Origin of the sequence: Bradyrhizobium sp. 154 (assembly GCF_023073875.1) — a bacterium.
GTDB lineage: Bacteria > Pseudomonadota > Alphaproteobacteria > Rhizobiales > Xanthobacteraceae > Bradyrhizobium.
In genome coordinates, this window is record NZ_JADPKG010000024.1 from 1 (window position 1) to 55742 (window position 55742).

Annotated in this window: 58 protein-coding genes (1 of these 58 running past the window's edge); 20 read left to right on the plus strand and 38 right to left on the minus strand. The window is 64.2% G+C overall.

Annotated elements, in window-relative coordinates:
• Window positions 1–129: 129 nt before the first annotated feature.
• Window positions 130–390, minus strand: coding sequence for a hypothetical protein (locus IVA92_RS03630; protein WP_247277783.1), 261 nt, complete (start codon window positions 388–390; stop codon window positions 130–132).
• A gap of 142 nt (window positions 391–532) precedes the next feature.
• Between IVA92_RS03630 and IVA92_RS03635 the strand changes: the two genes are divergently transcribed.
• Window positions 533–2029, plus strand: a complete 1497-nt coding sequence (locus IVA92_RS03635) for a sensor domain-containing diguanylate cyclase (protein WP_247277784.1) — start codon at window positions 533–535, stop codon at window positions 2027–2029.
• Window positions 2030–2201: 172 nt separating this feature from the next.
• On the opposite strand, the gene galU is transcribed toward IVA92_RS03635, so the two are convergent.
• Complete coding sequence (gene galU, locus IVA92_RS03640) at window positions 2202–3077, minus strand: UTP--glucose-1-phosphate uridylyltransferase GalU (RefSeq protein WP_247277785.1); 876 nt, start codon at window positions 3075–3077, stop codon at window positions 2202–2204.
• Window positions 3078–3277: 200 nt separating this feature from the next.
• Here galU and IVA92_RS03645 point away from each other — a divergent pair, with 200 nt between their 5' ends.
• Window positions 3278–4675, plus strand: a complete 1398-nt coding sequence (locus IVA92_RS03645; RefSeq protein WP_247277933.1) for a lytic murein transglycosylase — start codon at window positions 3278–3280, stop codon at window positions 4673–4675.
• Window positions 4676–4845: 170 nt separating this feature from the next.
• Window positions 4846–6540, plus strand: coding sequence for an SGNH family hydrolase (locus IVA92_RS03650; RefSeq protein WP_247277786.1), 1695 nt, complete (start codon window positions 4846–4848; stop codon window positions 6538–6540).
• Between the two features lie 74 nt (window positions 6541–6614).
• Here the strand turns inward: IVA92_RS03650 and IVA92_RS03655 are convergent, their stop codons facing one another.
• Entirely contained in the window at window positions 6615–6983 is a 369-nt protein-coding gene (locus IVA92_RS03655; protein ID WP_247277787.1) for a CsbD family protein, read from the minus strand.
• A gap of 64 nt (window positions 6984–7047) precedes the next feature.
• The gene (locus IVA92_RS03660; RefSeq protein WP_247277788.1) at window positions 7048–7785 is read right to left on the minus strand and encodes an SDR family oxidoreductase; all 738 of its coding nucleotides are present in this window, start codon (window positions 7783–7785) and stop codon (window positions 7048–7050) included.
• A 97-nt stretch (window positions 7786–7882) separates the two neighbouring features.
• Here IVA92_RS03660 and IVA92_RS03665 point away from each other — a divergent pair, with 97 nt between their 5' ends.
• Complete coding sequence (locus tag IVA92_RS03665; RefSeq protein ID WP_247277789.1) at window positions 7883–8662, plus strand: SDR family NAD(P)-dependent oxidoreductase; 780 nt, start codon at window positions 7883–7885, stop codon at window positions 8660–8662.
• Between the two features lie 97 nt (window positions 8663–8759).
• A complete protein-coding gene (locus IVA92_RS03670) occupies window positions 8760–9647 on the plus strand; it encodes a TauD/TfdA family dioxygenase (protein ID WP_247277790.1) in 888 nt (295 codons plus the stop codon).
• A 161-nt stretch (window positions 9648–9808) separates the two neighbouring features.
• On the opposite strand, the gene IVA92_RS03675 is transcribed toward IVA92_RS03670, so the two are convergent.
• Window positions 9809–10453 (minus strand): YqgE/AlgH family protein, encoded by a 645-nt coding sequence (locus IVA92_RS03675; RefSeq protein ID WP_247277791.1) that lies wholly within the window; start codon window positions 10451–10453, stop codon window positions 9809–9811.
• Window positions 10454–10594: 141 nt separating this feature from the next.
• Here IVA92_RS03675 and IVA92_RS03680 point away from each other — a divergent pair, with 141 nt between their 5' ends.
• The 3 genes from IVA92_RS03680 (at window position 10595) to IVA92_RS03690 (ending at window position 14059) form a co-directional block, all read left to right on the plus strand.
• Window positions 10595–11434, plus strand: coding sequence for a protein-disulfide reductase DsbD domain-containing protein (locus IVA92_RS03680; RefSeq protein ID WP_247277792.1), 840 nt, complete (start codon window positions 10595–10597; stop codon window positions 11432–11434).
• A 247-nt stretch (window positions 11435–11681) separates the two neighbouring features.
• A complete protein-coding gene (locus tag IVA92_RS03685) occupies window positions 11682–13049 on the plus strand; it encodes a flippase (RefSeq protein WP_247277793.1) in 1368 nt (455 codons plus the stop codon).
• 185 nt (window positions 13050–13234) lie between these two features.
• Window positions 13235–14059 (plus strand): sulfite exporter TauE/SafE family protein, encoded by an 825-nt coding sequence (locus IVA92_RS03690; RefSeq protein ID WP_247277794.1) that lies wholly within the window; start codon window positions 13235–13237, stop codon window positions 14057–14059.
• 219 nt (window positions 14060–14278) lie between these two features.
• Here the strand turns inward: IVA92_RS03690 and IVA92_RS03695 are convergent, their stop codons facing one another.
• The 12 genes from IVA92_RS03695 to cysG all read right to left on the minus strand — a co-directional run bounded on the left by IVA92_RS03695 (window position 14279) and on the right by cysG (window position 25493).
• Window positions 14279–15067, minus strand: coding sequence for a 3-hydroxybutyrate dehydrogenase (locus IVA92_RS03695; RefSeq protein ID WP_247277795.1), 789 nt, complete (start codon window positions 15065–15067; stop codon window positions 14279–14281).
• A 1-nt stretch (window position 15068) separates the two neighbouring features.
• Entirely contained in the window at window positions 15069–16244 is a 1176-nt protein-coding gene (locus IVA92_RS03700; protein WP_247277796.1) for a DUF3734 domain-containing protein, read from the minus strand.
• Between the two features lie 77 nt (window positions 16245–16321).
• Window positions 16322–16825, minus strand: coding sequence for a CAP domain-containing protein (locus tag IVA92_RS03705; RefSeq protein ID WP_247277797.1), 504 nt, complete (start codon window positions 16823–16825; stop codon window positions 16322–16324).
• 89 nt (window positions 16826–16914) lie between these two features.
• Window positions 16915–17952: a sulfate ABC transporter ATP-binding protein gene (locus IVA92_RS03710; RefSeq protein WP_247277798.1), complete on the minus strand. Its 1038-nt coding sequence runs from the start codon at window positions 17950–17952 to the stop codon at window positions 16915–16917.
• Window positions 17942–18853, minus strand: a complete 912-nt coding sequence (cysW, locus tag IVA92_RS03715) for a sulfate ABC transporter permease subunit CysW (protein WP_247277799.1) — start codon at window positions 18851–18853, stop codon at window positions 17942–17944. Before cysW ends, IVA92_RS03710 begins: the two co-directional genes overlap by 11 nt.
• 9 nt (window positions 18854–18862) lie before the next feature.
• A complete protein-coding gene (cysT, locus tag IVA92_RS03720) occupies window positions 18863–19699 on the minus strand; it encodes a sulfate ABC transporter permease subunit CysT (RefSeq protein ID WP_346015508.1) in 837 nt (278 codons plus the stop codon).
• A 38-nt stretch (window positions 19700–19737) separates the two neighbouring features.
• Window positions 19738–20727, minus strand: a complete 990-nt coding sequence (locus IVA92_RS03725; RefSeq protein WP_247277800.1) for a sulfate ABC transporter substrate-binding protein — start codon at window positions 20725–20727, stop codon at window positions 19738–19740.
• A 124-nt stretch (window positions 20728–20851) separates the two neighbouring features.
• On the minus strand, window positions 20852–21577 hold the full coding sequence (locus tag IVA92_RS03730) for a phosphoadenylyl-sulfate reductase (protein WP_247277801.1): 726 nt from the start codon (window positions 21575–21577) through the stop codon (window positions 20852–20854).
• A complete protein-coding gene (locus IVA92_RS03735) occupies window positions 21574–22089 on the minus strand; it encodes a DUF934 domain-containing protein (protein ID WP_247277802.1) in 516 nt (171 codons plus the stop codon). The genes IVA92_RS03730 and IVA92_RS03735 overlap by 4 nt, the downstream gene beginning before the upstream one ends.
• Window positions 22076–23731, minus strand: coding sequence for a nitrite/sulfite reductase (locus IVA92_RS03740; protein WP_247277803.1), 1656 nt, complete (start codon window positions 23729–23731; stop codon window positions 22076–22078). The genes IVA92_RS03735 and IVA92_RS03740 overlap by 14 nt, the downstream gene beginning before the upstream one ends.
• An 11-nt stretch (window positions 23732–23742) precedes the next feature.
• Entirely contained in the window at window positions 23743–24060 is a 318-nt protein-coding gene (locus tag IVA92_RS03745; protein ID WP_247277804.1) for a DUF2849 domain-containing protein, read from the minus strand.
• A complete protein-coding gene (gene cysG, locus IVA92_RS03750) occupies window positions 24057–25493 on the minus strand; it encodes a siroheme synthase CysG (RefSeq protein WP_247277805.1) in 1437 nt (478 codons plus the stop codon). The genes IVA92_RS03745 and cysG overlap by 4 nt, the downstream gene beginning before the upstream one ends.
• Window positions 25494–25737: 244 nt before the next feature.
• Between cysG and cysD the strand changes: the two genes are divergently transcribed.
• The 4 genes from cysD to IVA92_RS03770 all read left to right on the plus strand — a co-directional run bounded on the left by cysD (window position 25738) and on the right by IVA92_RS03770 (window position 31199).
• Complete coding sequence (gene cysD, locus IVA92_RS03755) at window positions 25738–26532, plus strand: sulfate adenylyltransferase subunit CysD (RefSeq protein WP_247277935.1); 795 nt, start codon at window positions 25738–25740, stop codon at window positions 26530–26532.
• 22 nt (window positions 26533–26554) lie between these two features.
• A complete protein-coding gene (gene cysC, locus IVA92_RS03760; protein ID WP_247277806.1) occupies window positions 26555–28471 on the plus strand; it encodes an adenylyl-sulfate kinase in 1917 nt (638 codons plus the stop codon).
• 267 nt (window positions 28472–28738) lie between these two features.
• A complete protein-coding gene (locus IVA92_RS03765) occupies window positions 28739–30904 on the plus strand; it encodes a malate synthase G (RefSeq protein ID WP_247277807.1) in 2166 nt (721 codons plus the stop codon).
• A 94-nt stretch (window positions 30905–30998) separates the two neighbouring features.
• Window positions 30999–31199 (plus strand): CsbD family protein, encoded by a 201-nt coding sequence (locus IVA92_RS03770; protein WP_247277808.1) that lies wholly within the window; start codon window positions 30999–31001, stop codon window positions 31197–31199.
• A gap of 62 nt (window positions 31200–31261) precedes the next feature.
• On the opposite strand, the gene IVA92_RS03775 is transcribed toward IVA92_RS03770, so the two are convergent.
• The 3 genes from IVA92_RS03775 to IVA92_RS03785 form a co-directional block, all read right to left on the minus strand.
• Window positions 31262–31417 carry a Thivi_2564 family membrane protein gene (locus tag IVA92_RS03775; RefSeq protein WP_008546817.1) on the minus strand — a complete coding sequence of 52 codons (156 nt, stop codon included), beginning with the start codon at window positions 31415–31417 and terminating at the stop codon, window positions 31262–31264.
• A 247-nt stretch (window positions 31418–31664) separates the two neighbouring features.
• Window positions 31665–32315: a DUF2865 domain-containing protein gene (locus tag IVA92_RS03780; RefSeq protein WP_247277809.1), complete on the minus strand. Its 651-nt coding sequence runs from the start codon at window positions 32313–32315 to the stop codon at window positions 31665–31667.
• A gap of 16 nt (window positions 32316–32331) precedes the next feature.
• A complete protein-coding gene (locus IVA92_RS03785; RefSeq protein ID WP_247277810.1) occupies window positions 32332–33105 on the minus strand; it encodes a L,D-transpeptidase in 774 nt (257 codons plus the stop codon).
• A gap of 209 nt (window positions 33106–33314) precedes the next feature.
• Between IVA92_RS03785 and IVA92_RS03790 the strand changes: the two genes are divergently transcribed.
• The 5 genes from IVA92_RS03790 to IVA92_RS03810 all read left to right on the plus strand — a co-directional run bounded on the left by IVA92_RS03790 (window position 33315) and on the right by IVA92_RS03810 (window position 37458).
• Window positions 33315–34427 (plus strand): AI-2E family transporter, encoded by a 1113-nt coding sequence (locus tag IVA92_RS03790; protein ID WP_247277811.1) that lies wholly within the window; start codon window positions 33315–33317, stop codon window positions 34425–34427.
• Between the two features lie 79 nt (window positions 34428–34506).
• Entirely contained in the window at window positions 34507–34878 is a 372-nt protein-coding gene (locus IVA92_RS03795) for a DUF883 family protein (RefSeq protein ID WP_247277812.1), read from the plus strand.
• 92 nt (window positions 34879–34970) lie between these two features.
• Complete coding sequence (locus IVA92_RS03800; protein ID WP_247277813.1) at window positions 34971–35426, plus strand: hypothetical protein; 456 nt, start codon at window positions 34971–34973, stop codon at window positions 35424–35426.
• Window positions 35427–35613: 187 nt separating this feature from the next.
• Window positions 35614–36756, plus strand: a complete 1143-nt coding sequence (locus IVA92_RS03805) for an OpgC domain-containing protein (protein WP_247277814.1) — start codon at window positions 35614–35616, stop codon at window positions 36754–36756.
• A 90-nt stretch (window positions 36757–36846) separates the two neighbouring features.
• The gene (locus IVA92_RS03810; protein ID WP_247277815.1) at window positions 36847–37458 is read left to right on the plus strand and encodes a TetR/AcrR family transcriptional regulator; all 612 of its coding nucleotides are present in this window, start codon (window positions 36847–36849) and stop codon (window positions 37456–37458) included.
• A gap of 9 nt (window positions 37459–37467) precedes the next feature.
• Here IVA92_RS03810 and IVA92_RS03815 read toward each other — a convergent pair whose 3' ends face one another.
• From IVA92_RS03815 to urtA, 16 genes are all read right to left on the minus strand, one after another.
• On the minus strand, window positions 37468–39117 hold the full coding sequence (locus tag IVA92_RS03815) for an HWE histidine kinase domain-containing protein (RefSeq protein ID WP_247277816.1): 1650 nt from the start codon (window positions 39115–39117) through the stop codon (window positions 37468–37470).
• Between the two features lie 295 nt (window positions 39118–39412).
• Complete coding sequence (ureG, locus tag IVA92_RS03820) at window positions 39413–40036, minus strand: urease accessory protein UreG (protein ID WP_247277817.1); 624 nt, start codon at window positions 40034–40036, stop codon at window positions 39413–39415.
• Window positions 40037–40081: 45 nt separating this feature from the next.
• Complete coding sequence (locus IVA92_RS03825; RefSeq protein WP_247277936.1) at window positions 40082–40810, minus strand: urease accessory protein UreF; 729 nt, start codon at window positions 40808–40810, stop codon at window positions 40082–40084.
• Complete coding sequence (locus tag IVA92_RS03830; protein WP_247277818.1) at window positions 40791–41387, minus strand: urease accessory protein UreE; 597 nt, start codon at window positions 41385–41387, stop codon at window positions 40791–40793. The genes IVA92_RS03825 and IVA92_RS03830 overlap by 20 nt, the downstream gene beginning before the upstream one ends.
• A 13-nt stretch (window positions 41388–41400) precedes the next feature.
• A complete protein-coding gene (locus IVA92_RS03835) occupies window positions 41401–41700 on the minus strand; it encodes a putative quinol monooxygenase (RefSeq protein WP_007599815.1) in 300 nt (99 codons plus the stop codon).
• Between the two features lie 112 nt (window positions 41701–41812).
• Complete coding sequence (gene ureC / locus IVA92_RS03840; protein ID WP_247277819.1) at window positions 41813–43528, minus strand: urease subunit alpha; 1716 nt, start codon at window positions 43526–43528, stop codon at window positions 41813–41815.
• A gap of 34 nt (window positions 43529–43562) precedes the next feature.
• Window positions 43563–44102, minus strand: coding sequence for an HD domain-containing protein (locus IVA92_RS03845; protein WP_247277820.1), 540 nt, complete (start codon window positions 44100–44102; stop codon window positions 43563–43565).
• A gap of 3 nt (window positions 44103–44105) precedes the next feature.
• Complete coding sequence (locus IVA92_RS03850; RefSeq protein WP_247277821.1) at window positions 44106–44546, minus strand: endonuclease domain-containing protein; 441 nt, start codon at window positions 44544–44546, stop codon at window positions 44106–44108.
• Window positions 44547–44663: 117 nt separating this feature from the next.
• Entirely contained in the window at window positions 44664–44969 is a 306-nt protein-coding gene (locus tag IVA92_RS03855) for an urease subunit beta (protein WP_247277822.1), read from the minus strand.
• Between the two features lie 8 nt (window positions 44970–44977).
• Entirely contained in the window at window positions 44978–45280 is a 303-nt protein-coding gene (locus IVA92_RS03860) for an urease subunit gamma (RefSeq protein WP_027553946.1), read from the minus strand.
• Between the two features lie 24 nt (window positions 45281–45304).
• Entirely contained in the window at window positions 45305–46135 is an 831-nt protein-coding gene (locus IVA92_RS03865) for an urease accessory protein UreD (protein ID WP_247277823.1), read from the minus strand.
• Between the two features lie 31 nt (window positions 46136–46166).
• Window positions 46167–46862, minus strand: coding sequence for an urea ABC transporter ATP-binding subunit UrtE (urtE, locus tag IVA92_RS03870; RefSeq protein ID WP_247277824.1), 696 nt, complete (start codon window positions 46860–46862; stop codon window positions 46167–46169).
• Window positions 46863–46865: 3 nt separating this feature from the next.
• A complete protein-coding gene (urtD, locus tag IVA92_RS03875) occupies window positions 46866–47627 on the minus strand; it encodes an urea ABC transporter ATP-binding protein UrtD (RefSeq protein ID WP_247277825.1) in 762 nt (253 codons plus the stop codon).
• Window positions 47628–47631: 4 nt separating this feature from the next.
• Window positions 47632–48801, minus strand: a complete 1170-nt coding sequence (gene urtC / locus IVA92_RS03880; protein WP_247277826.1) for an urea ABC transporter permease subunit UrtC — start codon at window positions 48799–48801, stop codon at window positions 47632–47634.
• Window positions 48798–50405, minus strand: coding sequence for an urea ABC transporter permease subunit UrtB (gene urtB / locus IVA92_RS03885; protein WP_247277827.1), 1608 nt, complete (start codon window positions 50403–50405; stop codon window positions 48798–48800). Before urtB ends, urtC begins: the two co-directional genes overlap by 4 nt.
• 84 nt (window positions 50406–50489) lie before the next feature.
• Window positions 50490–51818: an urea ABC transporter substrate-binding protein gene (gene urtA / locus IVA92_RS03890; RefSeq protein WP_247277828.1), complete on the minus strand. Its 1329-nt coding sequence runs from the start codon at window positions 51816–51818 to the stop codon at window positions 50490–50492.
• Window positions 51819–52297: 479 nt separating this feature from the next.
• Here urtA and IVA92_RS03895 point away from each other — a divergent pair, with 479 nt between their 5' ends.
• The 3 genes from IVA92_RS03895 (at window position 52298) to IVA92_RS03905 (ending at window position 54659) form a co-directional block, all read left to right on the plus strand.
• A complete protein-coding gene (locus tag IVA92_RS03895; RefSeq protein WP_247277829.1) occupies window positions 52298–53869 on the plus strand; it encodes a DEAD/DEAH box helicase in 1572 nt (523 codons plus the stop codon).
• 23 nt (window positions 53870–53892) lie between these two features.
• Window positions 53893–54183: a translation initiation factor IF-1 gene (gene infA / locus IVA92_RS03900; RefSeq protein ID WP_011084263.1), complete on the plus strand. Its 291-nt coding sequence runs from the start codon at window positions 53893–53895 to the stop codon at window positions 54181–54183.
• Between the two features lie 263 nt (window positions 54184–54446).
• The gene (locus IVA92_RS03905; RefSeq protein WP_247277830.1) at window positions 54447–54659 is read left to right on the plus strand and encodes a cold-shock protein; all 213 of its coding nucleotides are present in this window, start codon (window positions 54447–54449) and stop codon (window positions 54657–54659) included.
• 113 nt (window positions 54660–54772) lie between these two features.
• On the opposite strand, the gene IVA92_RS03910 is transcribed toward IVA92_RS03905, so the two are convergent.
• Both IVA92_RS03910 and IVA92_RS03915 read right to left on the minus strand, forming a co-directional pair.
• On the minus strand, window positions 54773–55351 hold the full coding sequence (locus tag IVA92_RS03910; RefSeq protein WP_247277831.1) for a TadE/TadG family type IV pilus assembly protein: 579 nt from the start codon (window positions 55349–55351) through the stop codon (window positions 54773–54775).
• 23 nt (window positions 55352–55374) lie between these two features.
• Window positions 55375–55742 carry the 3' portion of a TadE/TadG family type IV pilus assembly protein gene (locus IVA92_RS03915; protein ID WP_247277832.1) on the minus strand. The gene runs 211 nt beyond the window's last position, so 368 of the gene's 579 nt are visible here — the last part of the coding sequence; its start codon lies beyond the right edge, outside the window; it ends in the stop codon at window positions 55375–55377.

Below are 55742 nucleotides of genomic sequence, written 5' to 3' on the forward strand. Positions count from 1 at the left end.
CATCGGCCGCTCCTTCCAACTCAGGAGCCACCTTCAGAATCGATTTCTGCCCAATTCGCAATGCCTTACAGAGAACGCTCACATGCGATTCCCCTGCCCTCCAGGGGAGGGTGGCAGCGCGCCGCTGCACTAACGCCGCCGCTCGCTCTTCTTCCTGAACCGGACGCTCACACCGTCAGGCATGCGCGTCGCCACGAAGCCGGCGGCGAGGCAGGCTTCGCGTTGCGGCATCTGGATGTCGGGGCTGCGCAGGCTGTCCCACCAGGAGGCACGATGCGCCGCGCGCGGCAGAGCCGCGCCGATGATCTCCTCGATCTGCTCGAAGCTCAGCACCAACTCATCCTGCTTCTGCCGCATCAGATAGTCGCGCAACGCGTCGTAGTCGTTCACAATCGTCCTCTCGTCCCGCTCGCATGAGGCTGCCCAAAACCGTGCGCCTCATAAACCGATTCTTAACTCATTGCGGCAAGGCCGTCCTGCCTTAAACACTACTCAAGCTTTCGGGCGCATCCACTAGGATCGGGAGCAAGCGATGCTGTCTCGATGGCGCGAAGTCACGGCCCGCCGGCCGTGGCGGATTTCGGCGAAGCTGCTGATCATCTCGTCCGTGGTGACGGTGATCGGCTTCTCCGCCATTTGCGTCAATGTGATGCTGGACATGCGCCGCGGCGAGGAGTCGCTCGCCCGCCAGACCCTGGAGAATTTGGCGACGACCATCGAGTCCGACGTCAGCCGCAACATCGAGATTTATGACCTGTCGCTGAAGGCGGTCGCCGCCAACATGCTGCTGCCCGAGCTTGCGACGGTCTCGAAGCCGATCCGTCATCTGATCCTGTTCGACCATGCGACCACCGCGAGGCATTTCGGCGCCATCCGGGTGTTCGATGCCGAGGGCCGGCTGACCATCGACGCCTCCACCCTCGACCCGCTGCCGGAGGTCAGGAGCGAGGAAGATTACTTCAGGGTTCATCGCGACAATCCGGACATCGGGCTCTTCATCAGCCGTCCCATGCTGTTTCGTGGCGCCTATTCCATCGTGCTAAGCCGGCGCGTCAGCGATACCGACGGCGGCTTCATGGGCGTCGTCGCCGGCTCGATCCGATTCAGCTATTTCCACGAATTGTTCGAGCGGCTGAACCTCGACCCCGACGACAGCATCACCGTGCTGAAGCGCGACCGCACCATCATGATGCGACGGCCGTTCGATCTCGACGTCATCGGCAAGAATCTCGGAACGCAGCAGAGCTGGAAGGCCGACAATCTCAAGGCCGGCGGGTCCTATGCCGGCCAGGGTCCGGTAGACGCGACGCCGCGGCTCTATTCCCGAAGCGGCGACAGCGGGCCGCTGTTCGTGGTGGCGGGCAAGCCGCTGACCGCCGTGTTCGAGCTCTGGCAGAGGGAAGCCTATCGCATCGGCGCCGTGGTCCTGGCGCTGATCCTGTTCATGCTGGCCTCGACGCTGGTGCTCGCGCGCGAGATTGGCCGACGTGCCGAGGCCGAGCACAAGCTCGAGGAGATGGCGACGACGGACGCGCTCACCGGCCTGAAAAACCGCCGCAAGTTCGATTCCGTCATCGACGTCGAATGGCGCCGCGCGATGCGCCAGAAGGCGCCGGTCGCACTGTTGATGATCGATGCCGATCACTTCAAGGCTTACAATGACACGTTCGGTCACCAGGCCGGCGACCAGGTGCTGGTCGGCATCGCCATCTGCATTTCCGACTCGGTGAGCCGCGCCGGCGACTGCGCCGCGCGCTACGGCGGCGAAGAATTCGCCGTACTGCTGCCGAACATTTCGGCCGCGGATGCCTACAAGATCGCCGAGACGATCCGGCTCAAGGTGCAGGGCTGGTCCGACGATCAGGCGAGCACAACGGTCTCCTGCGGCATCGCCAGCCTCGTTCCCAGTGCCGGCATGGACTGGCCGGTCCTGGTCGCCGCCGCCGACAAGGCGCTCTATGCCGCCAAGGCCGGTGGGCGCAACCAGTCGGTGGTCGCGAGCTTGCCGCAGTTGTCGCTGGTGGCGTGAGACGGCTGCCGTCGGCGACGAGCAGCGTGCCTAATTTCGGTGTCGTCCCCGGCTAAAGCCAGGCCCCCTTACCCAAAAAGAGTCGTGGCACGAGCTGATCACCACGCGCCTGCGCCAAACACCGTCTCGGGGTAATGGTCCTGGAGCGCTTGTCCAGGACGACGCGAAGGAGCTACTGCCCCAGATACTTCTTCATCTCCGCGATCAGCCCATCGCGCAGCTCCGGGCGCTTCATGCCGTAGGCGATGTTGGCGCGGAGGAAGCCGGGCTTGGAGCCGCAATCGTGACGCTCGCCCTCGAACTCGACGCCATAGAATTTCTGGGCCTTGGCAAGACCGATCATGGCGTCGGTGAGCTGGATCTCCCCGCCGGCACCGCGCTCCTGGGTTTCGAGGATCTTGAAGATCTCGGGCTGGAGGATGTAGCGGCCGGTGATCGAGAGGTTGGAGGGCGCGGTGCCCTTGGCCGGCTTCTCGACCATGCCGTCGACCTCGAACATCTTGCCGTTGCGCTTTCCGACCCCGCAGATGCCGTATTGATGCGTCAGGTGATCGGGCACCGCCTCGACCGCGACGAGATTGGATTTCTCGCCGAGCGACGATGCCATATCGATCATCTGCTTCAGGCAACCCGGCGTGTTGAGCACGAGCTCGTCCGGCAGCACGACTGCAAACGGCTCGTTGCCGACGATGTCGCGCGCGCACCAGACCGCGTGACCGAGGCCGAGCGGCGCCTGCTGGCGCGTGAAGCTGACGGCGCCAGCGTCCGGCTGGTTCTGCGCCAGGATCTCCTGCTCGGCCGTCTTGCCGCGCGCCTCCAGCGTCGCGTCGAGCTCGAACATCCGGTCGAAATGATCTTCGATGACGTTCTTGTTGCGGCCGGTGACGAAGATGAAGTGCTCGATGCCGGCCTCCTTCGCCTCGTCATAGACGTACTGGATCAGCGGCTTGTCGACGATGGTCAGCATTTCCTTCGGCATCGCTTTGGTGGCGGGCAGGACGCGGGTGCCGAGGCCGGCGACGGGGAATACGGCTTTGCGAATTTTCATGGGATCGATCGAATACCTGAGGACGTGAACACAGCAATGGCATCTTGCTAGCCTGTTTGCAGCCGCCAACAAAGGCGGATGTGGGGCCTCGCCCCGACAGAGTTAAGAAAAAGGCCGTCACCAAAATTTCACCTTTGTTAAGCTATTGGCAACGCCTACCAGGCCTCCTGATGGCGGAATTTCAGGCCGATGGGTGGGACATGATGCAATCAGTGGCACGACTGGCAGGACGGACTGGGTCCGTGACCGGCGCGACGATGATTGCGGCGGCTTTGCTGCTGCCTGCATGCGCGCACGCCCAGGCGCAGAACGGCCTATCGAACCTGTTCGGCGGCATCTTCTCCGCCCCGAACGCGGCGCCGTCGCAAGCCTTGCCCGGCCCCGGCAGCGCACAAACTGGAGCTCAACCTTGGAGCGGCGAGGACGGCGCCTCCGGCCATCCGCTGATGACGGCCGCTGCGATCCGCGAGGCCGCGGGCAATTTCAACAATTGTGTCGCCGCGATGTGGCCGGATGCCGCACGCCGCAGCATCACGCAGGAGAATTTCCAGCGCTTCACCGCAGGCCTCAGCCCCGATTTGCGCATCATGGATCTGATGGACTCGCAGCCGGAGTTCACCAAATCGATCTGGGACTACCTCGACATTCTCGTGAACGACAACCGCCTCGCCAAGGGCCGCGAGATCCTCGCCACATACAAGGCGCAGTTCGACGCCACCGAAAAGGCCACCGGCGTCGACCGCTACATCATCGCCTCGATCTGGGGCATCGAGTCCAATTACTCGACGCAGATGGGCGACCGCAGCGTGCTGCAATCGACCGCGACGCTCGCCTGCATCGGCCGCCGCCAAACCTATTTCAAGGACGAATTCCTCTCCGCGCTGGAGATCCTCAACCGCGGCGATCTCAGGCCTGAGCAGCTGCGCGGCTCCTGGGCCGGCGCCTTCGGCCCGACCCAGTTCATGCCGACCGCATTCAAGCGCTTTGCCGTCGACGGCGACGGCGACGGGCGGCGCGACGTCGTCGACAATCCGACCGACCTGATCGCGTCGACCGCCAACAATCTGAAGAAGGACGGCTGGCAGGCCGGCCAGACCTGGGGCTACGAGGTCGTGGTGCCGCAAGGCTTCAACTACATGCTGGCCGACCGCGCCAAGGCGATGACGATCGCCCAATGGGAGAAGCTCGGGCTGAAGCGCCCGAACAACCAGCCCTTCCCGCATCCGGCCGAGAAGGCCTATCTGCTCGCGCCGGCCGGCGCGCAAGGACCAGGCTTCCTGATGCTGCAGAATTATCGCGTCATCATGAAGTACAATCCGGCCGAGGCCTATGCGCTGGCGATCGGGCATTTCGCCGACCGCTTGCGCGGCGGGGGCCCCTTCGTGCAGCCCTGGCCGCGGCAGGAACGGGAGCTGTCGCGCACCGAGCGGCTGGAGCTGCAGCAGCTGCTGGCCCAGCGCGGCTTCTACAAGGGCACCCCGGATGGCCAGTTCGGCGGCCAGACCCGGGAAGCCCTGCGCAATTTCCAGGCCTCAATCGGCGTGCCGGCCGACGGTTTTGCCTCCTCCGACGTGCTGGACCGGCTGCGCGGGCGGTAAAATCGCGCCCAAAGTAACCCTGAACAGGGATTTTGGCAGGCAGCCTTGACCGGGGCGGCTGTTCCCCGGTGTATGGCAGAAGATTCTGCAACAGAATCTGCCCGTTTGGCGCCTGATTCCGTTATTATATTCGAGCCACTTCCAATCCCATTGCACGTGCCCGAGATCGCATGTCGAAGAAGTCCCTGTTCAAGGCGCTGACCGAGACCGGCCCATTGATCGCGCTGGGGACGGCGCTTGCGATCCTGGTGTCCGTCGCGGCCCCGGCCTCGGCGCAATTCTTCAACTTCCCCGGCTTCGGCGGCCCGCCACAGCGCGCGGCGCCACCGCCACCACGTGGTGGAGGTGGCGGCGGCTGGTTCGGCGGCGACTTCTTCGCACCATTCCAGCAACAACAGCCGCAGGCGCCGCGCCAGGATTTTTCGCGCGCGCCGGCGCCGGCCAAGCGCGACACTATCCCCGACAAGAACGTGCTGGTGATCGGCGATGCCATGGCCGACTGGCTCGCCTATGGCCTCGAGGACGCCTACGCCGAGCAGCCCGACATGGGCGTGATCCGCAAGCACAAGACCACCTCGGGCCTCATCAAGTACCAGCCGAAGGGCGAGCCCGCGGATTGGGCGGCTGCGGCGAAGGGCATCCTCGAGACCGAGAAGCCCGAAATCATCGTGGTCATGCTCGGCCTCAACGACCGCATCGCGATCCGCGAGCCTGTGGCCGACAAGTCGGACAAGGCCTCTGACAAGGACAAGAAGAACGACAAGGGCGCGCGCGGCAAGCCACCGGGCAAGCCCGGCGATGCCAAGCCCGACACCGCTGCCAAGCCTGAGGACAAACCCGCCGCGGATACTGACCTGCCGCAGGATGACGCCGACAACGCCGATACGCCGGCAGCCGCTGCGCCGGAGAAGACGGCGCGCAACCCGAATGGTCTCTACGAATTCCGCGACGAGCGCTGGATCGAGCTCTACGGCAAGAAAATCGAGGAACTGGCCAACGTGCTCAAGGCCAAGGGCGTGCCGGTGCTCTGGGTCGGTCTTCCCGCCATCCGCGGGCAGAAGGGTACGGCGGACATGCTGTTCCTGGATTCGCTCTACCGTGAAGGCGCAGCCAAGGCCGGCATCACCTATGTCGACGTCTGGGACGGTTTTGTCGACGAGGCCGGTCGCTTCCTTCAGAAGGGTCCGGACTTCGAAGGCCAAATTCGTCAGCTCCGCAGCTCTGACGGCGTCTATTTCACAAAACCCGGCGCGCGCAAGCTCGCGCACTATGTCGAGCGCGAGATCACGCGCCTGCTTGCGGGCCGCTCCGGTCCGATCGCACTGCCGAGCGAGCCGGCGACGCCCGACACCAGCGCCGAGCCCGGCAAGCCCGCGCCGCGGCCGCTGGCCGGACCGATCGTGCCGCTGGTCGCGGCCTCGATCTCGACCGATCAATTGCTGGGCGGGCCAGGCTCGCGTCCGGCCGCGGTCGATGCGCTCGCTGCGAAGACGATGGTGAAAGGCGAGCCGCTGAGCGCCCCCGCCGGGCGCGCCGACGACTATGCCTGGCCGCGCCGCGAAGTCGGACGCGAGCAGGCCAAGGGCGATACGCCGATGGCGACGACGACGCCTGACGGCAGCGCTGCTCAGGGTTCACCGGGGGCGGCCGCCGCAATCGCGCCGCCAAAGCTCGCGCCGAAGAAGCCGCAGCAGCTTCCGCCGCAGCAGCCGGCACAGGCAGCGCCGTCATTCCGGGATTTCTTCGGCTTTGGCTCTCCGCAGCCACCGCGTCAACTGGCGCCAGCCCCAGGCTCCCGCAATCCGAATCCGGCGATCCCGCGGCCGCCGGGCAATGTCGGGCGCGCGGCGGAAGCGATCCGGTAAATCGTATCTCTGATTTGAGTCGTCATTCCGGGCGCGCGGAGCGCGCGCCCCGGATGACGGGTCTAGCTGTTAGCCTAATAGCGCCAGCGCGGCGGCGGACGGCGGGCGGGGCGCGACATCAGAAGCGCGAGTGCAAAGCCGATGCCGGCCGCAGTCAGCAGCGCGCCGAGCGGGTTGTCCTGCACCTTGCGGGCGATGGCTTGCGTGCCGTCGCGGAACGTATCGCCGCTGGCCTCATAGGCATCCTTGGCGTAGCTGGAGGCCGTGTCCGCAGCTTCGCGCGCCGCGTCCTTCGCCTGGCCGTACAGGTTCTGCACCGTGCCTGCGGCTTCCCGTGCCTTGCCTGAGGCCTGCGTTTTGGCGTCGCCCGCCATCTCGCCCACGGTGCCTTCCACGCCGCCTGCCATTTCCTTGGCTGATCCAATGATCCGATCCGCGTCCATGATAATCCTCCTCGGTGATCAGCCGAAGTAACCGATCAGAAGCAGCGCGGTTCCTTGCCATGGCCTACAGAATGAGGCCGCCATCGACGACCAGCGTCTGCCCCACGATGTAGGACGACAGCGGCGAGGCCAGGAACAGCGCCGCGCCCGCCATGTCGGCCGGCGTGCCCAATCGCCGGAGCGGGATGCGCGCGAGCGCGCCTTCGAGCCGCTTGGGATTGTCGGTGGTCATCTTCGTCATCTTGGTGTCGACCAGACCGGGCGCGATGCCGTTGACGCGGATGCCGTCCTCGGCCCAGGCCTCGCCCAGCGTACGTGTCAATCCGACAGCGCCGGTCTTCGAGGCGTTGTAGGCGGGATTGCCCATGGTGGAATGATAGGCCGCGGTCGAGGACACCATGATCAGCACGCCCTTCGCATCCCGCAGCATGGAATGAAACCGCGTCGCGCAGGCCATCAGGCTCATCAGATTGACCTCCACGACCTTGCGGAAGCCGGCCATCTCGAATTCGCCGCGGCGATAGAGCACCGCGCCTTGCGCGAGCACCAGGATGTCGAGCCGCTCGAAGGGTGGCTTGAACGCCTCGATCGCCCCGGCATTGCTGACGTCGAGCTGAGCGAAGGCGAGGCCGGTGAGATCAGAGCCTTCCTCAATCGAATAATCCTCGGGCCGAGCGCGCGTGCCGCAGACGGCGACATGCGCACCCCTGGCGCGAAAAGCTTGCGCAATGCCGTTGCCGATACCGCTGGAACCGCCGACCACCAGCACCTGCCTGCCTGAGAAATCGAGCTCGTTTGCCATCGCGGCCTCCCGCTTGTTTTTGCTTGTTTGACCTGTCTGCGGATCGATGCCAGCCTTGTCAATCATAACAAGAACAAGCAGGGCGCGAGGAAGCAGCATGTCCGAATTCAAACAGCTCAGCCGGTCAGTAAAGGGCCTGACCGTCCTCGTCACCGGCGCGGCCAGCGGCATGGGACGCGCCACCGCGCGCGTGTTCGCCACCGAAGGTGCGAACGTTGCCCTGACCGATTATGACGAGCAAGGCGCGCATGCGGTTGCCAAGGAAATCGCGGCAAGCGGCGGAGCAGCGAGGGCGTGGAAGCTCGATGTTGCCGATGGCGACGAGATCAAGCGCGTGGTCGGCGATGTCGCGGCGCATTTCGGCGGGCTCGACATCGTCGTCAACAATGCGGGCATCTCAGTGCGGGTCGCGATCGATGACGAGGCCTATGAGGACGCATGGGCCAAAGGCCTCGCCGTGATGCTGACGGCGCATCCGCGCGTGATCCGCGCCGCGCTGCCGCATTTGCGCAAGTCGAAGTGCCCGCGCATCCTCAACATCGCCTCGACCGAGGCGCTCGGCGCCACTGCCCTGCACAGCCCCTATTCGGCGGCGAAGGGCGGCGTTGCGAGCCTCACCCGTTCGCTGGCGGTGGAGCTCGGCCGCGAGGGCATCACCGTCAACTGCATCTGTCCCGGCCCGATCCGCACGGCCATCACCGATCGCATCTCGGAGGAGCACAAGACCATCTACGCCAAGCGCCGCACTGCACTCGGCCGTTACGGCGAGCCCGAAGAGGTCGCGCATGTGACGCTCAGCCTGTGCCTGCCGGCCGCCTCCTTCATCACCGGTGCGGTGATCCCGGTCGACGGCGGCCTGATGGCCCGGAACGCGTAAGAGCCATGCGCGCGGCGCGTTGACATCGCCGGGCGCGGGAGGCATTTTTTTCGCAAACGGAGCGGGAAAACTGCTCACAGATGCGGGAGAAATCGCCATGACGATCGCCATCCGGCAGCTTCAGAAGCATTTTGTCGGCGAGGTTTCGGGCCTCGATTTGCGCAAGCCACTCACGGCGGATGAGGCGCGCGAAGTCGAGGCCGCGATGGACAAATATGCGGTGCTGGTCTTCCACGATCAGGACATCACCGACGAGCAGCAGATGGCGTTCGCGCTGAATTTCGGCCAGCGCGAGGATGCGCGCGGCGGCACCGTCACCAAGGAGAAGGACTATCGGCTGCAATCCGGCCTGAACGATGTCAGCAATCTCGGCAAGGACGGCAAGCCGCTGGCGAAAGACAGCCGCGCGCATCTGTTCAATCTCGGCAACTGCCTCTGGCATTCCGACAGCTCGTTCCGTCCCATCCCGGCAAAATTCTCGCTGCTGTCCGCGCGCGTGGTGAACCCGAAGGGTGGCAACACCGAATTCGCCGATATGCGCGCGGCCTATGACGCGCTCGACGACGAGACCAAGGTTGAGATCGAGGACCTCGTCTGCGAGCACTCGCTGATGTATTCGCGCGGCTCGCTCGGCTTCACCGAATACACCGACGAGGAAAAGGAGATGTTCAAGCCGGTGCTGCAACGTCTGGTGCGCACGCACCCGGTGCATCGCCGCAAATCGCTGTACCTCTCATCGCATGCCGGCAAGGTCGTCGGCATGAGCGTGCCGGAGGGCCGTCTATTGCTGCGCGATCTCACCGAGCACGCGACGCAAGCAGAGTTCGTCTACGTCCACAAATGGAAGCTGCATGACCTCGTGATGTGGGACAACCGCCAGACCATGCACCGCGTCCGCCGCTACGACCAGTCGCAACCGCGCGACATGCGCCGCGCAACGGTGGCGGGCACCGAGCCAACGGTACAGCAGCAGGCGGCGGAGTAGCGCGTCATTCACGATGCGTGGTCATCGCCCGGCTTGATCCGGGCGATCCAGTACTCCGAGACGGTTGTGATCGCGCCGATAGGCTGCGGCGTACTGCATGCCCCGATCAAGCCGGGGCATGACAGCGAGGGTGACGTACGACACCGGACGACGGCTAACAACTACGCGTGCCCGGCCTCGTTGGAGAGCATGCCGGGATCAATGCCGATTTTCTGCAAAGCGCGGTTGTATTTGTCGTCGACGTCGTCGCCGAAGATCAGATCCGCGTCCGCGTCGCAATGCAGCCAGCCGTTGCTCTGGATCTCGGTTTCGAGCTGGCCCGGCGCCCAGCCGGCATAGCCGAGCGCGAGGATGGCGTGCTTGGGGCCGGAGCCGTTGGCGATCGCGCGCAGGATGTCGACGGTCGCGGTGAGGCAGACGCCATCGTCGATCCGCAGCGTCGCATTCTCGATGTAGAAGTCGCTGGAATGCAGCACGAAACCACGGCCGGTGTCGACAGGACCGCCGCGCAGCACCTTCATGCTTTCGGCATTTTCCGGCAGCTTGATGTGCTCGCCCTTCTTGATGATGCCGAGCTGCATCAGGAGCTCGGGGAAATCGATGGAGCCCGCGGGATGATTGACAATGATTCCCATCGCGCCTTCGGCGGAATGGGCGCAGAGATAGATCACGGAGCGCTCGAAACGGGGATCGCCCATCACGGGCATTGCAATCAGGAGCCGGCCGTCGAGATAACCGGCCGAATTGGGGAGCGCGGGGCCTGCGCTGCGGGTGCTGTCGCCCGTCCTCTTGCCTGTAGGAGCCATGGTGAAGCACTCCGGTTTCAATTCCTATCCTGATGTCGGGCCCGGCCGCTGTCAAATCAAGGCTTGCAGAGACCTGGTTCAGATGCATCCATCACAAGCAATTCAATGGTTTGCCCTAGGGCGCCCCTGTAAAGACGTGCCATGACCAGCATAGTTCCCCTGCGTGCGGCGATTGGCGTCGCGACAACCCTGATCGCAGCGTCGCTGGCATCCGCAGCCCGTGCCGACGACGCTTCGCCGTGGCAGCGCGACGGACATTCCGCAGTGCGGCTGGTTGCGGGCTCGCGCAGCGGCGCTGTCCTGCTTGGCGGTATCGCGTTCCAGCTCCAACCGGGATGGAAGACCTACTGGCGCGTGCCCGGCGACTCCGGCGTTCCGCCGCGGTTCGACTTCTCCAAGTCGGACAATGTCGAAGCGGTGACCGTGATGTGGCCGGCGCCGCTGAAGTTCGACGACGGCGCGGGCGGCCATTCGATCGGCTACCGCGACCAGATCGTGCTGCCCCTGCGCATCGTCGCCAAGGCCGCCGACAAGCCGGTGACCTTGCGCGCCGAGATCAACTATGCGGTGTGCGAGAAGCTCTGCATTCCCGTCGAAGCCCGCGCCGAACTCGGCTTCAACAGCGTCGCCTCGACCGAGGACGCCAATCTGCGCGCGGCGCTGGACACCGTGCCCAAGCCGGCCAATATCGGCGATCCCAATCCGCTTACCATCCGCGACGTCAAGCGCGAGGGCAACAAGGTGGTCGTCGACGTGGTCGCGCCGGCGGACGCGCGCAACATCAATCTGTTCGTGGAAGGGCCGACACCCGATTGGGCGCTGCCGATTCCGGCCCCGGTCCATCACAGCCCGCCGGACGTGAAGCGATTTTCCTTCGAGCTCGAGGGGCTGCCGCCGGGCGCCAAGCCCGACGGTGCGGCGCTGAAGTTCACGCTGGTGGGACCGGACAGGTCGTACGAGTTCAATACGAACTTGGAGTAGCGTCGTCCCAACCCGAGCCGTGGTCCGGGACAAGCGCAGCGAATCGGAGCGCGGACCCACTACCCCAGGGAGTAGTGGTGGCGCGAACTCGTCGCCCCGAGCCTTCGTCCAACTTCTCCCTGGGGCAACGGGTCCTGGCCTTCGCCGGGACGACGTTGCGGTTTCTACAGCACGCCCACCCAACCGAATCTTAACGAGTGGTTGCTAATTCCCGGGCCTGCCGCAGTATGCGGACGGGGAACTCGAATTGGCCGTGATGGATGCACAACCCGCAACGACCGGACCAGCCGGGTTGATCGCGCGGCTGCGCGGCACGCTGACGGGCGGCTCGAGCGAGGCCTCGCTGACGCGGCGGCTGGCCGCCATCATCTTCGTCATCCGCCTCATCAGTGCAGGCCTCGCCTATGTCTCGCAGATTCTGCTCGCGCGCTGGATGGGCACGTCCGACTACGGCATCTATGTCTATGTCTGGACCTGGGTGCTGCTGCTCGGCAGCATGATGGATTTCGGCATCTCCGCTTCCGCGCAAAAGATCATTCCGGAGTACCGCGCCAGCGGCGCGCACGCGTTGCTGCGCGGCTTTCTCTCCGGCAGCCGCTGGCTCACCTTTATCGTCTCGGCGCTGGTGTCGCTCGGTCTTGCCGGCATCGTCAGGCTGCTGTCACCCTGGATCGATCCGGCCGAGGTGCTGCCGCTCTATATCGGCTGCATGACGCTGCCGGCCTTCGTCGTCGCCAACACCCAGGACGGCATCGCGCGCTCGCACGACTGGATGCAGCTCGGCCTGATGCCGCAATTCATCATCCGACAGGCGCTGATCATCGGCATCACGGCGTGCGCCTTCCTGCTCGGCTATCATCTCGGCGCAGTCGCTGCGATGGTCGCGAGCCTAGGTGCGGTGTGGATCGCGATGGCCGGGCAGATGCTGGTGCTGAACCGCAAGCTCGCCGATCACATCGAGCCGGGCCCCAAGGCCTACGACATCGGCGGCTGGCTGGCCGTCTCGCTGCCGATCCTGCTGGTCGAGAGCTTCTACCTGCTGCTGTCCTACACCGACGTGCTGGTGCTCCAGCAGTTCCGCTCCTCTGACGAGGTCGGCGTCTATTTCGCCGTGGTGAAGACCCTGGCGCTGGTTTCCTTCATCCACTACGCGATGTCGGCGACGACGGCGCATCGCTTCGCCGAATACAACGCAAGCGGCGACAAGGCGCGGCTGTCTGCCTATGTGACGCACGCCATCAGCTGGACGTTCTGGCCGTCGCTGGCGGCGACCATCGTGCTGCTTGCGTTCGGCAAGCCGCTGCTCTGGCTGTTCGGGCCGCAATTCACCGTTGGCTACGATATCATGTTCGTCGCCGCGATCGGGCTGGTGGTGCGCTCCGCAATCGGGCCGGTGGAGCGGCTGCTCAACATGCTGGGCCAGCAGAAGATCTGCGCGCTCGCTTATGCGCTGGCTTTCGTGATGAACGTCGTGCTCTGCATCGCGCTGGTACCGCGCTACGGCGGCCACGGCGCCGCGGCCGCGACCTCGATCTCGCTCACCTTCGAGACGGTGCTCCTGTTCTGGATCGTGCGGCAGCGCCTCGGCCTGCACGTGCTGGCGTTTGGCAAATAGCGACCCGCGACCCTGCTCCTGGGGAACGGCGCGTTCGCAGCATGCATGGGAACGAAGCGAAATTCCTACCGATTTGCCGTCCGCAGCATGATTTTTCTTATTGGACCCAGGCAGTTGCATGCGGGAGGAATTTCATTCTACGTCGTGTTGCTCAACCGACGAGATCCACCTAAGATTCCCCTGACATGTTTGATCCACTCTACGTCGCCTCTGGATTCGGCGTCGGCTTGCTCGTCGGCATGACCGGCGTTGGCGGCGGTTCGTTGATGACGCCGCTGCTGATCCTGTTGTTCGGCATTCATCCCTCCACGGCGGTCGGGACCGACCTGCTCTATGCCGCCGCCACCAAGACCGGCGGCAGCGTGGTGCATGGCTGGTCGCGTAGCGTGCACTGGCCGGCGGTGCTGCGACTCGCCTGCGGCAGCATTCCAGCGAGCGCGGTGACGCTGCTGGTGCTGTGGAAGCTCGACCTCAGAAGCGATTCCGAGCGTAGCCTCGTCAATCTCGTGCTGTGCTTCGCGCTGATCCTGACTGCGACGTCGCTGATCTTCCGCAAGGCGATCATGGATCGCTACCGCAAACGCCTCGAGCAGGTCGACGAGCGCACCACCGCGATCGCGACCGTGATCACCGGAATCGTGCTCGGCGTGCTGGTCTCGATCTCGTCGGTCGGCGCCGGCGCAGTCGGCGTCACTGTGCTCCTGCTGCTCTATCCGCGCCTGCCGATGGCGAGCATCGTCGGCTCCGACATCGCCCATGCGGTGCCGCTGACGCTGGTTGCCGGCATCGGACACTGGGCGCTCGGTGACGTCGACTGGGCGCTGATGGGCGTGCTGCTGCTGGGCTCGCTGCCCGGCATCATCGTCGGCAGTTTTAGCGCAACGCGCGTGCCCGAGACGGTGCTGCGCCTGACGCTGGCGAGCGTGCTGTTCGTGGTCGCCGGCAAGATCATGTTCGCGGAATTGAATTTGTCGTCGGCGATCGTGACGGCGCTAGCGTGGACGCATTAGCCAGAGACCGCGCCCCACTCTCAGTGTTATCGCCCGGCTTGACCGGGCGATCCAGTATTCCGAGAAAGCTGTGATTGAATCGATAAGCCGCGGCGTACTTGATGCCCCGGTCCCGTCTCCGCCAAGGCTACGCCGGGGCCACAAGGGTACTCGGCCCGCCGGAGCTTTAGCGAAGGCGGCAAGCCGGGGCATGACAGCGAGCTAGCTGAACCGCGCGAACTACTCCGCCGTCCAGCCGCCGTCGATCGACAGATTGCTGCCGGTGATCTGCGCGGCATCGTCGCTGCACAGGAACAGGGCGAGCGCGGCAACCTGCTCGGAGGTGACGAACTCCTTGGTCGGCTGCGCGTCGAGCAGCACGTCGTTGATAACCTGCTCGCGCGTCAGATTGCGCGCCTTCATCGTGTCGGGGATCTGCTTCTCCACCAGCGGCGTCCAGACATAGCCCGGGCTGATGCAGTTGCAGGTGATCTTGTGGGTCGCGACCTCCAGCGCCACGGTTTTGGTGAGACCGGCGATGCCGTGCTTGGCCGACACGTAAGCCGATTTGAAGGGCGAGGCGACGAGTGAGTGTGCAGACGCCGTGTTGATGATGCGGCCCCAGCCCTTCTTCTTCATGCCGGGCACGGCGGCACGGATGGCATGGAAGGCCGACGACAGGTTGATGGCGATGATCTGGTCCCACTTCTCGAGCGGAAACTCCTCGATCGGCGAGACGAACTGGATGCCGGCATTGTTGACGAGAATGTCGACCGAGCCAAACGTCTTCTCGCCCAGCGCGATCATCCCGGCGATCTCGGCGGGCTTGGTCATGTCGGCGGGCGAGTAGATCACCTTGACCTTGAACTCGGATTCGATCTTGGTGCGCTCCTTCTCGATGTCCTCGGGCGAGCCGAAGCCGTTGATGACCACGTTGGCGCCGGCGGCGGCGAAGGCGCGTGCGTAAGCGAGCCCGATGCCGCTGGTCGACCCGGTCACGACCGCGTTCTTGCCTGACAGACTACCCATTCTATTCGCTCCTTTTTGCCGGGGGTGCGGTGACGTCCCCCGTGAGATCGTAGGTCACCATGGTCTCGCCGGACTGCGGCTTATCGAGCCAATCCTTGTGGCGCATCGACAGATGCACGTCGCGCACCCCGGCTTCCCAATGCTCGACCATGGCGACATGCGAGAAGTCGTAATCCTTGGACGAGGATTCGTAGTTCTTGCTGCGATAGATCAGATGCACCACCGTGACGGTGCTTTCGCGCGAGGCTTTCGCGAGGAATTCGACGGACGGATCGTTCTTCAGGTAATCCGGCAACTTGCTGATGAGATCTCGCACGGCCCTGCGGGCGTTGTGCAGCTGCTTGTTCTTGTCGGTGTTCATCCGCGTGCGGCTGGAATAGCGGATGTCTTTCTCGCGCTCGGCGGCTTCGAGCAGCGAGGTCGGCAGATCGCCGCGCGCGGAAAACAGGTCGACCTGGAAGATCAGCATGTCGCGGTCGACCTCGGCATCGAGCACGTAGTCGAGCGGCGTGTTGGAGGCGATGCCGCCGTCCCAGTAATGCTCGCCCTCGATCACGACGGACGGAAAGCCCGGCGGCAGCGCGCCGGAGGCCATGATGTGCTCGGGCCCGATGGTCTTGCCGAGCTTCTTGAACGCGTAATTGTCGAAATATTTGAAGTTGCCGGAGGTGACGCCGACCGCGCCGACGGACAAGCGCGTCTTCAGATCGTTGATGCGGTCGAAATCGACCAGACGCTCCAGCGTTTTCTTGAGCGGCGCGGTGTCGTAATAGCTTTCCGCCTCGGGGTGCCCCGGTGGCCAGAGCGGCGCCGGCGGAACGCGGGGTACGAAGAAGCCGGGCACGCCGAAGGTCGCGATCAGCGCTGCGCTCGTCGAATTGAACAGCTCGCGGCTGCGATCGCTCTTGCCGATCGGCTTCCACGGCACCGGCGCCGACACCATCTCCCAGAATTCCTTCAACCGCTTGACGCGGGTATGGCCCTCATTGCCGGCGATGATGGCTGCGTTGATAGCACCGATCGAGATGCCGGCGACCCATTCCGGCTCGAAGCCGTAGCCGCATAGCGCCTGGCAGGCGCCGGCCTGATACGAGCCGAGCGCGCCACCGCCCTGGAGGACCAGGACGCGTTGCGCATTCGCGGGGATGCTGGCGGTATCAGGACGATGATCTGTCATGAGGGAACAATAGCAAAAGGCAAGCCACCGTGGCGACACTGCGCCGCGGCGTCAATGCATCCGGGATCAAGTCTGGCTTATCGAGGGTCCGCCGAAGCCAAGATCATGGTCCAGAACACCTTGTATTTGGTGCCGGGAGCATAGCCCGCTGCGATGCCAAGTTTTGTGACACCGCTTTTGAGCATGTTGGCGCGGTGGGGTGGCGAGTCGCGCCAGCCGGAAAACGCTTCGGCGAGCGTATGATAGCCGGCCGAGACGTTCTCGACCGCCACGGTCGCGGGATAGCCGCCGGCGGCGAGCCGCTTGGCGAGTGGCGCGCGAACGTCATGGTCCATCTTGTTGGCGGCCGCCATAGCCTGGGACTGGGATTCGGCGAGCCGCATCAGATCGGGATCGATCACGACGGTGCTGAGCCCGTTGTTCTGGCGATATTGCGAGATCATCACGGCGGCAGCCTGCGCATCGAGCTTGGCGCCCGGGACCGCCATGTCGGTATACATGGACGGCTGCTGGACCGGCGCTTCGTTGCCGGCGCAGCCGGCTAGAAGCAAAGTGATGGATATTGCGGCCGCAGCGCGCATCAATCAGGCCCCCAAATGAGGGGCCGTTGTTGCATATCAACCGTGGCTGAAAGGTGAATTTTGAGGAAAATTTGACCCGACGAGGCGGCTCAAGCGCCCGCAAATATGCGGTAGCGGCGCGGCTCCAGCCCAATCGTGTCGCCGGCGCGCAGTTCCTTGTCGCGGGGGGCGTCGATCTCGATGGTCTCGCCACCTGATAGCGCGACCTCGGCGCGCTGCACGGGACCGAAATTGCGGACATGCCGAATCGCGCCCTCGAAGGCGCCGCTGCCGGGCGGGCCCACCAGCATGTCGTGTCGCCGCACGAACAGTTTTGACGCGCCAGGCGCAAGCCCGTCCGCGGCAAGCCGCAGCGGCCGGTCGCCGAGCCTGATCACGCCGCCCTCGACCTGGATCGGCAGCTCGATGGATTCGCCGATGAAGCCGTGGACGAAGGCGGTCGCCGGACTTTCGTAGACGTCGTCGGGCGAGCCGATCTGCTCGATTCTGCCCTTGTCCATCACAACGACGCGGTTGGCGACTTCCAGCGCCTCTTCCTGGTCATGGGTGACGAAGATCGAGGTGACGTTGATCTCATGATGCAGTGAGCGCAGCCATCGGCGCAGCTCTTTGCGCACCTTGGCATCGAGCGCGCCGAAGGGTTCGTCGAGCAACAGGATGCGCGGCTCGATTGCGAGCGCGCGGGCGAGCGCGATGCGCTGGCGCTGACCGCCGGAGAGTTGGCTCGGATAGCGGTCGGCAAGCCAGTCGAGCTGCACGAGATCGAGCAGCTCCTTCACCCGCGTACGGATCGTGGCCTCGTCCTTGCGAACCGCGCGCGGCTGCACGCGCAGGCCGAAGGCGACGTTCTCGAACACCGTCATGTGGCGGAACAGCGCATAGTGCTGGAACACGAAGCCGACATGCCGTTCGCGCGCGCCCTGCGCCAGCGCGTCCTCGCCGTTGAAGGAGACGTCGCCAGCGTCGGGCCAGTCGAGGCCGGCGATGATCCGCAGCAGCGTGGTTTTGCCGGAGCCGGAGGGGCCGAGCAGCGCCAGCAGCTCGCCGTTGTCGACCTTAAGATCCACGCCGTCGAGGGCTTTAAAGCTGCCGAACTTCTTGACGAGATTCTTGACTTCAATGGTCACGGGGCTCGTGTCCTTCGTTCAGGTGACGTTCGAGAACAGTTTTTGCGATCAGCGTGATCAGCGCCAGCATCGCCAGCAGCGAGGCGATCGCAAACGCGGCGACGAACTGGTACTCGTTGTAGAGGATCTCGACCAAGAGCGGCATGGTGTTGGTCTCGCCGCGGATATGTCCGGAGACGACCGAGACAGCGCCGAACTCGCCCATCGCGCGGGCGTTGCAGAGCAGGACGCCGTAGAGCACGCCCCATTTGATGTTGGGCAGCGTGACCCGGAAGAAGGTTTGCAGACCCGAGGCGCCGAGCGAGATCGCGGCCTCCTCCTCCTGCGTGCCCTGCTCCTGCATCAGGGGGATCAGTGCGCGCGCCACGAATGGGAAGGTCACGAAGGTGGTGGCGAGCGCAATGCCGGGCACCGCGAACAGGATCTGGATGTCGTGCTCACGCAGCCAGCTGCCGAAATAGCCCTGCGCGCCGAACAGCAGCACGAAGACGAGGCCCGAGATCACCGGGCTGACGGAGAACGGCAGGTCGATCAGCGTAATCAGAAAGGTCTTGCCCTTGAAATCGAACTTGGCGATGGCCCAGGCGGCGACGAGGCCGAACACGAGATTGAGGCCCACTGAAATCGCGGCGACCAGCAGCGTCAGCCTGATCGCGGCCAGCGCTTCCGGTTCGGCGAGCGCAGTGAGATAGGCGATGACCCCCTTCGAGAGCGCCTGTGCGAACACCACGACCAACGGCAGCACGACGAAGACGGTGAGGAAGGTCATCGCCAGCGCGATGATGGTGATGCGCACCGCCTTTGGCTCGGTGCGAAGGCTGTCGCGCGCGGCAGCCGCATGGGCACGTGCCTTGGCGTCGGGGGCCGGGAGAGAGACCGAATCTGCAATCTGCATCGTCATGGTCGGCCCTTAGCGCTCCGGAATCCGGCTCTGTGCCCAGCGCTGGAGCCGGTTCACAGCGAAGATGATGACGAAGGAGACGACGAGCATGACCACCGCGATCGCAGTCGCATCCGCGTAGCGGAATTCGGAGAGCCGGATCACGATCAAGAGCGGCGCGATCTCGGAGATGTTAGGCAGATTGCCGGCGATGAAGATCACCGAGCCGTATTCGCCCACCGCACGCGCGAAGGCGAGCGCAAGGCCCGTGAGCAGCGCCGGTGCGAGTGACGGCAGGATCACGCGGATGATGGTTTGCCAGCGGCTGGCGCCCAGACTGCCCGCGGCCTCCTCGATCTCGGGGTCGAGATCCTGGAGCACCGGCTGCACCGTGCGCACCACGAAGGGAATGCCGATGAAGATCATGGCGACGAAGATGCCGACCGGCGTGAATGCGACCTTGATGCCGAGCGCCGCGAGCGGGCCACCGAGCCAGCCCTTCTCGGCGAACAGCGCGGTCAACGCGACGCCGGCGACCGCAGTCGGCAGCGCGAAGGGCACGTCGACAATGGCATCGAACAGCCGCCGGCCGGGAAAGCGGTAGCGCACCAGCGCCCAGACGATGATGCTGCCCATGACGAGATTGACGCAGGCGGCCGCAAAGGCGAGGCCGAAGGAGACGCGGAGCGCGTTCAGCGTGCGGCGACTGGAAAGGATATTCCAGAACTGTTCCGGGCTCAGCTCGAGCGACCTCAGGAACAGACCGGCGAGCGGAATCAGGATGATGACGGACAGCCAGGAAAGCGTCAGCCCCATGGTGAGACCGAAGCCCGGCAATGTCCGGCGTCTTGCTGCGAGTGCGCTCACCAGGCCCCCTGCTAAAAGCCTCCTAAGACGGCGCTCGATCAGTTCTTGTAGATCTGATCAAAGACGCCGCCGTCGGCAAAATGTTCCCGCTGCGCCTTGGTCCAGCCGCCAAAGACGTCGTCGATCGTGAACAGCTCGACCTTGGCGAAGGCACTTTCGTACTTCTTGGCGACCTCGGCATCGCGCGGACGGTAGAAATTGCGCGCGGCGATCTCCTGCCCCTCTTTGGTATACCAATACTGGAGATAGGCGTCGGCGGCGTTGCGCGTGCCTTTTTTATCGGCAACTTTGTCGACGATGGTGACCGGCGGCTCGGCGAGGATCGATTGCGGCGGCGCCACGATCTCGAACTTGTTCGCGCCGAACTCCTTCAGCGCGAGAAACGCCTCGTTCTCCCAGGCGAGCAGCACGTCGCCGACGCCACGCTCGACGAACGTGACGGTGGCGCCGCGTGCGCCGGTATCGAGCACCGGCACCTGCTGATAGAGCTTTCCGATGAAGTCCTTGGCCTTGTCGGCCGAGCCGAACTTTTTCTGCGCAAAGCCCCACGCTGCGAGGTAATTCCAGCGCGCGCCCCCTGATGTTTTCGGGTTCGGCGTGATCACGGCGACGCCCGGTTTGATCAAATCGTCCCAGTCCTTGATGCCCTTGGGATTGCCCTTGCGCACCAGGAAGACGATGGTCGAGGTGTAGGGTGATGAATTTTGCGGCAGCCGTTTCTGCCAATCGGCTGTGGTGAGGCCTTTGGCAGCGATCGCGTCGATGTCATAGGCGAGCGCGAGCGTCACCACATCGGCCTGCAATCCGTCGATCACCGCGCGCGCCTGCGAACCGCTGCCGCCATGCGACTGCTTGATCTCGACGCTCCTGCCGGTTTCCTTCTGATAGGTGGCCGCAAACGCCTTGTTGAACTCGACATAGAGCTCACGCGTCGGATCGTATGACACGTTCAGCAGATTGATGTCAGCGGCGAGAGCCGAGCTTGCCCAGAGGAGTCCTGCAGCGAGCGGAACGATACGGCGCATCATGTCCATCTCCATTCACTTCGGCGACGTCGATGTCAGCGAAGGCGTGCAGGCATAACTCGGGTCGAAACGCTCTTAAGTCAACGGAACCGGATTTTCTTGTTCGTGGCGTGGCAGCGTAACCGTGCTACGAAGTCTTCATCGTGTGAATGCCGCATTCTGTCTTGGCCCGGCCGCGCCAGCGGCCGGCGCGTACATCCTCGCCCTCGGCCGTTCTGCTGGTGCAAGGCATACACCCGACCGACAGGAAACCGGAGGCGACGAGAGGGTGACGCGGCAATTTGGCGCGGACGAACATGGCCTCGAGTTCCTCGCGCGAGACATTGGCAAAGGGATTGAACTTCAATCGGGCGCCATCGTTCTCGACGACCGGAATGTCGGCCCTGGCATTGCCCTGGAAACGCTTGCGGCCGTTGAGCCAGGCATCGAACGGCTTCAGCGCACGCGCCAGCGGCTCGACTTTACGGATGCGGCAGCACGCGTCGGGATCGGAGAACCAGAGGTCGCGGTCGGGATCCTCGCGCAACAGCGTCTCCTCGGCGGGCTGGACCGAACGGACGTCCTTCAGGCCCAGCGTCGCGATCAAGGTGTCGCGATAGGCGAGCGTCTCCTCGAACAACCAGCCGGTGTCGAGAAAGATCACCGGGATCGCCGGATCGACGTCCGCCATCACTTTCAGCAGCGTCGCCGATTCCGTACCGAAGGACGATACCAGGGCGAGCTTGTTGCGTCCGACCGCCTTCAGCGCCGCAGCGATGACCTCTGCGGGCGAGGCATCGCGCAAGCTCCGATCGAGCTCGTCCGCCGGGGGCAGCGCAGAGATGGATGAAACCTGAGGCGCGATCGCGTTCACGTGCCGACACCTTCGGAATGGCGCAACTGCATGCGCCGGTGCAGGGCCGTGATGCGGCCGTCGCCGGTCGGCTGGTAGAACACCGAATAGCGCTTGGCGGTCTGCATGAACGCTTCCGCGTCGGCCTGCTTCTTGACCTCGAAGGCATCGAAGCCGGCGCGCAGCATGAACACGAACTGATCGCGCAGCACCTGGCCGGTGGCGCGCAATTCGCCGCGGTAATTGTAGCGCTCGCGCAGCAACCGGGCCTGGCTGTAGGCGCGTCCGTCACGGAAAGTCGGAAACACCAGCGCGACCGTGGCGACCTTGCTGAGATAGGGCACGAGTTCGGCGACGTCGCGATTGTTCGGCCAGATCACGCCGACCTTGCCGGCGCGCTTGAGCAAGCCTTCCGCTTCACCGAGAAAACGTTCGGCCGGCACCAGAATGTCGCCGCTCTCGGGCAGCGGGGTATCGACGGCGAGCTTGGCGAAGCCGTCGTCGACGATCTTTCCGCCGTTAACGAGTGGCATAGACGCGCTCCTTGAAGGGTTCGACGCCGAGGCGTCTCACCGTGTCCATGAACAGCTCTTCGGGCCGTTCGCGCAGCGCCAGATAAGCTTCCACGATGTCCTCGACGACGTCGGCGACCTCGTCGAACTTCACGCCGGGGCCGATCAGGGTGCCGAGCGCTGCGTTCTCGTCGGCGCGGCCGCCGATGGTGATCTGGTAGACCTCCTCTCCATTCTTCTCGACGCCGAGAATGCCGATGTGGCCGACATGGTGATGGCCGCAGGCATTGATGCAGCCGGAGATGTTGATGTGGAGACGGCCGATCAGGTTGGCGAGCTCGTGATTGGCAAACCGGCGCGTCAGCTCCTGCGCGATCGGGATCGAGCGCGCATTCGCCAGCGAGCAATAGTCGAGGCCCGGGCAGGCGATGATGTCGGTGATCAGATTGACGTTGGGCGTCGCAAGCCCGAGCTTGTCGAGCGCCTTCCAGAGCGCCGGCAGGTCGCGCTTGGCAACGTGCGGCAGCGCAAGGTTCTGCTCGTGGCCGACACGGATCTCGCCGAAGGAATATTTGTCGACGAGGTCGGCCAGCGCGTCCATCTGCTCGGCGGTGGCATCACCCGGAGGCCCACCGGTCGGCTTCAGCGAGATCGTGACGATGGAGTAACCCTGCACCTTGTGCGGGGCCACCGAATTCTTGCGCCACGCCTCGAAATCCGGATCGGCCGCGGCCTGGCGCAGCTCGTCAGGCATGTGCGGCAGCTTCTCGTAAGCCGGGTAGGTGAAGCGCGAGCGGATGTCCTCGATCACCTCGTCGTCGATCTGGAGCGAGGGGTTGCGGATGTGCTGCCACTCGTCCTCGACCTCGCGAGAGAACTTTTCGATGCCGAGCTCGTGCACCAGGATCTTGATGCGCGCCTTGTAGATGTTGTCGCGGCGGCCGTACTGGTTGTAGACGCGTAGGATCGCCTCGATGTAGCTGAGGATGTCGCGGCCATGCACGAAGTGCTTGATGGTCTTGGCGATGAACGGCGTGCGGCCGAGGCCACCGCCGACCAGAACCTCGAAGCCGGTCTCGCCCTTCTCGTTCTTGATCAGCCTCAGGCCGATGTCGTGAATCTTGATCGCGGCGCGGTCGTGGTCGGACGCGGTGATCGCGATCTTGAACTTGCGCGGCAGGAACGAGAATTCCGGATGCAGCGTGGTGTGCTGGCGGATCAGCTCCGACCAGATACGGGGATCCTCGATCTCACCGGGCGCGACGCCGGCCCACTGGTCCGAGGTGACGTTGCGCATGTTGTTGCCGGAAGTCTGCATCGCATGGATGCCGACCTTGGCGAGGTCAGCCAGCGCATCCGGCAGCTCGGCGAGCTTGATCCAGTTGAACTGGATGTTCTGCCGCGTGGTGAAATGGCCGTAGCCGCGATCGTATTTGCGCGCGACATGGGCGAGTGCCCGCAGCTGGTTCGTCGCCAGCGTGCCGTAGGGAATCGCGACCCGGAACATGTAGGCGTGCAGTTGCAGGTAGACGCCGTTCTGGAGCCGCAGGATCTTGAACTCGTCCTCAGTGAGCTCGCCGGACAGGCGGCGCTTCACCTGGTCGCGGAACTCCGAGACGCGCTCATTGACGAGCGTGCGATCGATTTCGTCGTAAGCATACATAAGAGAGCGCCTTAAACCTGGGCGGGCTGTCCGATGGTGACGCCGGAGCGGCGGATCTGTTCGCGCAGATTGCCGGGCTGGACCTTGCCGTCCGCACCGACCTGCACGGGCGCGATATAGGGACCGATCGCGCCGACGTCATCGGCAACGGACTCCGCAAGCAACGCCTTCGCCTCGTCGGAGTTGCGTACGATCGCGGCTTCCGAGAGGTCCGCGGACCAGCTCTTGGCGGCGGTGCGGTAAACCACGATGCCATCCCAGGTGCGGTTGGCGGTCACGACCGAGGGGCCAGCGATTTTGATCTTCTTCTGTTCAAGCGGGGAGGTCATTCGGCTGCATCCAGGAGGTCAGAGATGATTTGCTTTGGGGTTTTCTTGGGAGTTTGGCGGCCAAGCGAGCCGGCATGCCGGACCACCTCGCCGATGATGAGAATGGCAGGACCGCCATTGGTCCGCCGCACGAGCTCGGGCAGATCGCGCAGCGTGCCGATCACGCCTTGCGCATCGGGGCGCGTGACGCGGGCGAACACGCCGACCGGAGTTTCCGGCGAACGGCCGGCGGCGAAGAGGCCGGCGCGTATGGCGGGCGCGGCGGTCGCGCCCATGTAGACCACAACAGTCATCTTGGCGTCGGTCAGCGTCGACCAGTCCACGACTTCCGCGTCGCGCGCCTTGTGCGCGGTGAGAAAGGTGATGCGGGTTGCTTCATGACGGTAGGTGAGCGGCACCTCGAAATCGGCGGCACCGCCGAGACCTGCGGTGATACCGGGAATGATCGAATAGGCGACGCCGGCGGCGCGCAGGGCTTCGATCTCTTCGCCGCCACGGCCGAACACGAAGGGATCGCCGCCCTTCAGTCGCACCACGCGCTGACCGGATTGCGCGGCCTCGATCATGCGCTTGTTGATGGCGTCCTGGCCGATGCCGGGCTTGCCGACACGGCGGCCGACGGCAACACGCGTGGTATCGCGGCGGATGCGGTCGAGAACTTCAGGCGAGACCAGCTCGTCGTGGAAGACGATGTCGGCGTCCTGCAGCGCGCGCAGCGCCTTGATGGTGAGAAGATCGGGATCGCCGGGGCCTGCCCCGACCAGCGCGACCGAGCCTTCCGGCTTGTCGGCACGCGCGAAGGCGGCGGGATCGGCGATAGCCTTTAGCGCAGCGTCCGCCTCGGCCTTGCGGCCGGCGAGCACGGCGGCGCCGATCGGCCCGTCAATGACACGCTCCCAGAAGCGGCGGCGCAGCGGAAATTCAGCGATGCGCTCGTTGATGGATTTGCGGAAGCCGCCGATGAATTCGGCGAGCTCGCCGATGCGGGCGGGCAGCAGCGCCTCGATCTTCTCGCGCAGGCGCCGCGCCACCACCGGCGAGGTACCGCCGGTGCCAACCGCGACCACGACATCCCCGCGATCGACGATCGCGGGGAAAATGAAGCTGGAATGTTCGAGATCGTCCATCACGTTGACAGGCAAACCCAGCGCCTTGGCGCGAACCGACATCGCCACACCAACATCACCCGCGCCTGCGCAGACGATCGCGATGATGCCTGAGAGATCGGCAGTAAGCGGATCGCCGGACATGATTTCGACACGCGCTGCCTCCTCGGAGCTGAGGCTCAGATCACGATCGCCGTCGATCGCATGCACGCGGATGCGCGCGCCGGCAGCGGCGAGCACGCGCAGCTTGGCGCGCAAAAGCTCGCCCGCGCCGATGAGGACCACCGGACCGGCCTTGAGATCGAGAAACACCGGCAAGAACCGCATGCGATACTCGCTTCCCCACAAACGGGGTTGACTGGAATTATTTTCTATATATGTCTCGTTTCGAGCGCGCAAAGAGAAATTTTTTTCTTCTCTTCGGCAGTGCGACTATAGAATTTTCGCCTCCAAACGCAAAGTGGCAGAGATGCATCTTCTCAAGGACGATTCCGCTGCTGATCGACTGAGCAATCCGGCGCTGGCCGAGCGCGTGCGCGCGCAAGAATTTTCTGCCGAGCTTGCCCCAAGCATGGATCATCTCGACCAACTCGAGGCGCAGAGCGTCTACATCTTCCGCGAGGCCTTCGCCCGTCTGAAGAAGATCGCCCTGCTGTGGTCGCTCGGCAAGGATTCCAATGTCATGATCTGGCTGGCGCGGAAAGCGTTCTTCGGCAAAATGCCGTTCCCCGCCCTTCATGTCGACACCGGCAAGAAGTTTCCCGAGATGTATCGCTTCCGCGATCACTACGGGAAGGAGTGGGATCTCGATTTGCGCGTCGAGCCCTGCCCGCCGATCGACGCCGTCGACCCGACGCTGCCGCCGGCCGCACGCTCCGCCGCGCGCAAGACCGAAGGCCTCAAGATGGCGCTCGCAAAGTACGGCTTTGACGGCCTGATCGCCGGCATTCGCCGCGACGAGGAGGCGACGCGCGCCAAGGAGCGCGTGTTCTCGCCGCGCGGATTGGAAGGCAATTGGGACGTGCGCGACCAGCCACCGGAGTTCTGGGATCATTTCAATGCCTCGCCGCCGCAAGGCGCGCATTTGCGCATCCACCCGATCCTGCATTGGACCGAGGCCGACATCTGGGCCTACACCAAGCGCGAGAACATCCCGATCATCCCGCTGTATCTCGCCAAGGACGGCAAGCGCTATCGCTCGCTGGGCGATCAGGACATCACCAATCCGGTCGCTTCGACCGCCTCGAGTATCGACGAGATCCTGATCGAGCTCGAACAGACCAAGGTGCCGGAGCGCGCGGGACGCGCGCTCGACCACGAGACCGAGGACGCTTTCGAGCGCCTGCGCGTCGCCGGCTATCTCTGATTCCCAAGGACGCGAGCGTCGCATGAACATGATCGTCACCACGGCTTCGCCGGCCACTCCGAACGGCACCACGCGTCCGCAAGTGCGCATCGTCATCGTCGGCCATGTCGACCACGGCAAGTCGACGCTGGTCGGCCGCCTCCTGCACGAGACCGGCAGCCTGCCCGAGGGCAAGCTCGAAATGCTGAAAGCCGTCAGCGCGCGGCGCGGCATGCCGTTTGAATGGTCGTTTCTGCTCGATGCGCTCCAGACCGAGCGCGATCAGGGCATCACCATCGACACCACGCAGATCCGCTTCCGCACCAATTCGCGCGATATCGTGCTGATCGACGCACCCGGCCACGCCGAATTCCTGCGCAACATGATTACCGGCGCCTCGCAGGCCGACGGCGCGGTGCTGATCATCGACGCGCTCGAAGGCGTGCGCGACCAGACCCGGCGCCACGGCTATCTGCTGCATCTCTTGGGCGTGAAGCAGGTCGCGATCGTCGTCAACAAGATGGACCGCGTCGACTTCTCCGCCGAGCGCTTCAAGGACATCAGCGACGAGATCTCGGCACATCTGAGCGGCCTCGGCGTGACGCCGACGGCGGTGATCCCGATTTCCGCCCGCGACGGCGACGGCGTTGCGATGCGCACCGACCGGATCGGCTGGTACAAGGGCCCGACGGTGGTCGAGGCGCTCGACGGGCTTGAACCGGCGCGGCCGCTGGAAGCGCTGGCGCTGCGCCTGCCGGTGCAGGCGATCTACAAGTTCGATGACCGCCGCATCGTCGCGGGCCGGATCGAATCCGGCACCCTCATTGCGGGCGACGAGATCGTGATCATGCCGGCCGGCAAGATCGCAAAGATCAAGACTGTCGAGAGTTGGCCGGTGACGCCGGTCGCGGGCCGGCAGGGCGCCGGCCGCTCGGTCGGCATCACGCTCGACCGCGAATTGTTCCTCGAGCGCGGCGACATCATCGCGCATGCAGGCAGCGCACCGCGCGAGACGCGGCGGCTGCGCGCGCGCATCTTCTGGCTGCACGACAAGCCGCTCGCCAAGGGCGACCAGCTCCTGGTCCGCTGCGGGCCGAAGGAAAGCCGCGCCACCGTGGTCGCGATCGAAAAGGCGGTCGATCCCGGCGAATTGTCGAGTGTCGAGAACAAGGCGATCGGCCGCAACCACGTCGGCGAGATCGACATTTCGCTTTCGAATCCGATCGCAACGGATCCCTCTACCGAGAATCCGCGCACCGGCCGGCTCGTGATCGAGGTTTCCGGGCGCATCGCCGGCGGCGGCCTAGTGCTGTCGGTCGACGCCGGCCAGCGCGCCATGCCGGTCGACATCGTGCCGGTGGAATCGGCGCTGCGCTCGGACGAGCGCTCCGCGCGCTACCGCCACAACGGCGCCGTGGTCTGGCTCACCGGCCTGCCCGCCTCCGGCAAATCGACCCTGGCGAAAGCGCTGGAGCGGCGCCTGTTCAGCAATGGCGGCTCGCCGGTCCTGCTCGACGGCGACACGCTGCGCGCCGGGCTCAACAGCGATCTCGGCTTCTCCGCCGCTGATCGCAGCGAGAACATCCGCCGCCTTGCGGAAGTCGCCACCCACCTCGCCCGCAACGGCCATATCGCAATCGTCGCGGCGATCTCACCGGCGCGCGAGGATCGCGCCACCGCGCGCCGGATCGCCGACACCGCGTTCCGCGAGATCCATGTCGCAACGCCGGCTGAAGTGTGCGAGGAGCGCGACCCCAAGGGTCACTACAAGAAGGCCCGCGCCGGCACGCTGGCCTCGTTCACCGGCATTGGCAACGACTACGAGGCGCCGCAGGGGGCCGAGCTTGTGATCGATACATCGACGCGGACGGTCGCCGAAGCGGCAGATGCGATCGAAGAGATGCTGAAGACCACCGGCGTGCTGTTCGACGAAGTCGTGGACCTCGCCGCGAATATTTGAATGCTGTCGTCGCCCGGCTCGACCGGGCGACCCAGCCTTCCAGAGACAGCGCTGGATACGGAGAAGCCGCGGCGTTCCCCGCTTTCGCGGGGAATGACAGCGGTGCGCTGAGCCCAACTCACCTTGACATTTGACAAAGGCCCGGGGGTCTTCTCACGGCCTTGATTTTGGGGCTAATAGGCCCCCGAAAGCTGCCCCTATGGGCGCATTTTGCTGCTGACGGGTGAAAAGCAGCCAAAAACAGCCATTTCCAACAGAAAGCCCATCATGAAACGCGTCGATGCCCACGGATTGAAGATCGCTCCCGTCCTGTTCGATTTCATCGCCAAGGAAGCGGCCCCGAAAACAGGGATCGCGCCGGATGCGTTCTGGGCCGGGCTTGCCGGCATCATCAAGGAGCTGGGGCCGAAAAACCGGTCGTTGCTCGCGTTCCGCGACACGTTGCAGGCCAAGATCGACGACTGGCACCGGGCCAACAAGGGCAAGGCGTTCGACCTCAATGCCTATACCGCCTTCCTGAAGGAGATCGGCTATCTCGTTCCAGAGCCGGCGACGCAGAAGGTCGAGACCGCCAATGTCGACGAGGAGATCGGCAAGATCTGCGGTCCGCAGCTCGTCGTGCCGCTCACCAATGCGCGCTATGCGCTGAACGCTGCGAATGCGCGCTGGGGCTCGCTCTATGATGCCTTCTATGGCACCGACGCGATTCCGCATGATCCGTCCGAGAGCGGCAAAGGCTACAACAAGGCGCGCGGCGACAAGGTGATCGCCAAGGCCAAGGCGTTCCTCGATACCGCCGTGCCGCTCGCGACCGGCAGCCACACCGACGTCACGGCCTATAGCGTCGTCGCGGGCCAGCTCGCGGTGAAACTGAAGAGCGGCAACGCCACCGCGCTGAAGAACGCGGCGCAGTTCGCAGGCTTCCAGGGCGATGCGGCCGCACCGTCCGCCGTGCTGCTCGTCAACAACGGCCTGCACGTCGAGGTCAAGATCGACCGCAGCAGCGCGATCGGGAAAGACGATCCGGCCGGCGTCGCCGACATGATCATGGAGGCCGCGGTCTCCACCATCCTCGACATGGAGGACTCCGTCGCCGCGGTCGACGCCGAGGACAAGGTGCTGGTCTACCGCAACACGCTCGGCCTGATGAACGGCACGCTGTCGGCCGATTTCGAGAAGGGCGGCAAGACGCTGACGCGCTCGCTCAACGCGGACCGCAGCTACAGGACGCCCGATGGCAAGGGCGAGCTCAAGCTGCACGGCCGCAGCCTGCTCCTGATGCGCAATTGCGGTCACCACATGTTCACCGACGCGGTGCTGGACGAGAAGGGCGAGGAGATTCCGGAGGGCCTGCTCGATGCCGCCGTATCGGGCCTGCTCGCCATTCACGACCTCAAGGGCAATTCCAAGGTCAGGAACAGCCGCACCGGCTCGGCCTATATCGTCAAGCCGAAGATGCACGGCCCCGACGAGGTGTCGCTGACCTGCGAGATTTTCGACCGTGTCGAGAAGATGCTGGGCCTGCCCGAGAACACGCTCAAGGTCGGCATCATGGACGAGGAGCGGCGCACCACCGTCAACCTCAAGGCCTGCATCCAGCGCGCGTCCAAGCGCATCATGTTCATCAACACCGGCTTCCTCGATCGTACCGGCGACGAGATCCACACCTCCATGGAAGCGGGCCCGATGATCCGCAAGAACGAGATGAAGGCGCAGGCCTGGATCAAGGCTTATGAGGACTGGAACGTCGACATGGGCCTGATCGACGGCCTGCCCGGACATGCCCAGATCGGCAAGGGCATGTGGGCCGCGCCCGACAAGATGGCGGACATGCTGGCGCAGAAGCTTAGCCACCCGCAGGCCGGGGCCACCACCGCCTGGGTGCCCTCGCCGACGGCGGCGACGCTGCACGCGCTGCACTATCACCAAGTCAACGTCATCGCGCGCCAAGAGGAACTGGCCAAGGGCGGCCCGCGCGCAAAACTGTCGGACATCCTCACCATCCCGGTGTCGAAGTCGAACTGGGCGCCTGACGACGTCAAGCAGGAGATCGACAACAATTGCCAAGGTATTTTGGGCTATGTGGTGCGCTGGATCGACCAGGGCGTCGGCTGCTCGAAGGTGCCCGACATCCACGATGTCGGCCTGATGGAAGACCGCGCCACTTTACGCATTTCCAGCCAGCATCTCGCCAATTGGCTGCACCAGGGCGTCATCACCGAAGCGCAGGTGATGGAATCCTTGAAGCGCATGGCCGTCGTCGTCGACAAGCAGAACGCAGGCGATCCGATCTACAAGCCGATGGCGCCCGCCTTCGACGGCGTCGCCTTCAAGGCAGCCTGCGACCTCATCTTCAAGGGCCGCGAGCAGCCGAACGGTTACACCGAGTACATCCTCACCGCGCGCCGCCGCGAGGCGAAGGCAGCGGGTTAAATAGCTCGGTTCGAAGGGCGAAACCGTCCCGGCGCGCAGCGGAACGGCTGCGCGCTGCTTGCGTTGTAGGGCCATCAACGCGATGGAGATGGTCATGGACTGGAATCGCATCGAAGGAAACTGGAAGCAGTTCAAGGGATCGGCCAAGGAGAAATGGGGCAAGCTCACTGACGACGACCTCAGCTCGATCGAGGGACGCCGCGAGCAGCTCGAGGGCCGGCTCCAGGAACGCTATGGCAAGGCCAAGGACCAAGTTCGTCAGGACGTCGACGACTGGCTCAAGTCGCTGCATTGAGGCAGCACGAAAGAAGCCCCGGCCCAAGCCGGGGCTTTTTTGTTGGAATATTCGGAGGCCCGCTAAAACACCGCAAGATATTTCAAGAGCGACACGATACCGATGATGATGACGATCACGCGCGCGATCTGTTTGGCGCGACCGTCCATCGGAAGCATGTTGATGAGATAAAGGACGAGAATAACGACGAGAAAGGTGACGAGTACGCCGACCAGCATCGTGAGGACCCCCCTTCAGGCAAATTTCCAATGAGGACTTAACGCCAGTCTCTCGCTCTGGTTCCATTGCCGCAACCCACTGCAAATTCTAAGGGATTACGTAGCTCTACAATCGGGTCGCGGCCCGAGGTTTCACCTTTCGCTCTCAGATATCTGTGCGCTCGCGCCGAGCGACGTGCGATTGCCGATGCCACCGCTCGACGGCGGAGATTGAGGCGCCAGCGGCGCCGCTCACTCAACGGCTCCCCTACTCCTTCGCCACCACCGGCACCTGACGGAATCTGGCGCGCACCGATTCCGGCAGTGGCGAGAAATTCATCGCGACGCCGCGGCGGTCGTTGGCATTGCGGTTGGCAACCACGAGACCGTTGGCCCCGGCGACGATGTCGCCCTTGCGCAAGGTGGGATCATCCTCGATCTTGACCTGGGCGAGGCCAGCCGGATCCTTGCCGTTGCAAGTGCAGCCCACGACGATCTCGTTGCGGTAACGGAAGGCGTTCGGCAGATCGGAATAGGACTTTCCGTTCTCCGTCGTGGCCTCGTCGATATTGCTGCCGTAGACCAGCGAGGTTTCGGACGCCGGGCAGAAGCTCTTGCAGGACTTCGCCTTGCTTTCGGCATCCGTTCCTTGCGCCGGAAAATAGCGGCCGTCGCATCCGCGCACGCAATAGGCGGTGCCGCCGCCATAGGCGGCTCGCTGGCGCGGCACGTCGTATCGCGGCATGTCATCGTTCGGGAACGGCGTCCGGATCTGCGGAGGCCGCGCGCCGAACGCACCGAACAACGCCGAGAAAAAGTCCTCCGCATGCGCCGGCGGCGTCAGTGCGAGGCCGAGAGAGATGATTGTGAACACGGCCGCCGCACCGCCAGTCAGCTTGCCAATCGAGCATTTACACATCTGACCTCGCTCAATCCTAATTCAGGGCCGACGTCGTGATGTTCAGCGCCTGTCGCCCCGAAGGCAACGCGGTCACCGCAGGACGCTTGCGCACGGAATCGCCGCCGCCTTTCGCCATCAGAGGCGCGTTCTTCGGCAGCACCACGACCTTGGCGCCGACACTGACGCGGTTAAAGAGATCGATGACGTCCTCGTTGGTCATGCGGATGCAGCCGGACGAGACGAACTTGCCGATGGTGCTGGGATCGTTGGTGCCGTGGATGCGGTATTCGCTCGAGCCGAGATACATCGCGCGGGCTCCGAGCGGGTTACCCGGACCGCCCGCGACGAAACGCGGGAGATAGGGCTGGCGCGCGATCATTTCGGCCGGCGGATGCCAGTCCGGCCACTCCGCCTTACGGCTGACGCTCTGCACGCCCGACCAGGTAAAGCCTTCGCGGCCGACGCCAACGCCATAACGAATGGCGCGGCCATTGCCGAGCACGTAGTAGAGATAGGTGTTGTTGGTATCGATGACGATGGTGCCGGCCGGCTCGCTCCTGTCGAAGCTGACGATCTGCCTGCGCAGCCGGTCGGGCAGCTGGGCATCTTCGTCGGCGGCTTGCGGCGCCTCGCTTCCATAGCCCTGTGAATAGCTCTGATCCTGCGGATACGACTGCGGCCGGATCGGCGCAAAGCCGAGGGTTTGCGCACTCGCGCTGCCAAAGGGCACGGTGAACAGAACGGTCGCGAAGGCAAACGCAGTGACGGCACGCGGCGAGAAGCGGCGGACGAGAGAGAAGCTTGTCATGTGCTGCCCCATTGGATGTGTGCATCCGGGTGATGCGCCAGCCAAGCAACGCCATCGGACCGATCTAAGTTCCGGCGCGGAGCGCGGCCGCGACGTCACAGTCAAGCGAGCGTTTCTTCACGAAGGCGCGATGGAACTGCTACCGCGATCGCGCGTTCTCATCCCGTAAATGGGCGCGCGGATCGCGGTTTCCGTGCGGGAGAGATATTGTGCGCGTCCTTCCCAGCGAACGTCTGCTTCCCGGCAAAAGCGAAGGTGAACCGCTTCCCGACAGCCATAGCGAGCTGCCGCCGGTCATCCGCCGCACCGAGTTCGTCGCTTTCGCGCTCGCAGGCCTGCTGCTGATTGCGGTCGTCACCGTACTCTATGTCGGAAGAGCGTTCTTCCTGCCCGTGGTAATGGCCTTCGTGATCGGCACCATGCTGTCGCCGGCGGCGAGCTTCCTGGAGCGATGCAAGGTGCCACGCGCGCTCGCCGCCGTCCTGATCGTGGTCGCTGGGACCGCGGTGGTTGCCTTCGCCCTGGCGCTGATCGCCTCACCGATTATGGAGTGGAGCACGCGCCTGCCGGAGCTCGGCGCGCAATTGAGGGACAAGCTGCACGTGTTCGACCGGCCGCTGGCGCTGTGGCGCGAGCTGCAAGGCATGGTCGGCGGCTCGGAGGCGTTCCCGAGCTTCCAGATGCCGAAGGTCGAGTGGGTGCAACCGACGCTGGAATTCCTGTCACCGACCTTTACTGAATTTCTGCTGTTCTTCGTCACCCTCATTCTGTTCATCGCAAGCTGGCGCGACCTGCGCCGGGCCATGATCATGACCTTCAGCGATCACGACGCGCGGCTGCGCACGCTGCGTATTCTCAACGAGATCGAGGTCCATCTCGGCAACTACCTGCTGACCGTCACTCTTATCAATGTCGGCGTCGGCGTCGCCACCGGCCTGATCTGCGCGCTCACCGGCATGCCCAATCCAGCCGGGCTCGGCGCGCTGGCGGCAACGCTCAATTTCATCCCGATCATCGGGCCAGTCGCGATGTTCGCCGTGCTGGTCGTCGTTGGGCTGGTCGCCTTCCCGACGATCAGCGGTGCCCTCATGGCGGCGCTCGCCTTCGGCGGCCTCACCTTCCTGGAAGGGCACTTCATCACGCCGACCATCATCGGCCGGCGGCTGGCCCTGAACGCGCTTGCGGTCCTGCTCGCGCTCGCGTTCTGGACCTGGATGTGGGGCCCGATGGGCGCGTTCCTGTCGTCGCCGCTCCTGATTGTCGGCCTGATCCTCAAGGAGCATCTGTTGCCGGCGGATTCGCCGCAGCTGCCGCAGGCCTGAGGCGGTTTCCGCAAACGGAACTTCCCCGACGACGAAACGTTCTCCGGCTATCTCAGCCGTCAACAGTTTGGAGCTCCCGATGTCCACGACCAATGCCGAAGCCGGGATGAAAGACTGGACCGACAACGCCACCAGAGAACGCCTCGAGAAGGATGTAGCAGCCGTGAAAAGCGATATCGCCGCCCTCACTGAACAAATCACCGACGCGCTCAATACCTTCGCCAATTCCAGCAGCAAGCAGGCTCGCCGCGGCTATCGCCAGGCGCGCGAGAACGTGGATTCCGCGATGGACGACATGTCCGAGCGCGGCAGCGCGATGATGGAGGCTGCGCAAGACGCCTACGGCTCGATCGAGGAGACGCTGGAAGAGGCCATCACGCAGCGGCCGCTCGCGACCGTCGGGCTCGCCCTCGGCATCGGCTTCCTGATCGGCGTCGCCTGGCGCCGGTAGGTTTGCGGAATGGATCTTGAGACGGCGACGCTGCCGCGCCGCCGATGCCGGCGTGTGGCGGCTCGGCTTGTGGGGATTTGAGGAGCAAGGCCATGTTTCAGCGCATCATCGACGGGATCAGTGCATCCACCGGGACCACTGTGCGACTGACCTCCCTTGCCGCAGGCGCGGCATTCGCGCTCTTCATCACCACGTGCTTCCTCTGCGCCGCGGCCTTCATCTTGGTGCTGGAGAAATATGGTCCGGTGCAAGCCTGCCTCGCGGGTGCCGGCGTTTTCTTTCTGCTTACCTTGGCCGCAGCAGTGAGCTATTGGGCCTATAAGCGGCAGTTGCGCAAGCAAGCCCAGATCGCGGCCGAGCGTGCCGCGAAGTCGGCGGCGCAGAGCATGCTCGCGGACCCCATGCTGCTCGCCACGGGACTCCAGATCGTCCGCGCCATCGGAATCAAGCGGCTGTTGCCGATCTTGGCGATCGGTGGCGTCGCACTCGGAATCATGGCGAGCCGCGCTGGCGTTCCCGACGAGGCATCGGCCGAACCCGCCGAGTGACGACGAGCGTGGGTTAGAAAATTTCGCCGCAACTGCTGCCAGCTGATCTGGCGGAGTTCGGCAGGAAGGCGCAGCGCAATTTTGCGCCATCCGGCACGGATGTCCCCCGCCATCACGCAAACGCTACTCGAATGGGCAGGCGGTTGCCGCTAAAAGCGGCGCCCCTGATTCCAAAAGTCTTTTCGCAATGAAACCGTCCGTCAAGGCGAACCTCGCCGCATTCCAACCCGACGCCAGGCTGTATTTGACACTCGGCATCGCCAATTGGTCGGTTTTCGTCGACCACATCCCGAACAACGTCGTCAACCTGCTGACGCTGCGAAATTTCGGCTTCAGCGGCGCCGCGGATTTGTTCGTGTTCGTGGTGGGCTATGGCGTCGCCATCATCCACGGCCGGATGGCGCTGGAGCGCGGCTACGTCGTCGCGGCGACGCGCATCTTTCGACGTGTCTGGCGGCTCTACGCCGCCTACGTCGTCCTGTTCGTCATCTATATCGACACCATCGCCTATGTCGCCTCGCAATCGATGGCACCGGAATTCATCCACGAATACAACATCTCGGGGATTCTCGAGCACCCGCTGCGCATCCTGATCCGCGGCCTCGTGCTCCAGGAGGAGCCGCTGAACCTCGACCTCCTGCAATTGATGATCCCGCTGATGGCCTTCTTTCCGCTTGTGCTGTGGGGCCTGTTGCGGCGGCCGAATGTGACGCTCGCGGCATCGGTTGCGCTGTACCTTGCCGCACGCTGGTTCGATTGGAATTTCCGGGTGTACCCGGATCAGGAGTGGACCTTCAATCCGCTCTGCTGGCAGATGCTGATGGTGCTGGGCGGCTGGTTCGCCGTGACAGGCGCACCCGGACGGACGTTGCGCAGCATGCCCTGGTTGCGGATCCTCGCCGGGACCTATCTCGTTTTGGCGATGGCCGTCACCTTGATGCGCCACTCACCGGCGCTCTCCGCTTATCTGCCGAACTTGCTCCTCGACGGCATCGCACCGACGGAAAAGGAAAACCTTGCGCCTTATCGCGTGCTTCACTTCCTCGCGTTCGCCTTCGTCGCGACCCATCTCATTCCGGCCGGTCATCCCGGCCTGCAATTGAAGCCGCTTCAGGCGGTCATCAGATGCGGCGAGGAATGGCTCGCCGTGTTCTGCGTCGGCGTCTTCCTGTCCTTTGCCGGTCATCTGATCCTGATCACGGGGCCCAATCTGGTGGGGATGCAGGTCGTGGTGAGCCTCGCCGGCTTCGCCGCGATGACCGCGGTCGCCTATTACATCGCCTGGTCGAAGTGGCAGGACCTGCCCGCCGCCCTGCGGCAGCAGGCCTAGTGGGGAGCCCATTTCGATTCTCCTAGGTTCGCCGCCGAGGCTGCGCTATGCGAATCGAGCGCAGGTTGCGCGAGGAGACCGGGCCAGATCATGGCGAGAAACGAGGGTGAAGGATCTGACGGCGCGCCGCCCCGGCGCGGCCGGCCGCGGTCGATCGAGACCGCCAACGCCATTCTCGAAAGCGCGTATGCGCTGATGGCTGCGACCGGCCTTGCCGCCACCACCATCGACGCAGTCGCGCGCAACTCCGACGTGTCCAAGATGACGATCTACAAATGGTGGCCATCCCGGGAGGCGCTTTTGATCGACGCCTTTCTCCACCACGCCGCACAGATGCTGCCGCTGCCCCCGGAAAGCTCCGGCACGCCTGCGGCGCGTGCACGCCGCCACGCCGCGGCCTATGCCGAGGCACTCCAGGGCGAGTTCGGCAAGGTGCAGCTTGCCGTGATCTCCGAATGCATTTCGAAGACCGGCTCCGCCGAGCTGTTCTACGCCCGCTATCTGCAATTCCGCCGCGACGCGCTGCTGGAGATGATCGCAGCAGGCCAGAAGGACGGCAGCATCCTGGCCCAGGGGCTGCCTGAGGATCTCTACGACGCGATCTACGGCGGCCTGTTCTACCGCTACGTCTTTGGCATCGCGCCGGTCACGCCGGCCTACGCGCGCAATCTGGTCGACCTGGTGTTGCGGCCGAAGGACTGAAGTGCCGCTCTACCGCACCGGCTGCGAAAACTTCTCGGTACGATCGCGCTCGGACATGTCGACCACCGTCTCCATCGGCGCCGTCAGCTCGTAGACGTAGGAGACGTCGGTGAAGTAGCGCTTGGCGGTGCCGCCGAGCGCCTCGGGCGCCACGCGGTCGAGCAGGATCAGGCCGAAATCGGAATCGGGACGGCGCGTCGCCTCGCTGGTGTTGAACTCCTCCCAGCGGAAATTGAAAATCTCGTCGGGCTCCTCGCCGGTCACCGTCCAATTGGCGGTGATGTGCGGATGCTTTCCGACCAGCGACAGGCCTTCGTCGGAATGCGAGGCGAGCTCGAAGAACAGCAGAGACAGGCTCTGCGCCGCGCGCGCGCTGACAGCGATATCGGGACCGGTGACGGCGATGCGTTCGGCATGCGGGATGGCGCGCGCTTCGAACAGGCCCTTCAGCTTGACACCCTGCCATTGGCTCTCGCTGAGCAGCGAGACCACGTTCGACATGGCGTGGATGCGGCCGATCAGGAGCTCGCGCGCGACGTCGATGTCCGAGCCGTGGCGCAGCGTGCGCGTCACGATCGACTGGATCACCGCCAGGATGTTCTTGACCCGGTGATTGAGCTCGTCGATGACAGCGGTCAGCCGGCGCTCGAAGCCAATCCGCACCTGGATTTCCCGGCTGAGCCGCAGGTTGTTGTAGGCGACATAGCCGAACAGGCCACATACCATCGCGGTGATCGCAAAGCCGATCGCCGCCACGATGATGGCAGTCTGCTCGGCGCGACGCGCCGAATTGGTCTTCGCGTAGTAGGCGAGCTGCCAGTCACGGCCACCGAAGCTCACCGTGCGCATGGCCGACGGGGCCAGCCCGTCCGCCGCCGTCGCGCGCGTGGAGACCACGCCCTGGTCGTTGGCGACGAGCTCGCCGCCGTCCTTGCGCGGATCCCTGAGCGCGACCGAGAACAACGACATGTCGTCATTGGTCAGCATCAGCGAGGCAAGCTCGTAGGAAAAGGTGACGAACCCGGCCGGCTCCGTTGCCCCCTCGGGAATGACGGGCGCGGCCACGATGACGCCGATCGGCCCGTCGCCGCTGAGCAGCGGAATCGGATCCGAGGCAACCGACCGCTTCTCGGCGCGCGCACGCGTCAGCATGGCGCTGGAAACCGGATCCTGATCGTAGCTGCGGCCGGGCAGCGTCTTGGTCTCGTTGCTGCGCGGCTCGAGATCCATCAGCACGTCGATCGGCTGAGTAACGTCGGCGGGATTGATCGGCTTGTCGTCAAACGTGCGGATCCGCGGATTGGGGAAGCCGGCGCCGGCAATGGCAGCCTGCGCTGCCGCAAGCTCGTTCGGCTTCAGCCGGGCGATCCAGCCGGCCACCACGAAATCGGTCTTGAAGGCGTAGATGGCCGAGCGCAGCGGCTCCAGCATGTTCGGCTTGATCACGGATGGCGCACGGAACAAGCCGGAAGCGACACGCGCGAGCAACTCCCGCTCGGTGAGGCGGTCCTGGACCAGGCTTGCGTGAACGTCGATCGCACGCGCGAGCGCGATCCGGTCCAGCGCCAGCTCCTGATCGTGAACGCGATAGGCCGCAAGCCCGGAGAGCAGGGCTCCGAGCAAAGCGATGAAGCCGATGATGAAACCCAGCCGGACCACTTCGACTACTCAGGCGAAAGCAAGAGGTCGGCAATAATTGTGGACCATATGAACGCCGCTCGAACGGCCATCTGCCGAAACAGGGTGAACCCCAGTGGCGGAGATAATGGAGGAGGAGGCATCAGTACGCAACGTAGGTCGGCTGACAAGCTTAATCCGCCCGGCCGATGGTCAGGCCGGAATGGCTGCCCCGAGGCGGAGGTAGTTAATCTCCGTGTCTAAAATTTGTTCCGCCGCTCTGGGCCTGCTTCACCCGTCAACGGCGAAAATCACCTGCGCCAAGTCGTCGCGTCGGTCAGCCTGCCCGCCTCAGGCCACCTTTGGCCTCGATGAACTCGACAATGCGGTCGAGCCCCTGGCTCTTCTTCAGGTTGGTCATGACGAAGGGACGCTGGCCGCGCATGCGCTTGGCGTCCGTCTCCATCTTTTCCAGGGAGGCCCCGACATGGGGCGCCAGGTCGATCTTGTTGATGACAAGAAGGTCTGACCGGGTGATGCCCGGGCCGCCCTTGGACGGAATCTTGTCGCCGGCGGCAACGTCGATGACGTAGATGGTGAGGTCGGCCAGCTCTGGGGAAAAAGTGGCAGCGAGATTGTCGCCGCCGGACTCGATCAGCACGAGATCGAGGCCCGGAAATTTCGCGCGCATGTCCGCCACCGCCGCGAGATTCATCGAGGCGTCCTCGCGAATCGCGGTGTGCGGGCAGCCGCCGGTCTCGACCCCGGCGATCCGATCCGGTGTCAGCGAACCCGAACGCACGAGGTATTCGGCATCCCATTTGGTGTAGATGTCGTTGGTGATCGCGGCGATGTCATAGCGCTCGCGCATGGTCTTGCAGAGCAGGTCCATCAGCGCGGTCTTGCCCGATCCGACCGGGCCGCCGACGCCGACACGTAAGGGGCCGTGAGACGTAGCCATTGATTCCTTCCTATCGTCGTCCTGGCGGAGTGTGACGCAACGTGCTCACGATCTGAACAGCCGCGTATATTGTGTCTCGTGCCGGAGGCTGGCGAGATCGGCGCGGAAAGTCGCGCTGCCGAGATCGTCCAATGTCGCCTTCAGCGCACGATTGGCGGTCGCGGCGACGGCGGCTTCCAGCGTCACCAGCACACGCTGGCTGTCGGTCTGGCCCAGCGGAATGAGACGGCTGGCCGCGGAAATCCAGTTTGAGACCAGCGCATGCAGGAAAGCGTGCAGCGTCGGCGCCAGCGGGACACCATGCATCGCGGCGACCACGCCGACGGCGACCGGATAGACCAATGGCGCGCGGCATGCCGCGACCATCACATCCAGCCCATCGGCATCCCACGCCGCGCGCGCGATGTCGATGAAGGCGCGGCCTTGGGAGGTCGTTTCCAGCTGTCGTTCGCGCGACGGCACGAAGGCGGCCGCGAGCTCGGCGGTATCGTTCAAAGTGGTGCTCTCGTCGGCTTCCGCGGCGCGATAGGCATGGACCAGGAACGTCGCATCGCAAAGGCCGGAGCCGTCGCCGAGCATAGTGTCGAGCCAGTCGGCCAGCGTCGCGGTATCGGTGATGTCGCCGGCCTCGACGGCCCATTCGATGCCGCTGGAGTAGGAGAAACCACCGACAGGAAACGCCGGCGACAACCAGGTCATCAACCGGTACAGCGCCGCCGCCTCGCGCTCGGCGAGGTCAGCGGCGCCGACCGGCTCATTTGTGGTCATGAGCATGCTTGTGGCCGTGGTGATGGTCGCGGTGGTCGCAATGCTCGTCGTGGTGATGGTGATGATCGTGACCATGATCATCATGGTCACGTTCGTGATGATGGTGGCCGTGATCGTGATGCGCATGGGCGTCGTGACCATGCGCGTGACCGGCGTCGGCATAGGCGCCGCCTTCGGGATCGAACGGCGCCTCGATCTCGATCACGCGGGCGCCGAGACCCTTCACCATGGCTTCGATGACGTGGTCGCGGCGGATACGCAAGGCCTTGGCCATGATCTGCGTCGGCAGGTGGCGGTTGCCGAGGTGCCAGCCGACGCGGATGAGATGGTGCGGATCGTGGCCGCGGATCTCCAGCAGCGGTTCGGGCGCCGCCACCACCTCCACCAGCCGGCCGTCCTCCAGCACCAGCGCATCGCCGCCGCGCAGCGCGACGGCATGCTCCAGGTCGAGCAGGAATTCGAGCCCCCGCGTCCCCGTCATGGCCATGCGGCGACGGTGCCGATCGTCGAAATCAAGCACCACCGTATCCACGGGTGCTTCCGTGAAGCGGTGCTGCCCCCTGACCTGCGTCGCCCGGATCATGCGTTTACCCCGTTTACCGTGTCTCGACCTTCTCGGGCGTGATCACCTCGATCTTCGGCGGCGCCGTGAAGCACTTCACCGCGACGCGGCCGAACGTCTTCATATGCTCCATGGCACGATGCGGCACCAGCGCCTCGGCGTTCTCCCACTGCTCGACGAACACCATTTTGGCAGGGTCGGTGACGCTCTCGTGCAAATCATAAGCGATATTGCCGGGCTCCTTCCGCGTCTCCTTGATGCAGGCGGTGGCGGCTGCAATGAATTCGGCGCGCGTTTCGGGCTTGATGGTCAAGGTGGCAACGACATAGATCACGAGAAATCCTCCCGGCTTTTCTTCTGGGTTCAAGATACCGGCGGGACATTAGACCAGGCAGGGTCGAACTCAAGACCGGAAAACAACCCCGAGGCATGCAGCACAGGCTATTTCAGTACATGAAATATCGCTGCGCCATCGGCAGCACCTCGGCGGGGGCGCAGGTGAGCAGCTCGCCGTCGGCGCGCACCTCATAGGTCTCCGGATCGACCTCGATCTTGGGCATGGCGTCGTTGTGGATCATGCTCTTCTTGGAGATCTTGCCGCGGGTATTCTCGACGGCATAGAGCGTCTTGTCGATGCCGAGTTTTCGCGCAAGACCTCCGGTGACGGCGGCCTTCGAGGTAAAGACAACGGAGGACGCCGTGCGCGCCTTGCCGAAGGCACCGAACATCGGTTGGTAGTGCACCGGTTGCGGCGTCGGGATCGAGGCGTTGGGATCGCCCATGGGCGCTGCGACGATGCTGCCGCCCTTGACGATGCAGTCCGGCTTGACGCCGAAGAAGGCCGGCGACCACAGCACGAGATCGGCGAGCTTGCCCTTCTCGACCGAGCCGATCAGTTTCGACACGCCGTGCGCGATCGCGGGATTAATGGTGTATTTGGCGATGTAGCGCTTGACGCGGAAATTGTCGTTGCCCTTGCCCTTGTCCTGCGGCAGCGATCCGCGCTGCTTCTTCATCTTGTCGGCGGTCTGCCAGGTCCGGATGATGACCTCGCCGAGGCGGCCCATCGCCTGCGAGTCCGAGGACATCATCGAGAGCGCGCCGAGATCATGCAGGATGTCCTCGGCGGCGATGGTCTCCTTGCGGATGCGGCTCTCGGCGAAAGCCAGATCTTCCGCGATCGAGGGGTCGAGGTGGTGGCACACCATCAGCATATCGAGATGCTCGTCGATGGTGTTGCGCGTGAAGGGCCGCGTCGGATTGGTCGAGGACGGCAGCACGTTTTTCAGGCCCGCGACCTTGATGATGTCGGGGGCGTGACCACCGCCCGCCCCTTCGGTGTGGAAGGCATGGATGGTGCGGCCCTTGAACGCCTTGATCGTATCCTCGACGAAACCGGATTCGTTGAGCGTGTCGGTGTGGATCATGACCTGGATGTCGTGATCGTCGGCGACCGACAGGCAGTTGTCGATCGCTGCTGGCGTCGTGCCCCAATCCTCGTGCAGCTTCAGCGCACAGGCGCCGGCTCTGATCATCTCGACCAGCGCGGCGGGCCGCGAGGCGTTCCCTTTGCCGGAAATGCCGAGATTAACCGGAAAGGCGTCGAACGACTGGATCATCCGGGCGATATGCCAGGGCCCCGGCGTGCAGGTCGTGGCGAAGGTGCCGTGCGAGGGGCCGGTGCCGCCGCCCAGCATCGAGGTGACGCCGCTCATCAGCGCGTGCTCGATCTGTTGCGGGCAGATGAAATGGATGTGGCTGTCGAAACCGCCGGCCGTGAGAATCTTGCCTTCGCCCGCGATCACATCGGTGCCGGGACCGATGATGATGGTCACGCCCGGCTGGATGTCTGGGTTGCCGGCCTTGCCGATCGCGGAAATCATGCCATCCTTGATGGCGACGTCGGCTTTCACGATGCCCCAATGGTCGACGATCAGCGCATTGGTGATGACCGTGTCGGCGGCGCCCTGCTTGTTGGTGACCTGCGACTGGCCCATGCCGTCGCGGATCACCTTGCCGCCGCCGAACTTCACCTCTTCGCCGTAGGTTGTGAAATCCTTCTCGACTTCGATGATGAGGTCGGTATCAGCTAGACGCACCTTGTCGCCGGTGGTCGGGCCGAACATGTCGGAATAGACGGACCGCTTTATTTTGACGGACATCACAAGCCCCGTATGCGTTTGAATAACTGGTCGGTCACAGCACGGCCCTCGCTGCTTTCACGGCATCGTCGAACTTCTCGTCGAGCCACGCGTTGCCGCCGCGGCAGCCCGCAACGACTTGCGTGGCCCACTCAACGTAATCGACGAGTTCGTCGTGCTCCTCGGCACTCAAATCGGTTTGAATGCGCGCCGCTGTATTGCTGATCTTGTCGGCAATCTTGATCAGCTTCGCGCCGGCGGATTTTTTTGGCGCGTCCATCGCCTGCCGACGCCGTCGCTCGGCTTTCGGCAGACTCATGTCGTCGGTGCATTCCGCGACGAGGGCGGCGACACGCTCGGAGAATCTCTGCGCCAGCTCCTCGCGCGTGGTGTCGGTGTCCTCGATGGAATCATGCAACCATCCGGCCGCCACCAGCTCGGCATCGGCACCACCGGTCGCGGTCGCAAGCAGGTTCGCGACCTCTGCGAGATGATTGATATAGGGCTCGTTGCCGCGCCCCTTGCGCGCCATGCCGTTATGACGGCGCGCAGCGAGTTCGGCAGCTTCAGAGACGAGGCGGATGGGTGAGAGCATGGCTTAGGCCTCCTTCGCGCCATCAGATACACCGATCTCTCCGTTCCCTCCCCTCTTGCGGGGGAGGGCCAGGGAGAGGGGTGCTCCGGGCTCCGCTACCTGAAGGATGGCGAGAACCACTCCCTCCAGGTTCTTCATTACGTCGTTATTGGTGAAGCGCAACACGCGATATCCGCGCGACGCGAACCACTCGTCGCGCACCTCATCGTGACGTATGCGCGCCGCGAATTCGTGGCTTTCACCGTCGACCTCGACGACGAGCTTGCAGGAATGCGCAACGAAATCGGCTATGTAATCGCCCATTGGAGCTCGACGGCGAAACCCGAGGCGAGCCAAGCGGTGAGCTTTAAGATGGCGCCAGAGAAGCGTCTCCGCGGGCGTCATCGCCCGCCGCAATTGCTTGGCACGGGTTCTTTGCGACCGGGAGACTTCGTCGTGTGGCATACCCCCCTCCCCGCCCCTCCCCCGCAAGGGGGGAGGGAGCGCGACAGTTGCGCTCACCTCACCGTGGATCACTGCACTCGCCTCAATCGCGTCGCGCTGCGCTCGCCGTTATTGCACTCACAGCCTCCCCATCACCTCGCCACGAAAACCGTAGATCGTCTTCTTGCCGGCCATGGCGACGAGCTGGACATCGCGGGTCTGGCCCGGCTCGAAGCGGACGGCGGTGCCGGCCGCGATGTCGAGGCGCATGCCGCGGGCGCGTCTGCGGTCGAACTTCAACGCCGGGTTGGTTTCAAAAAAATGGTAGTGCGAGCCGACCTGGATCGGACGGTCGCCGGTGTTGGCGACTGTCAGCGTCACGGTCTTGCGGCCAGCATTAAGCTCGATCTCGCCGTCCTGGATGAAGAGTTCGCCGGGAATCATGTCTGCTCCTACCTGATCGGCTCGTGGACGGTGACGAGCTTGGTGCCGTCCGGAAAGGTCGCCTCGACCTGGATATCGTGGATCATCTCCGGAATTCCCGGCATCACCTGATCGCGGGTCAACACCTGCGCGCCGGATTGCATCAGTTCGGCGACGGTGCGGCCGTCACGGGCGCCTTCGAGGATAAAATCGGAGATGATCGCGACCGCCTCGGGATGGTTGAGCTTGACGCCGCGGTCCAGCCGGCGGCGCGCCACGATGGCGGCCATGGAGATCAGAAGCTTGTCCTTTTCGCGGGGAGACAGGTTCATGCGAAATCTCTTCCGTTCAACACGTCAATTCAACCACAGCCGCGGCAGCACGGCGCCGGTGCGCGCCAGCACCGCCATCATGTCAGCGCGCAAACGCGCCGCATCTTGGGCACAGAACCGCGCCATTGCAAAGCCATTCCAGGCGGATATCCCGACCTCGCCCGCGAACGAGTCCGATGCTTCGCGCAGGCGCTCAACCAGGGCCTCGTCTCCAGGCAGGATCAGGGCCGTGCCGATCGCGGCGCCATCTTTGGCAACGGCAGATCGGCCGAGTTTTGCGCCGATATTGCCGTCGAGCCTGATGGTTTCGGCGAACACCAGCTTGCCGCCGCGAGAGAGCCGCCAGCGATCGACAAACTCGCCCTGCTCCATCCGCTCGCCCATGGCGGTGCGACCGAACACCACGATCTCGCAGAGCAGAAGCGAAGCCGTCTCATCAAGCGCGATGTCGAAGCGGCGATAGACACGGGCGCGATCGAACAGGATGGTCTCCTGAGGCAGCCAGGACAGATGCGCGCCTGCGCCGACCTTCAGCGCGATATTGAGCTCGGCCGCCTGTCCCGGCGCACGATAGACCTTTTCTGCGGCCGCAGTAGTCAGCGTCAGCCGCGCAGCATCAGCGGCCGTGATCTCAATGTCGAAGCGGTCGCCGCCAGCGACCCCGCCGGCCGTGTTGACGAACACGCCAGACAGCCCCTCGCCTTCTGGCGACGGAAAGCGCACGCGCAGCGAGCCGCTTTCATGCAACGTGCCACGCCGCGTCACGCCGTCGCGCGCCTGAACATCGAAGCTCACCGCGCCGCGGGCACGGTTCGCCTCGAAAACGGTTGATGTGACTGAAAAGTCGCTGCGCATCCGCCTCCCCAGCCGGTCGCGGCAGAATGGCCTACAGCGCCATCTGGCGGCTGATTTCGCTCGCGTCGAGATTGGAGCGGTCGCAGGTGAACTTCACCGCGCCGCGATCCATCACCGCGAAACTGTCGCCGAGTTCGCAAGCAAAGTCGAGATATTGTTCGACCAGCACGATCGCAATGTTGCCGAGGTTGCGCAGGTAGGAGATGGCGCGGCCTATGTCCTTGATGATCGACGGCTGGATGCCTTCGGTCGGCTCGTCGAGCAGCAGCAGCTTTGGCCGCATCACCAGCGCGCGCCCGATCGCGAGCTGCTGCTGCTGACCGCCGGAGAGGTCGCCACCGCGCCGGCCGAGCATGGATTGCAGCACCGGGAAGAGCGAGAACACGTCATCCGGAATGTGCTTGTCCTCGCGCTTGAGCGGGCCGAAGCCGGTCTTGAGGTTCTCCTCGACCGTGAGCAACGGAAATATCTCGCGGCCCTGCGGCACGAAGCCGATGCCCCTGCGCGCGCGCTCGTAGGGCTTCAGGCCCGTGATGTCTGTGCCGTCGAGCACGATCGCGCCCGAGGAGATCGGATATTGCCCGACCATGGCGCGCAAGAGCGAGGTCTTGCCGACGCCGTTGCGGCCGAGCACGCAAGTCACCTTGCCCGGCTCCGCCGAGATCGAGACGCCGCGCAGCGCCTGCGCCGCGCCGTAGAACAGGTTGATGTCCTTGACCTCAAGCATCGCTCAGCGTCCCAGATAGACTTCGATGACCCGCTCGTTGGACGAGACCTGGTCGATGGTGCCTTCCGCCAGCACGGTGCCTTCATGCAAGCAGGTGACCTTGACCCCGAGCTCGCGTACGAAAGTCATGTCGTGCTCGACCACCATCACGGTGTGGGTCTTGTTGATCTCTTTCAGCAGCTCGGCGGTGAGATGCGTCTCGACGTCGGTCATCCCGGCGACCGGCTCGTCGACGAGGAGCAGCTTTGGGTCCTGCGCGAGCAGCATGCCGATCTCGAGCCACTGCTTCTGGCCATGGCTGAGGCTGCCGGCGAGACGGTTGCGGGCGTCGGTGAGCCGGATCGTCTCCAGCACCTTGTCGATGCGCTCGGACTCCGCTTTGCTGCCGCGCCAGAACAGCGTGCCCCGGACCGAGTGATCGACATTGAGCGCGAGCAGGAGATTGTCCTGCACGCTCTGGCTCTCGAACACGGTCGGCTTCTGGAATTTGCGGCCGATGCCGAGCTCGGCGATCCGGGTCTCATCGAGCCGCGTCAGATCGGTGACCCCATCGAACAGCACAGTGCCCTCGTCCGGCTTGGTCTTGCCCGTGATGATGTCCATCATCGTGGTCTTGCCGGCGCCGTTCGGGCCGATGATGGCGCGCATCTCGCCGGGCTCGAGTGTCAGCGACAGGTTGTTGATGGCGCGGAAGCCGTCGAACGAGACGTGCACGCCGTCGAGATAGAGCATCGCGGAGGTGGCGCGGGTATCCATGACGTTCATCGCGCTACTCCGCCATCTTGGGTTCGGTGACGCCATCTTCGGCCGCAGCGCTCGCAATGGCCGCGGCGGTGCGCTTTTCCTTCGATGAGTCCCACCAGGCGTTGAAGGTGCCGACGATGCCCTTCGGCAGCAGCAGCGTCACCAGGATGAACAACGCACCCAGCATGAACAGCCAGTACGGCGCGAGCACGCCGGAGGTGAAGAAGGTCTTGGCGTAATTGACGACGACGGCGCCGAGCGCCGCGCCGACCAGTGTGCCGCGGCCGCCGACCGCAACCCAGATCACCGCCTCGATCGAATTGCCCGGCGCAAATTCGGATGGATTGATGATGCCGACCTGCGGCACGTAGAGCGCGCCGGCGACGCCGGCCATGCAGGCCGACACCGTGAACACGAACAGTTTGTAGGATTCGACGCGGTAGCCGAGGAAGCGCGTCCGCGATTCCGCGTCACGCACCGCAATCAGCACCTTGCCTAGCTTGGAGGAGACGATGGCGCGACAGATCAGGAAGCCGACGATCAGCGCCAGGCAGCTCAGCGCGAACAATGCGGCGCGCGTACCCTCCGCCTGCACGTTGAAGCCGAGGATGTCCTTGAAATCGGTCAGGCCGTTGTTGCCGCCGAAGCCGAAATCATTGCGGAAGAAGGCGAGCAGCAGCGCATAGGTCATCGCCTGCGTGATGATCGACAGATATACGCCTGTGACGCGGGAGCGGAAGGCGAGCCAGCCGAAGCAAAAGGCGAGAAGGCCCGGCACGACCAGCACCATCAGCGCCGCAAACCAGAACATGTCGAAGCCGTACCAGTACCAGGGCAGCTTCTGCCAGTTCAGGAACACCATGAAGTCGGGCAGGACCGGATTGCCGTAGACGCCGCGGGTGCCGATCTGTCGCATCAGATACATGCCCATGGCGTAGCCGCCGAGTGCGAAGAAGGCGCCGTGGCCGAGCGAGAGGATGCCGCAATAGCCCCAGATCAAGTCGATCGCGAGCGCGAGGATGGCGTAGCAGACATATTTGCCCCAGAGCGCGACGAGATAGGTCGGCACCTGAAGGAACGAGCCCGCAGGCAGCAGCAGGTTGGAGAGCGGGATGAGGATGCCGCAGGCCGCGACGACGGCGAGGAAAATCGTCGCGCTGCGGTCCAGCGATCGCGTCAGCATGTGAGGGGTCATGCTTCCACCGCACGGCCCTTGAGCGCGAACAAGCCGCGCGGCCGTTTTTGGATGAACAGGATGATCAGAACCAGGATGGCGATTTTGCCGAGCACGGCGCCTGCGACCGGCTCCAGGAACTTGTTGGCGATGCCGAGCGTGAAGGCGCCGACCAGGGTGCCCCAGAGATTGCCCACGCCGCCGAACACCACGACCATGAAACTATCGATGATGTAGCTCTGGCCGAGATTGGGGCTGACATTGTCGATCTGCGACAATGCCACGCCTGCAATGCCGGCGATGCCCGAGCCGAGCCCGAAGGTGAGCGCATCGACGCGCGAGGTGGCGATGCCCATCGAGGCCGCCATGCGGCGGTTCTGCGTCACCGCGCGCATCTCGAGGCCGAGCGCGGTGTAGCGCAGCATCGCGAGCAGGATCGCGAACACGGCCAGCGTGAAGCAGAGGATCCAGAGCCGGTTATACGTGATAGTGATCTGGCCGAGTTCGAACGCGCCGCTCATCCAGGAGGGATTGCCGACCTCGCGGTTGGTCGGGCCGAACATGGTGCGCACCGCCTGCTGCAACACCAGCGACAGGCCCCAGGTCGCCAGCAGCGTCTCCAGCGGACGGCCGTAGAGAAAGCGGATGATGCTGCGCTCGATGAGGACGCCGATGGCGCCGGCGACGAGAAAGGCGAGCGGCACGGCAATCAGCAGCGAATAGTCGAACAGGGCGGGATAGCGGGTACGGATCACCTCCTGCACCACGAAGGTGGTGTAGGCCCCGATCATCACCATCTCGCCATGCGCCATGTTGATGACGCCCATCACGCCGAAGGTGATGGCGAGCCCGATCGCAGCGAGCAGCAGCACCGAGCCGAGTGAGAGGCCGTACCAGGCGTTCTGCACCATCGACCAGACCGCAAGCGAGCTTTGGATCGAGCCGATCGCGCTCGCGGCAGCCTTGGTCACCGAGGCCGGCTGGTCGCCCATGCCGGTGAGCAGCGCCAGCGCCTCCTGATCGCCGCGCGCCTTGAGCGTGGCGACGGCCTCCAGCTTCTCGACCTCGGTGGCGTCCGACTTGAACAGCAGGATGGCCGCCCGGGCTTCGCCTAGCGCAGCCTTGACGGATCGGTTGGTTTCCTTGGCGAGGGCGCCATCGACGGCTTCGAGTGCGGTCTCCTCATGCGACTTGAACACGGATTGCGCGGCCTGGAGGCGCGTTCCGACATCCGGCGACTGCAGCGTGAGGCCGCCGACCGCGGCATCGACGCTGCGGCGCAGACGGTTGTTGAGGCGAACCGCGCTCGCGCTGTCGGGAATGCTGGTCACCGGCTGGCCGGTCGCGGCATCGATCGACTTGCCGTCGGCGCCGGTAACATAGACCTTCTTGCTATCTGGATCGGCCATGAGGCGGCCGTCTTGAAGCGCGCTGATGATCGGCAATGCCAGCGGGTTGCCGCTGCTTGCGACCGCGCCGATCGCCTCTTCCGTATCGGAAAAATCGTCGTTGGCGAATTTTGCGACCGCATCCTCGAACGGACCGGCGAAGGCCGGCAGCGCGAACGCGATCAGGAACAACGAGAGCAGGAGCGAACGGAGACGGGCGGACAAATGGGCTGGCACTGTGAATGACCCCGGCGGAAATGGGTGGAGAAGGCGGCGGGATCGCCGCCCTCTCCAATCTTGCAATGGAGCGTCAGATCGGGATCAGGAGCCCGAACCGAGGCACTTGTTGGTCTTGGTATTGAAGTTGCCGCACTTCTTGCCGACCCAGTCGCCGATCAGGTCCTTGGAGCCGTCGAGCTCCTTCGACCAGGCATCGCCAGCAACGAGACCCGGGGTCTTCCAGACCACGTCGAACTGGCCGTTGCCCTTGATCTCGCCAATGAACACCGGCTTGGTGATGTGGTGGTTCGGCAGCATCTTCGACACGCCGCCGGTCAAGTTCGGCGCCTCGATGCCCGGAAGCGCATCGATCACCTTGTCCGGATCAGTCGACTTCACCTTCTCGACTGCCTTCACCCACATGTTGAAGCCGATCACGTGTGCTTCCATAGGGTCGTTGGTCACGCGCTTCGGGTTCTTGGTGTAGGCCTGCCAATCCTTGATGAACTTCTCGTTCGACCCGTCCTTGGTCTTGATCGACTGGAAGTAGTTCCAGGCGGCGAGATGCCCGACCAGCGGCTTGGTGTCGATGCCGGCAAGCTCTTCCTCACCCACCGAGAACGCGACCACGGGGATGTCCTTGGCCTTGATGCCCTGGTTGCCGAGTTCCTTGTAGAAGGGAACGTTGGCGTCGCCGTTGATGGTCGAGACCACCGCGGTCTTCTTGCCAGCCGAGCCGAACTTCTTGATGTCGGCAACGATCGTCTGCCAGTCGGAGTGACCGAACGGCGTGTAGTTGATCATGATGTCTTCCTGAGCCACACCCTTCGACTTCAGATAGGCTTCCAGGATCTTGTTGGTGGTGCGCGGATAGACGTAGTCGGTGCCCGCGAGCACCCAGCGCTTCACCTTCTCTTCCTTCATCAGATAGTCGACGGCGGGAATCGCCTGCTGGTTCGGCGCAGCGCCGGTGTAGAATACGTTGCGCTCGCTCTCCTCGCCCTCGTACTGCACGGGGTAGAACAGGATGTTGTTCAGCTCCTTGAAGACCGGCAGCACGGACTTGCGCGACACCGAGGTCCAGCAGCCGAACACGACCGCGACCTTGTCCTTCGTGATCAGCTCGCGCGCCTTCTCGGCGAACAGCGGCCAATTGGAAGCGGGGTCGACGACGACGGCCTCGAGCTTTTTGCCGAGCACGCCGCCCTTCTTGTTCTGCTCGTCGATCAGGAAGAGGATGGTGTCCTTCAGCGTGGTCTCGCTGATGGCCATGGTGCCGGAAAGGGAGTGAAGCACGCCGACCTTGATCGTGTCGTCCGCGGCCTTGGCGCCAGTCAATGAAGCCAGACCGAGCATCAGCCCGGCGGTCGCGGCGAGGACGCCGCGGCGGCTAAATGACGCCGCTATATCGTGAGTGGATTTGCTAAGCATGAGTGTATCATCTCCCTGACGCAGACGTGAAAAACGCTGCGAAACGGCCCCACGGCCGCCTGCGATTAACGGATTCGCAAGAACCATGCCATGGGCTAGACAGCCCTCAAGCCGTTGGTTTTGCTGTGAAAACGGCTTATTTTCTAAGTCTCGCCGCGATCTGCTCGCCTAAACCCTAGGCAATGGGAATGTATGCGAAAGCGGCAGATGGCCTGTTTTATATGCAAATCGTCCGTCTTGGCTAAATTTCCGGCACAACTATTTCTGCGCCGCAACCACCGTTTAGACGAACCCGCCTTGAAAGCGCCCCGACGATGTTCCATATGAACGGTCGAGACTGCTTGCGAATCAAGCCGTCGTTGCGAGCTGCGTGTTCTTAAGCCCCTACGGGCCTCTGGCTTGCCCCATATCTCCCAAGCCCATCCGACACCCCAAACACGCAGGTGTCTTCTCGACACCCTATGCGCGCGCCGCGCCGAATGCGCCGGGCGCCCGCCTTTGACATGGAAAGAACCCCTCTTTTGACTTCGTTTCAGGATTTCGGCCTCGCCGAACCCATCGCACGCGCTCTTCGTGAAGAGAACTACGTCACCCCCACCCCGATCCAGGCTCAGACCGTCCCGCTGGCGCTGACCGGCCGCGACGTCGTCGGCATTGCCCAGACCGGCACCGGCAAGACCGCGTCCTTCGCGCTGCCGATCCTGCATCGCCTGCTCGATAACCGCATCAAGCCGCAGCCCAAGACCGCCCGCGTCCTGGTGCTGTCGCCCACCCGCGAGCTGTCCGGCCAGATCCTCGACAGCTTCAATGCCTATGGCCGCCACATCCGCCTGTCCTCAACACTCGCCATCGGCGGCGTGCCGATGGGCCGCCAGGTCCGCTCGCTGATGCAGGGCGTCGAGGTTCTGGTCGCCACTCCCGGCCGCCTGCTCGATCTTGTCCAGAGCAACGGGCTGAAGCTTTCAAGTGTCGAATTCCTCGTGCTCGACGAGGCCGACCGCATGCTCGACATGGGCTTCATCAACGACATCCGCAAAATCGTTGCCAAGCTGCCGATCAAGCGGCAGACGCTGTTCTTCTCGGCCACCATGCCGAAGGACATCGCCGAGCTCGCCGACGCTATGCTGCGTGATCCCGCCCGCGTCGCGGTGACCCCGGTCTCCTCGACCGCCGAACGGATCAACCAGCGCATCCTCCAGGTCGACTTCTCGGCCAAGCCGGCCTTCCTCGCCAAGCTGCTGAAGGAAGAACCGGTCAACCGGGCGCTGGTCTTCACCCGCACCAAGCACGGCGCCGACAAGGTCGTAAAGACACTGGAGAAGGCGGGCATCCCCGCCAGCGCCATTCATGGGAACAAGTCACAGAACCATCGCGAACGAACGCTGGGCCAGTTCCGGTCGGGCGAGATCCGTACCCTGGTCGCCACCGACATCGCCGCCCGCGGCATCGACGTCGACGGCATCACCCACGTCATCAATTTCGATCTGCCCAACGTGCCCGAGACTTACGTCCACCGCATCGGCCGCACTGCGCGCGCCGGCGCCGACGGCACCGCGATCTCGCTGGTTGCCGGCGGTGACGAGCTCGGCTATCTCCGCGACATCGAGCGCCTGATCCGCGTTGCGTTGACGCGTGAGGACCACCGCACCGATGCCGGTCGCCGGGATGCCGGTCCTCCCCCGCCGCAGCAACGACAAGGTCGGCCAGGCCGCCCGGGCCAGCGTCCGCAGGGCGCACGGCACGGGCAGGGTGACGGGCGGCGTGCCGACGAAAGGCATGGCGACGGGCGCCACCACAGCGCCGGCAAGCAGGGCGACGGACGCCCCGGCGAGGGACGGCATATTGACGGGCGGCCCGGCACTGGCCCGAAAGCTTCGAAGGCATCTCGTCGCCGCCGTTCCGGTGCTAAGATGCATTCGTCGCTAACCGACCGTCCGGAACAGCGTTCCGCGCATAGCGCCGGGACGCCTGATGGGATACAAGGCGTTGCCTTTTTGCGCCGCGAGAGTCGGCCGAACGGTCAACCGAATCGCAAACCCTTTTCGCACTAGCCGTCCACGACCTGGAGAAATTCATGGCTAAGGAAGAGCTGATCCAGTTCGAAGGACTGGTCACCGAAATCCTCCCCGACGCACGCTACCGCGTGCAGCTCGACGCCGGACACGAGATCGTTGCTTACACCGCCGGCAAGATGAAGAAGAACCGGATCAAGACGCTCGCGGGCGACCGCGTGACGGTGGAGATGTCGCCCTATGACCTCGAGAAGGGCCGACTGATTTTCCGCCACAAGGACGAGCGTCCCGCCACGTCCGGCGGCCCGCCGCGGGGTGGAGCGCAGCGCGGCGGCCAGTTCCGCCGCCGTTAGTCTTCGGGCGCCTCAGCGCGGAAGTAAAATTCTGGTCTGTATGCTGATCCGCCGCGCACCTCGCGGCGGATAAAAAATCGTGCGCTCCGGATTGTTTTGAAGCCCTAATTCCGATAAAATGAATTAATCGATTTTCGGCCGGACGACATTAGCATCCACCGGTACAGCCGGTTCAGACACGCTGACGACCTTTCCAAAAATTCGATCTAACCTGCCTGCGCGAGCGGGCTCTTACATGGTGCTATCTAGAAGGGACTACCCCAGTGAGCATGGGAACCGTGAAGTGGTTTAACGCGACCAAGGGTTATGGCTTCATTCAGCCCGATGACGGTGGCAAGGACGTGTTCGTTCACATCAGCGCCGTCGAGCGCGCCGGCCTCGGCTCGCTGCACGAAGGCCAGAAGGTCTCCTACGAGATCGTGGCCGACCGCCGCTCCGGAAAGTCGGCAGCGGACAACCTCCGCGCCGCAGGCTGAGCCCGCCGGGCCCATAGCCCGGATATTGCCCCGGACCAGCTCAGGCGAGCCAAGGAATCAAAAAGGCCGTGCGCAACGCACGGCCTTTTTCATGTCGGAAGGAGGCGCTGCGATCAGTAGACCGTGCAGGCCGTAGCCGGGCTGTAATAGACGCAGGTGGACTGGCGCGGGCGGGTATAGGCAACATCGCTCAGCGTGACCGCGTTCTTGAGCACGTAACCGATCGTCGGCGTGTAGGTGTAGCTGACCTCACTGAAGATCAGGTAGGTGCCGCCGACCGCAAGCGTCGTGGGAATCGTGACCGGGGACTTCTCCGTGCGCGGCGCGGATCCCTTGCTCCACTGCACATGCGCCTGCAGGGTCGATGGGTCGACATAGAGTTCGCTGATCGTCGCCGACACCGTCGTGGTGGGATACGGCGTCATGACGCCGGTCGAGGCCGCGAAGAAATTGGTCATGTCGGTATCGCCGACCGAAATCGATTGCGAGGTGAGGTCGGACAGCGTCCGCGCCATCAGCGTCACCTTGCGATCGATCGCCACCGCCGACGAGAACTCGACCGTGCCGAAGAACATCACCAGCATCAGCGGCACGATCACCGCGAATTCGGTCGCCGCGAGCGCCCTGCTGTCCGCGACGAACTCGCCCACGGCGCAGCGGGCCGCCCACCAGATTCTCGACATCGTCTGCATCGTTCCGTCCAGATCCATTGGTCTTAGTAAGGCTCGTTCTTGAACGCGGCCGTGGCAACCAGCAGCCGCTTGCTGCCCGCAAGATTGGAGGTGTTGTAGCCGAGGCCGGTGACGAACAGCGGCCATTGATAGAACAGCCGCACCACCACGATGTCGCCCGCACCGCCCGGGCTGTAGCTCGTGTTCGTGTCGAAATTTCCGGAGCCGTCGATATGGGTCGGCAGCGTCACCGCAGCGAAGGACGAGAAGCTCGTGACTTCGACATAGAGCTTGCTGCAATCGAACAGCGCCGGAATCTGGCTACAGACATAGGACTTGAACGTTGCTTGCGTGCAGGGCTTGCTCACGCCGGAGACGGCGCAGGCCGTCACTGAACCGGATTGCGCCTGCC

What these genes read in the sequence shown, in the direction of transcription:
- cysG (WP_247277805.1), bottom strand. Translation starts at nt 25,493, where the DNA reads ATGCGGTTCTTGCCGGTGTTTCTCGATCTCAAGGCCGGTCCGGTGGTC.
- IVA92_RS03855 (WP_247277822.1), bottom strand. Translation starts at nt 44,969, where the DNA reads ATGATTCCCGGCGAACTCTTCATCCAGGACGGCGAGATCGAGCTTAAT.
- IVA92_RS03780 (WP_247277809.1), bottom strand. Translation starts at nt 32,315, where the DNA reads ATGTGTAAATGCTCGATTGGCAAGCTGACTGGCGGTGCGGCGGCCGTG.
- urtC (WP_247277826.1), bottom strand. Translation starts at nt 48,801, where the DNA reads ATGACCCCTCACATGCTGACGCGATCGCTGGACCGCAGCGCGACGATT.
- urtA (WP_247277828.1), bottom strand. Translation starts at nt 51,818, where the DNA reads ATGCTTAGCAAATCCACTCACGATATAGCGGCGTCATTTAGCCGCCGC.
- ureC (WP_247277819.1), bottom strand. Translation starts at nt 43,528, where the DNA reads ATGTCCGTCAAAATAAAGCGGTCCGTCTATTCCGACATGTTCGGCCCG.
- IVA92_RS03695 (WP_247277795.1), bottom strand. Translation starts at nt 15,067, where the DNA reads ATGGGTAGTCTGTCAGGCAAGAACGCGGTCGTGACCGGGTCGACCAGC.
- IVA92_RS03800 (WP_247277813.1), top strand. Translation starts at nt 34,971, where the DNA reads ATGTTTCAGCGCATCATCGACGGGATCAGTGCATCCACCGGGACCACT.
- IVA92_RS03765 (WP_247277807.1), top strand. Translation starts at nt 28,739, where the DNA reads ATGAAACGCGTCGATGCCCACGGATTGAAGATCGCTCCCGTCCTGTTC.
- IVA92_RS03910 (WP_247277831.1), bottom strand. Translation starts at nt 55,351, where the DNA reads ATGCAGACGATGTCGAGAATCTGGTGGGCGGCCCGCTGCGCCGTGGGC.
- infA (WP_011084263.1), top strand. Translation starts at nt 53,893, where the DNA reads ATGGCTAAGGAAGAGCTGATCCAGTTCGAAGGACTGGTCACCGAAATC.
- IVA92_RS03665 (WP_247277789.1), top strand. Translation starts at nt 7,883, where the DNA reads ATGTCCGAATTCAAACAGCTCAGCCGGTCAGTAAAGGGCCTGACCGTC.
- urtD (WP_247277825.1), bottom strand. Translation starts at nt 47,627, where the DNA reads ATGAACGTCATGGATACCCGCGCCACCTCCGCGATGCTCTATCTCGAC.
- IVA92_RS03660 (WP_247277788.1), bottom strand. Translation starts at nt 7,785, where the DNA reads ATGGCAAACGAGCTCGATTTCTCAGGCAGGCAGGTGCTGGTGGTCGGC.
- ureG (WP_247277817.1), bottom strand. Translation starts at nt 40,036, where the DNA reads ATGGCTACGTCTCACGGCCCCTTACGTGTCGGCGTCGGCGGCCCGGTC.
- IVA92_RS03775 (WP_008546817.1), bottom strand. Translation starts at nt 31,417, where the DNA reads ATGCTGGTCGGCGTACTCGTCACCTTTCTCGTCGTTATTCTCGTCCTT.
- IVA92_RS03690 (WP_247277794.1), top strand. Translation starts at nt 13,235, where the DNA reads ATGTTTGATCCACTCTACGTCGCCTCTGGATTCGGCGTCGGCTTGCTC.
- IVA92_RS03650 (WP_247277786.1), top strand. Translation starts at nt 4,846, where the DNA reads ATGTCGAAGAAGTCCCTGTTCAAGGCGCTGACCGAGACCGGCCCATTG.
- IVA92_RS03825 (WP_247277936.1), bottom strand. Translation starts at nt 40,810, where the DNA reads ATGCTCATGACCACAAATGAGCCGGTCGGCGCCGCTGACCTCGCCGAG.
- cysW (WP_247277799.1), bottom strand. Translation starts at nt 18,853, where the DNA reads ATGACGATGCAGATTGCAGATTCGGTCTCTCTCCCGGCCCCCGACGCC.
- IVA92_RS03725 (WP_247277800.1), bottom strand. Translation starts at nt 20,727, where the DNA reads ATGATGCGCCGTATCGTTCCGCTCGCTGCAGGACTCCTCTGGGCAAGC.
- IVA92_RS03705 (WP_247277797.1), bottom strand. Translation starts at nt 16,825, where the DNA reads ATGCGCGCTGCGGCCGCAATATCCATCACTTTGCTTCTAGCCGGCTGC.
- IVA92_RS03645 (WP_247277933.1), top strand. Translation starts at nt 3,278, where the DNA reads ATGATGCAATCAGTGGCACGACTGGCAGGACGGACTGGGTCCGTGACC.
- IVA92_RS03770 (WP_247277808.1), top strand. Translation starts at nt 30,999, where the DNA reads ATGGACTGGAATCGCATCGAAGGAAACTGGAAGCAGTTCAAGGGATCG.
- urtE (WP_247277824.1), bottom strand. Translation starts at nt 46,862, where the DNA reads ATGCTTGAGGTCAAGGACATCAACCTGTTCTACGGCGCGGCGCAGGCG.
- IVA92_RS03850 (WP_247277821.1), bottom strand. Translation starts at nt 44,546, where the DNA reads ATGCCACACGACGAAGTCTCCCGGTCGCAAAGAACCCGTGCCAAGCAA.
- IVA92_RS03845 (WP_247277820.1), bottom strand. Translation starts at nt 44,102, where the DNA reads ATGCTCTCACCCATCCGCCTCGTCTCTGAAGCTGCCGAACTCGCTGCG.
- IVA92_RS03655 (WP_247277787.1), bottom strand. Translation starts at nt 6,983, where the DNA reads ATGGACGCGGATCGGATCATTGGATCAGCCAAGGAAATGGCAGGCGGC.
- galU (WP_247277785.1), bottom strand. Translation starts at nt 3,077, where the DNA reads ATGAAAATTCGCAAAGCCGTATTCCCCGTCGCCGGCCTCGGCACCCGC.
- IVA92_RS03805 (WP_247277814.1), top strand. Translation starts at nt 35,614, where the DNA reads ATGAAACCGTCCGTCAAGGCGAACCTCGCCGCATTCCAACCCGACGCC.
- IVA92_RS03895 (WP_247277829.1), top strand. Translation starts at nt 52,298, where the DNA reads ATGCGCCGGGCGCCCGCCTTTGACATGGAAAGAACCCCTCTTTTGACT.
- IVA92_RS03745 (WP_247277804.1), bottom strand. Translation starts at nt 24,060, where the DNA reads ATGACCTCCCCGCTTGAACAGAAGAAGATCAAAATCGCTGGCCCCTCG.
- IVA92_RS03740 (WP_247277803.1), bottom strand. Translation starts at nt 23,731, where the DNA reads ATGTATGCTTACGACGAAATCGATCGCACGCTCGTCAATGAGCGCGTC.
- IVA92_RS03680 (WP_247277792.1), top strand. Translation starts at nt 10,595, where the DNA reads ATGACCAGCATAGTTCCCCTGCGTGCGGCGATTGGCGTCGCGACAACC.
- IVA92_RS03810 (WP_247277815.1), top strand. Translation starts at nt 36,847, where the DNA reads ATGGCGAGAAACGAGGGTGAAGGATCTGACGGCGCGCCGCCCCGGCGC.
- IVA92_RS03675 (WP_247277791.1), bottom strand. Translation starts at nt 10,453, where the DNA reads ATGGCTCCTACAGGCAAGAGGACGGGCGACAGCACCCGCAGCGCAGGC.
- IVA92_RS03865 (WP_247277823.1), bottom strand. Translation starts at nt 46,135, where the DNA reads ATGCGCAGCGACTTTTCAGTCACATCAACCGTTTTCGAGGCGAACCGT.
- IVA92_RS03860 (WP_027553946.1), bottom strand. Translation starts at nt 45,280, where the DNA reads ATGAACCTGTCTCCCCGCGAAAAGGACAAGCTTCTGATCTCCATGGCC.
- cysD (WP_247277935.1), top strand. Translation starts at nt 25,738, where the DNA reads ATGGATCATCTCGACCAACTCGAGGCGCAGAGCGTCTACATCTTCCGC.
- IVA92_RS03670 (WP_247277790.1), top strand. Translation starts at nt 8,760, where the DNA reads ATGACGATCGCCATCCGGCAGCTTCAGAAGCATTTTGTCGGCGAGGTT.
- IVA92_RS03635 (WP_247277784.1), top strand. Translation starts at nt 533, where the DNA reads ATGCTGTCTCGATGGCGCGAAGTCACGGCCCGCCGGCCGTGGCGGATT.
- IVA92_RS03785 (WP_247277810.1), bottom strand. Translation starts at nt 33,105, where the DNA reads ATGACAAGCTTCTCTCTCGTCCGCCGCTTCTCGCCGCGTGCCGTCACT.
- IVA92_RS03795 (WP_247277812.1), top strand. Translation starts at nt 34,507, where the DNA reads ATGTCCACGACCAATGCCGAAGCCGGGATGAAAGACTGGACCGACAAC.
- IVA92_RS03830 (WP_247277818.1), bottom strand. Translation starts at nt 41,387, where the DNA reads ATGATCCGGGCGACGCAGGTCAGGGGGCAGCACCGCTTCACGGAAGCA.
- cysC (WP_247277806.1), top strand. Translation starts at nt 26,555, where the DNA reads ATGAACATGATCGTCACCACGGCTTCGCCGGCCACTCCGAACGGCACC.
- IVA92_RS03735 (WP_247277802.1), bottom strand. Translation starts at nt 22,089, where the DNA reads ATGCCACTCGTTAACGGCGGAAAGATCGTCGACGACGGCTTCGCCAAG.
- IVA92_RS03700 (WP_247277796.1), bottom strand. Translation starts at nt 16,244, where the DNA reads ATGACAGATCATCGTCCTGATACCGCCAGCATCCCCGCGAATGCGCAA.